This window comes from Vibrio sp. ES.051 (assembly GCF_002563795.1).
In the GTDB taxonomy this organism is placed as follows: domain Bacteria; phylum Pseudomonadota; class Gammaproteobacteria; order Enterobacterales; family Vibrionaceae; genus Vibrio.
Genome location: NZ_PDJL01000005.1, coordinates 115,344 through 173,014, shown reverse-complemented (window position 1 = coordinate 173,014; position 57,671 = coordinate 115,344). Strand labels below are relative to the sequence as shown.

The 57,671-nt window shown below is 44.2% G+C and carries 48 protein-coding genes (2 of these 48 cut by a window edge); 27 read left to right on the top strand and 21 right to left on the bottom strand.

The annotated features are described in order from the left end of the window. From ATG66_RS14870 to udp, 3 genes are all read left to right on the top strand, one after another. Positions 1 to 51: the 3' end of a CBS domain-containing protein gene (locus ATG66_RS14870; RefSeq protein WP_098416068.1), read on the top strand. 369 nt of this gene lie to the left of the window's left edge; the window shows 51 of its 420 coding nt (coding positions 370–420); its start codon lies beyond the left edge, outside the window; its stop codon occupies positions 49 to 51. Positions 52 to 211: 160 nt separating this feature from the next. After that, complete coding sequence (locus ATG66_RS14865) at positions 212 to 2,518, top strand: zinc/cadmium/mercury/lead-transporting ATPase (RefSeq protein ID WP_098416067.1); 2,307 nt, start codon at positions 212 to 214, stop codon at positions 2,516 to 2,518. A gap of 313 nt (positions 2,519 to 2,831) precedes the next feature. Then, on the top strand, positions 2,832 to 3,590 hold the full coding sequence (gene udp, locus ATG66_RS14860; RefSeq protein WP_098416066.1) for a uridine phosphorylase: 759 nt from the start codon (positions 2,832 to 2,834) through the stop codon (positions 3,588 to 3,590). 175 nt (positions 3,591 to 3,765) lie between these two features. On the opposite strand, the gene ATG66_RS14855 is transcribed toward udp, so the two are convergent. Both ATG66_RS14855 and ATG66_RS14850 read right to left on the bottom strand, forming a co-directional pair. Then, positions 3,766 to 4,926 carry a DUF1887 family protein gene (locus tag ATG66_RS14855; RefSeq protein ID WP_098416065.1) on the bottom strand — a complete coding sequence of 387 codons (1,161 nt, stop codon included), beginning with the start codon at positions 4,924 to 4,926 and terminating at the stop codon, positions 3,766 to 3,768. A 161-nt stretch (positions 4,927 to 5,087) separates the two neighbouring features. After that, positions 5,088 to 7,079, bottom strand: coding sequence for a methyl-accepting chemotaxis protein (locus ATG66_RS14850; protein WP_098416064.1), 1,992 nt, complete (start codon positions 7,077 to 7,079; stop codon positions 5,088 to 5,090). A gap of 236 nt (positions 7,080 to 7,315) precedes the next feature. Between ATG66_RS14850 and hinT the strand changes: the two genes are divergently transcribed. The 7 genes from hinT to ATG66_RS14815 all read left to right on the top strand — a co-directional run bounded on the left by hinT (position 7,316) and on the right by ATG66_RS14815 (position 13,574). Further along, positions 7,316 to 7,666, top strand: a complete 351-nt coding sequence (hinT, locus tag ATG66_RS14845; protein ID WP_098416063.1) for a purine nucleoside phosphoramidase — start codon at positions 7,316 to 7,318, stop codon at positions 7,664 to 7,666. 70 nt (positions 7,667 to 7,736) lie between these two features. Beyond that, entirely contained in the window at positions 7,737 to 9,134 is a 1,398-nt protein-coding gene (locus tag ATG66_RS14840; protein ID WP_098416062.1) for a COG3014 family protein, read from the top strand. Then, positions 9,134 to 9,526 carry a YcfL family protein gene (locus ATG66_RS14835; RefSeq protein WP_098416061.1) on the top strand — a complete coding sequence of 131 codons (393 nt, stop codon included), beginning with the start codon at positions 9,134 to 9,136 and terminating at the stop codon, positions 9,524 to 9,526. Before ATG66_RS14840 ends, ATG66_RS14835 begins: the two co-directional genes overlap by 1 nt. 84 nt (positions 9,527 to 9,610) lie before the next feature. Next, positions 9,611 to 10,201 (top strand): penicillin-binding protein activator LpoB, encoded by a 591-nt coding sequence (lpoB, locus tag ATG66_RS14830; RefSeq protein ID WP_098416060.1) that lies wholly within the window; start codon positions 9,611 to 9,613, stop codon positions 10,199 to 10,201. 24 nt (positions 10,202 to 10,225) lie between these two features. After that, entirely contained in the window at positions 10,226 to 11,107 is an 882-nt protein-coding gene (thiK, locus tag ATG66_RS14825; RefSeq protein WP_098416059.1) for a thiamine kinase, read from the top strand. A gap of 75 nt (positions 11,108 to 11,182) precedes the next feature. Further along, complete coding sequence (gene ycfP / locus ATG66_RS14820) at positions 11,183 to 11,722, top strand: alpha/beta hydrolase YcfP (RefSeq protein WP_098416058.1); 540 nt, start codon at positions 11,183 to 11,185, stop codon at positions 11,720 to 11,722. 562 nt (positions 11,723 to 12,284) lie between these two features. Continuing rightward, the gene (locus tag ATG66_RS14815) at positions 12,285 to 13,574 is read left to right on the top strand and encodes an NAD(P)/FAD-dependent oxidoreductase (protein WP_098416057.1); all 1,290 of its coding nucleotides are present in this window, start codon (positions 12,285 to 12,287) and stop codon (positions 13,572 to 13,574) included. 43 nt (positions 13,575 to 13,617) lie between these two features. Here ATG66_RS14815 and ATG66_RS14810 read toward each other — a convergent pair whose 3' ends face one another. The 4 genes from ATG66_RS14810 to ATG66_RS14795 form a co-directional block, all read right to left on the bottom strand. After that, positions 13,618 to 14,169 carry a GNAT family N-acetyltransferase gene (locus tag ATG66_RS14810; protein ID WP_098416056.1) on the bottom strand — a complete coding sequence of 184 codons (552 nt, stop codon included), beginning with the start codon at positions 14,167 to 14,169 and terminating at the stop codon, positions 13,618 to 13,620. 163 nt (positions 14,170 to 14,332) lie between these two features. After that, positions 14,333 to 15,103, bottom strand: a complete 771-nt coding sequence (locus tag ATG66_RS14805) for a peptidoglycan binding protein CsiV (protein ID WP_179885698.1) — start codon at positions 15,101 to 15,103, stop codon at positions 14,333 to 14,335. A gap of 7 nt (positions 15,104 to 15,110) precedes the next feature. After that, complete coding sequence (gene mfd, locus ATG66_RS14800) at positions 15,111 to 18,572, bottom strand: transcription-repair coupling factor (protein ID WP_098416054.1); 3,462 nt, start codon at positions 18,570 to 18,572, stop codon at positions 15,111 to 15,113. 5 nt (positions 18,573 to 18,577) lie between these two features. Next, positions 18,578 to 19,147, bottom strand: a complete 570-nt coding sequence (locus ATG66_RS14795; protein WP_098416053.1) for a PilZ domain-containing protein — start codon at positions 19,145 to 19,147, stop codon at positions 18,578 to 18,580. A gap of 255 nt (positions 19,148 to 19,402) precedes the next feature. Between ATG66_RS14795 and lolC the strand changes: the two genes are divergently transcribed. The 3 genes from lolC to lolE are packed head-to-tail and all read left to right on the top strand — an operon-like array spanning position 19,403 to position 22,555. Continuing rightward, complete coding sequence (gene lolC, locus ATG66_RS14790; protein ID WP_179885697.1) at positions 19,403 to 20,611, top strand: lipoprotein-releasing ABC transporter permease subunit LolC; 1,209 nt, start codon at positions 19,403 to 19,405, stop codon at positions 20,609 to 20,611. Continuing rightward, positions 20,604 to 21,308, top strand: a complete 705-nt coding sequence (gene lolD, locus ATG66_RS14785) for a lipoprotein-releasing ABC transporter ATP-binding protein LolD (RefSeq protein WP_098416051.1) — start codon at positions 20,604 to 20,606, stop codon at positions 21,306 to 21,308. Before lolC ends, lolD begins: the two co-directional genes overlap by 8 nt. A gap of 2 nt (positions 21,309 to 21,310) precedes the next feature. Continuing rightward, complete coding sequence (gene lolE, locus ATG66_RS14780; protein WP_098416050.1) at positions 21,311 to 22,555, top strand: lipoprotein-releasing ABC transporter permease subunit LolE; 1,245 nt, start codon at positions 21,311 to 21,313, stop codon at positions 22,553 to 22,555. A 177-nt stretch (positions 22,556 to 22,732) separates the two neighbouring features. On the opposite strand, the gene ATG66_RS14775 is transcribed toward lolE, so the two are convergent. After that, positions 22,733 to 23,242 carry a DUF2062 domain-containing protein gene (locus ATG66_RS14775; RefSeq protein WP_098416049.1) on the bottom strand — a complete coding sequence of 170 codons (510 nt, stop codon included), beginning with the start codon at positions 23,240 to 23,242 and terminating at the stop codon, positions 22,733 to 22,735. 8 nt (positions 23,243 to 23,250) lie between these two features. Between ATG66_RS14775 and ATG66_RS14770 the strand changes: the two genes are divergently transcribed. Genes ATG66_RS14770 through kdsB form a run of 5 tightly spaced genes read left to right on the top strand, consistent with a single transcriptional unit; the run spans position 23,251 to position 29,226 of the window. After that, positions 23,251 to 25,518 (top strand): DNA internalization-related competence protein ComEC/Rec2, encoded by a 2,268-nt coding sequence (locus tag ATG66_RS14770; protein ID WP_098416048.1) that lies wholly within the window; start codon positions 23,251 to 23,253, stop codon positions 25,516 to 25,518. Positions 25,519 to 25,549: 31 nt separating this feature from the next. Then, entirely contained in the window at positions 25,550 to 27,298 is a 1,749-nt protein-coding gene (gene msbA / locus ATG66_RS14765; RefSeq protein ID WP_098416047.1) for a lipid A ABC transporter ATP-binding protein/permease MsbA, read from the top strand. A 5-nt stretch (positions 27,299 to 27,303) separates the two neighbouring features. Next, a complete protein-coding gene (gene lpxK / locus ATG66_RS14760; protein ID WP_098416046.1) occupies positions 27,304 to 28,311 on the top strand; it encodes a tetraacyldisaccharide 4'-kinase in 1,008 nt (335 codons plus the stop codon). Further along, a complete protein-coding gene (locus ATG66_RS14755; protein WP_098416045.1) occupies positions 28,292 to 28,471 on the top strand; it encodes a Trm112 family protein in 180 nt (59 codons plus the stop codon). The genes lpxK and ATG66_RS14755 overlap by 20 nt, the downstream gene beginning before the upstream one ends. Beyond that, positions 28,471 to 29,226, top strand: a complete 756-nt coding sequence (kdsB, locus tag ATG66_RS14750) for a 3-deoxy-manno-octulosonate cytidylyltransferase (RefSeq protein ID WP_098416044.1) — start codon at positions 28,471 to 28,473, stop codon at positions 29,224 to 29,226. Before ATG66_RS14755 ends, kdsB begins: the two co-directional genes overlap by 1 nt. A gap of 130 nt (positions 29,227 to 29,356) precedes the next feature. On the opposite strand, the gene ATG66_RS14745 is transcribed toward kdsB, so the two are convergent. From ATG66_RS14745 to ATG66_RS14735, 3 genes are read right to left on the bottom strand one after another with little or no spacing between them, the layout of a single operon-like run. Next, the gene (locus tag ATG66_RS14745) at positions 29,357 to 30,916 is read right to left on the bottom strand and encodes a SpoVR family protein (protein WP_098416043.1); all 1,560 of its coding nucleotides are present in this window, start codon (positions 30,914 to 30,916) and stop codon (positions 29,357 to 29,359) included. Between the two features lie 11 nt (positions 30,917 to 30,927). After that, positions 30,928 to 32,199 carry a YeaH/YhbH family protein gene (locus ATG66_RS14740; RefSeq protein ID WP_098416042.1) on the bottom strand — a complete coding sequence of 424 codons (1,272 nt, stop codon included), beginning with the start codon at positions 32,197 to 32,199 and terminating at the stop codon, positions 30,928 to 30,930. A gap of 48 nt (positions 32,200 to 32,247) precedes the next feature. Continuing rightward, the gene (locus ATG66_RS14735; RefSeq protein WP_098416041.1) at positions 32,248 to 34,182 is read right to left on the bottom strand and encodes a PrkA family serine protein kinase; all 1,935 of its coding nucleotides are present in this window, start codon (positions 34,180 to 34,182) and stop codon (positions 32,248 to 32,250) included. A gap of 413 nt (positions 34,183 to 34,595) precedes the next feature. On the opposite strand from ATG66_RS14735, the gene ATG66_RS14730 reads away from it, so the two are divergent. Continuing rightward, a complete protein-coding gene (locus ATG66_RS14730; RefSeq protein WP_098416040.1) occupies positions 34,596 to 35,351 on the top strand; it encodes a MipA/OmpV family protein in 756 nt (251 codons plus the stop codon). Positions 35,352 to 35,421: 70 nt separating this feature from the next. Here the strand turns inward: ATG66_RS14730 and ATG66_RS14725 are convergent, their stop codons facing one another. The 6 genes from ATG66_RS14725 to ATG66_RS14700 form a co-directional block, all read right to left on the bottom strand. After that, on the bottom strand, positions 35,422 to 35,922 hold the full coding sequence (locus tag ATG66_RS14725) for a YfbU family protein (protein WP_098416039.1): 501 nt from the start codon (positions 35,920 to 35,922) through the stop codon (positions 35,422 to 35,424). A 143-nt stretch (positions 35,923 to 36,065) separates the two neighbouring features. After that, entirely contained in the window at positions 36,066 to 36,734 is a 669-nt protein-coding gene (locus tag ATG66_RS14720) for an energy-coupling factor ABC transporter permease (RefSeq protein WP_098416038.1), read from the bottom strand. 107 nt (positions 36,735 to 36,841) lie between these two features. Further along, complete coding sequence (pflA, locus tag ATG66_RS14715; protein ID WP_098416037.1) at positions 36,842 to 37,582, bottom strand: pyruvate formate lyase 1-activating protein; 741 nt, start codon at positions 37,580 to 37,582, stop codon at positions 36,842 to 36,844. A 198-nt stretch (positions 37,583 to 37,780) separates the two neighbouring features. Next, a complete protein-coding gene (locus ATG66_RS14710; RefSeq protein ID WP_179885696.1) occupies positions 37,781 to 38,758 on the bottom strand; it encodes a lipid A deacylase LpxR family protein in 978 nt (325 codons plus the stop codon). Between the two features lie 152 nt (positions 38,759 to 38,910). Then, complete coding sequence (gene pflB / locus ATG66_RS14705) at positions 38,911 to 41,187, bottom strand: formate C-acetyltransferase (protein WP_098416035.1); 2,277 nt, start codon at positions 41,185 to 41,187, stop codon at positions 38,911 to 38,913. 304 nt (positions 41,188 to 41,491) lie between these two features. Continuing rightward, entirely contained in the window at positions 41,492 to 43,039 is a 1,548-nt protein-coding gene (locus ATG66_RS14700) for a DUF3360 family protein (protein WP_098416034.1), read from the bottom strand. A gap of 448 nt (positions 43,040 to 43,487) precedes the next feature. On the opposite strand from ATG66_RS14700, the gene ATG66_RS14695 reads away from it, so the two are divergent. From ATG66_RS14695 to ATG66_RS14670, 6 genes are all read left to right on the top strand, one after another. Continuing rightward, entirely contained in the window at positions 43,488 to 44,954 is a 1,467-nt protein-coding gene (locus tag ATG66_RS14695; RefSeq protein ID WP_098416033.1) for a flagellar sheath protein A, read from the top strand. A 231-nt stretch (positions 44,955 to 45,185) separates the two neighbouring features. After that, complete coding sequence (locus tag ATG66_RS14690) at positions 45,186 to 45,956, top strand: ABC transporter ATP-binding protein (protein ID WP_098416032.1); 771 nt, start codon at positions 45,186 to 45,188, stop codon at positions 45,954 to 45,956. A gap of 82 nt (positions 45,957 to 46,038) precedes the next feature. Continuing rightward, a complete protein-coding gene (locus ATG66_RS14685) occupies positions 46,039 to 46,809 on the top strand; it encodes an ABC transporter substrate-binding protein (RefSeq protein WP_179885695.1) in 771 nt (256 codons plus the stop codon). Between the two features lie 80 nt (positions 46,810 to 46,889). After that, on the top strand, positions 46,890 to 47,630 hold the full coding sequence (locus tag ATG66_RS14680) for an ABC transporter permease (protein WP_098416030.1): 741 nt from the start codon (positions 46,890 to 46,892) through the stop codon (positions 47,628 to 47,630). Positions 47,631 to 47,633: 3 nt separating this feature from the next. Then, on the top strand, positions 47,634 to 48,311 hold the full coding sequence (locus tag ATG66_RS14675) for an ABC transporter permease (protein WP_098416029.1): 678 nt from the start codon (positions 47,634 to 47,636) through the stop codon (positions 48,309 to 48,311). A gap of 154 nt (positions 48,312 to 48,465) precedes the next feature. Further along, on the top strand, positions 48,466 to 51,180 hold the full coding sequence (locus ATG66_RS14670; RefSeq protein ID WP_098416028.1) for an ImpA family metalloprotease: 2,715 nt from the start codon (positions 48,466 to 48,468) through the stop codon (positions 51,178 to 51,180). An 82-nt stretch (positions 51,181 to 51,262) separates the two neighbouring features. Here the strand turns inward: ATG66_RS14670 and xthA are convergent, their stop codons facing one another. From xthA to dinG, 5 genes are all read right to left on the bottom strand, one after another. After that, positions 51,263 to 52,069, bottom strand: coding sequence for an exodeoxyribonuclease III (gene xthA / locus ATG66_RS14665; protein WP_098416027.1), 807 nt, complete (start codon positions 52,067 to 52,069; stop codon positions 51,263 to 51,265). Positions 52,070 to 52,171: 102 nt separating this feature from the next. Next, positions 52,172 to 52,339 (bottom strand): pleiotropic regulatory protein RsmS, encoded by a 168-nt coding sequence (gene rsmS, locus ATG66_RS14660; protein ID WP_098416026.1) that lies wholly within the window; start codon positions 52,337 to 52,339, stop codon positions 52,172 to 52,174. Further along, positions 52,339 to 52,884, bottom strand: a complete 546-nt coding sequence (locus ATG66_RS14655; protein WP_098416025.1) for a primosomal replication protein — start codon at positions 52,882 to 52,884, stop codon at positions 52,339 to 52,341. The genes rsmS and ATG66_RS14655 overlap by 1 nt, the downstream gene beginning before the upstream one ends. Then, a complete protein-coding gene (locus tag ATG66_RS14650) occupies positions 52,884 to 53,666 on the bottom strand; it encodes a sulfite exporter TauE/SafE family protein (RefSeq protein ID WP_098416024.1) in 783 nt (260 codons plus the stop codon). Before ATG66_RS14650 ends, ATG66_RS14655 begins: the two co-directional genes overlap by 1 nt. A gap of 14 nt (positions 53,667 to 53,680) precedes the next feature. Beyond that, the gene (gene dinG / locus ATG66_RS14645) at positions 53,681 to 55,756 is read right to left on the bottom strand and encodes an ATP-dependent DNA helicase DinG (RefSeq protein WP_098416023.1); all 2,076 of its coding nucleotides are present in this window, start codon (positions 55,754 to 55,756) and stop codon (positions 53,681 to 53,683) included. Positions 55,757 to 56,266: 510 nt separating this feature from the next. Between dinG and ATG66_RS14640 the strand changes: the two genes are divergently transcribed. Next, positions 56,267 to 57,271: a porin gene (locus ATG66_RS14640; RefSeq protein WP_098416022.1), complete on the top strand. Its 1,005-nt coding sequence runs from the start codon at positions 56,267 to 56,269 to the stop codon at positions 57,269 to 57,271. A 233-nt stretch (positions 57,272 to 57,504) separates the two neighbouring features. Then, a protein-coding gene (locus tag ATG66_RS14635) for a DUF2057 family protein (RefSeq protein WP_098416021.1) crosses the window boundary here: on the top strand, positions 57,505 to 57,671 show its beginning. It continues 496 nt past the right edge of the window; 167 of the gene's 663 nt are visible here — the first part of the coding sequence; its start codon is at positions 57,505 to 57,507; the stop codon falls past the right edge of the window.

The following is a 57,671-nucleotide window of genomic DNA, read 5'->3' as shown; positions in this document are numbered from 1 at the left end:
TTGAGAGCGATTGGCATAACGTTCAGTGATTGTTTCAAACACCCTGTTTAGTTGGCAGCCATGTTCTATCGATAAAGACGCTTCGGCGTCTTTTTTGTATTCACCAACAACAATAATAACTTTTCATCAAAAAAAACTTGACCTTGGAGCTGACTCTAAGGTTTATCCTTGGTCACAGGTACAAAGCCTATACCAGTAAGGAAAATAAATTATGTGTACGAAACATCAAGGTTGCCAATCTCGAAAAATCAAAACTGCGGTGCCGTTTAGTGCGAGCGAGTCGTGCTGTGCACCAGTCAAATCTTCACTCAACATTTCTCAAGCAGGCGTAGAAGTGTCCGACAGTTCCTGTTGCAGTGAAGAGAGCTGTAGCGCCGACCCAGGCGAGGAAGAAGAGCCCTCGAGGGAGAATTATTCCCCAATTCGCAATTCGTGGCTTGTGTCAGGTATGGATTGCCCTTCATGTGCGCAAAAACTTGAGAAAGCCATTACGTCTTTGCAAGGTGTTAGCCAAGCCAAAGTCCTGTTTGCAACAGAAAAACTGGTCGTCGATTTTGATGATCATAAACTGACATCTGCGATTGAACATACCGCACAACAAACGGGTTTTCCGCTTTCTTCACTAGGTGCTCCAAAACCAAATACAGCGGCTAAAGGTTGGCGTGGGATCGTAAAAAATAACATCCAAATTCTCTCAATTTCTGGCGCGATGGCTGTCGCGGCGGCAATTTCTAAGATCGATCCGCAAATAAGCGCTTGGTTATTCACTTTGACGTGCTTGTTTGGTTTATACCCGATTGCAATGAAAGCGATTAAGTTGGCTCGTAGCGGTACGCCATTTGCGATTGAAACATTAATGAGTGTAGCGGCGCTTGGTGCGTTATATCTTGGTGAAACCGCTGAGGCGGCGATGGTGCTGTTGTTGTTCCTTATTGGTGAAAAGTTAGAAGCACACGCATCATCTCGCGCTCGAAGTGGCGTTCAAGCACTGATGGATTTGGTTCCAGAAAACTCGACCGTAATTGTCGATGGAGAACGAAAACAAGTACCGGCTGCACAACTTGAACCTAGAGATATCATAGAAATCGCACCGGGTGGGCGTTTACCCGCCGATGGTGTGTTAACAAGCGCGTTTGCAAGCTTTGACGAAAGTGCCTTGACTGGTGAGTCAGTGCCAGTAGATCACGAAAAGGGCAGCAAAATTATGGCGGGTGCTGTTGTCGTCGACAAAGTGGTTCAGGTGGAGGTCACTTCTCGTCAAGGTGAAAACGCGATTGACCGGATCCTTCATTTGATTGAAGAAGCAGAGTCTCGTAAGGCGCCACTGGAACGTTTCTTGGATAAATTTAGTCGCTGGTACACACCATTTATGATGTTGGTATCACTGACCGTCATCATTACGCCACCTTTGCTGTTCGCCCAACCATGGGAAACGTGGATTTACCGAGGTTTGGCATTATTGCTAATTGCTTGTCCGTGTGCGTTAGTTATTTCAACACCGGCCGCGATTACGTCTGGTTTAGCTGCAGGAGCGAAGCGCGGAGCGTTAATCAAAGGGGGAGCTGCATTAGAACTACTTGGTAGAGTTGAATCTGTCGCGTTCGATAAAACAGGCACCTTAACTCAAGGTAAACCTCAAGTGACCGATGTGTTGGCTTTTGAAGTGAGCGAAGAGACGTTACTAAGTCTCACTGCATCTATTGAAGTCGGAGCCAGTCACCCTCTTGCCGTCTCGCTAGTGAACAAAGTAAAGGCGCAGGGAATAAGCATTCCGGAGGCGACAGATAAAACCACGCAAGTCGGTTCTGGAATTACAGGGTACGTAGACGGAAAACTTGTTCAAATTAGCGCGCCTTCAAAAGTCAACTTCTCATTGTCTCAAGCAACAGAAGAGCACGTTGTTGAGTTAGAGCAACAAGGAAAGACGGTGGTCATCGTACGTTACGACGACCAAGTTATCGGCGTAATTGCATGGCAGGACACCTTACGTCAGGACGCTCAAGAGGCGATTGCAATCCTTCGGGAGCTTGGGGTGACCTCCGTGATGTTAACTGGCGATAACCCGCGTAGTGCGCAAGCCATAGCTAACCAAATTGGTTTGGATTATCAAGCCAGTCTGCTACCAGCGGATAAAGTGCGTTACGTTGAGGCGTTATCTAAACAACACATTGTCGCTATGGTTGGTGATGGTATTAATGATGCGCCAGCGATGAAAGCGTCTAGCATAGGAATTGCCATGGGAGGCGGTACCGACGTTGCGCTAGAAACTGCAGATGCGGCGTTAACACACAACCGATTAGTCGAATTGCCTGCAATGATAGAGTTATCGCGCGCGACATTGAACAATATTCGTCAGAACGTCGCATTGGCACTTGGCTTGAAAGGAGTATTCTTGGTAACCAGCTTACTGGGCATCACTGGATTGTGGGTGGCTGTTCTGGCCGATAGTGGTGCCACCGCGCTAGTGACCTTGAACGCGTTGCGACTGCTTCGCTTTGAATCCAAGCAAATAAAGTAAGTTATCGAGTGGGATAACCCGTCCGAGGCATAGGCATGCGTTGCCTCGGGCTTTATTCTTAAACAACGTTGAGGTGTTTGGTTCTATGAGAAGAATTAGTTTTGATAATCACCTATTATTATGCAACGGGATGAGATTTTGAGTTAAAAGTGTGATGAAGCCTGTTTTTACTTGAAATTGTGACTTTATTACATTTTCTCATTGTGATTTCGATCACTCTATATCAATGAAAGGTTCGCTACAGTGCATCTGTACCCAATAACTGATTAATGAGCTTATTGTTTATAAAATAAGCCACAACAAGGAGCGACTTATGTCTCAAGCTGTATTCCATTTAGGTGTTACTGAAGCTGATCTTAATGGGGCGACTCTAGCCATTATTCCTGGTGATCCAGCACGCGTGCAAAAAATCGCAGAACAAATGGAGAACCCAGAATTCTTAGCGAGTCAACGTGAATACACGCTTTACCGTGCAGAATTGGACGGTAAACCTGTTGTGGTTTGTTCGACTGGTATTGGTGGTCCATCTACTTCCATTGCTGTAGAAGAGTTGGCGCAACTTGGTGTTCGCACTTTCCTGCGTGTGGGTACAACGGGCGCTATCCAACCACACGTTAATGTTGGCGACATGATCGTGACGACAGGTTCCGTACGTCTTGATGGTGCGAGCCTACACTTTGCTCCAATGGAATTCCCAGCAGTTGCTGACTTTGAAGTGGCAACCGCAATGAAAGCTGCCGTAGAAGAGTCTGGCGCGACGGTTCACATGGGGGTGACTGCATCAAGTGATACTTTCTACCCAGGTCAAGAGCGTTACGATACGTTCTCTGGTCGCGTGGTTAAGCGCTTCCAAGGCTCTATGCAAGAGTGGCAAGACATGGGTGTATTGAACTTCGAAATGGAATCTGCAACGCTTCTGACCATGTGTGCAAGCTCTGGTTTAAAAGCAGGTTGTGTCGCGGGGGTCATCATCAACCGTACACAAAAAGAGATTCCAGATCATTCAACATTGAAAGAAACGGAAGCTCGTTCAATTAAAGTGGTAGTAGAAGCTGCACGTAAAATGCTTTAACTCGCAATAATTGGCATTTTAAACACACATAAAAAACCAGAGGCTCACTCGCCTCTGGTTTTTGCTATTAATGGAACAGTGTCGCTTTGTTCTCAAACTTATTTCTTTTTAACCTGAGCACGGGATAAGTCCACAAGCTCAGGTTGTTGACATTATGTGAGTGTCACGTGATTCGCTAAATTTCGTCAGAGCCACCCGCATCTTTAAACCAAGCGGTCAGGTGTGTTCTTAAATCCTTCAACTCATCAGGGCCAATGAGCGCCAAACCAAGATCTTCTGCGCGAGTAATGTCGTTATGACGAAGCGGACGAAAGCTGACTAACATGGCACGTGCTTGTAGGCCACCTAGCAGATCCCGCAGCGACTCAAGTTTGTATAAGGTATCATCGCCATCATCACGCATGCCTTTGGTTTTACACTCGATTATATGCAGTTTATTGTTGACTACCGTGGCCACATCCAATTCATTGCGCACTTCGCTTTCACCAAGCTTACGGTAGACTTGTACATTCAATGAGCGATCTTGAATGGTTGGCATCGTGTCCTGAATCTGTTTGACGGTGCTGTTAACCAGTGTTTCGAGCCATTCACCGTTTGAAAAACGTCGCGCATCCTCATCTGCAAACGTCAATATCCCATTCTCATAGGTCGCGATTTGAGCTTCGACTAAATCAGAAATCAGCATGTTGAGCTCACGATAGCCTTGTTGCTTCTCAGATAACGCTACATCCAACTTTTGTTCCTTACGACATGTCGTGGCGAGGTAGTTGAGTGTCGCTAAGCCAGGGCCAAGCTCGAGTGCGTTAGATGCCCAACGTTCACCAAGCTCATACAGCTTTTTATCAAGAAGAGGTGGTAAATCGACATGGTGGAATTCGCCACGAGCACCAAAAATAGTAAGGTAGTCGGAAATTTTAATGTGGTCTTCGACTTGAGTGTCTTCTTTGCCATCAGGATATAGCCAGCAGAGCTTGTCGCTACTTGGTTCGACAACAAATATTGGCCAATGATAGGTGCGGAAAACTTCGTATACAGATAATAATCGGTGACGGAGGCCACCGCTGGCGTTCAGTTTTACGTCTTCGCCGCGTTCGTGTAGATCTTTGGCTAACTTCTGAATCGATTGTTTAATCAAAGAGGTATTTACTGCGGAAGGAATTTCAAAAAATTCCGAGGTGATCTCACGCTGTTCTAACACGGCACTCAGTCGATAAAAAATATGTTTTTGGCTCTTATCTCCGATAAAGACGATATGTGTACTTAAGGTGCGATTGTCTAAAAGAGGAGTGACCAATCTCACTGGGTCTTGGTCGATAATACCAACATGAACAGCCATAGATTTTCCTTTTAATGTGGCCGCTCGAAAGAGGTGTGCAAGGGGATGAGCAAGCCATATTAACCATATGTAGACACGGCCGACAAAAAACAAGGGCGACTTAACAAAAAGTCGCCCTTATACAGTTGGTTGCACTAATTAGTGCACGAAATTATCATTTTTTATAATTTAAATCGGTGAACCAATTCGTTCTGTTGATGAGCTAAGTGAGTTAATGACTCACTGGTATGTGCAATGCTGGACATCGCTTGGTAGCTTTCATCTGCGATATTATTAATATCTTCGATGTTACGTGCTATGTCTGTTGACGTTTCACTTTGCTCGGCAGCCGCTTGTGAGATATGAGTACTCATTTGGCTGATTTCGATGATTAACGCTTGGATTTCTTCCATCGAGCTATTCGCTTTTGATGCTTGCTCGATAGACATTTCCATATCGCTCATACAACTTTGGATCACTTGGTTAGCTGATTGAGAGCTTGACTGTAAATTACTGATCATCGACTCAATTTCTGTCGTTGATTGGGTGGTTCTTGATGCCAGTACACGCACTTCATCTGCTACAACCGCAAAACCACGACCTTGTTCACCAGCTCGAGCGGCTTCAATTGCAGCATTCAACGCCAACAGATTTGTTTGTTCGGCGATGTTGCGAATTACATCCAGAATAGAGCCAATTTTACCACTCATTTTTTGCAGGTCAGAAACCGCAGAAACAGATTCATTTAAGCGTGTCTCTAGTTGGTTGATGGTCGAAATATTACTGCTCATCACGTGTCTACCTTCTTCAGAGGCAGATTCTACACGTTGCACCATCTCTAGGGAGCCTTGTGCGCTCTGAGCCACTTCTTGTACCGAGTGCGACATTTCTGTCATGGCGGTTGCCACGTTGGCGGTTTGCTCGCGCTGAGTGCTTAATTTAGATTGCGCGTGAGACGACGTTTTTTCGTTGCTTGAGGCCGTCGAAGAGAGATTGTCTGATGCTTCATTGAGCTTAACCAGAACCTCATGCAAACTGTCTGCTAAAGAGTTGATATGGCCACCAACGCGGCTGAACTCGTTGTTGTAACGAATATCAATGCGTTGAGTCATGTCGCCTTCAGTCAAGCTTTCGAGTACTTTTAGAATACGAGTCAGGGGTTCGCGCACACTGTGTGCGATGTGGTAGCCAATAGCGGTAGCAAATAGCACAACAATAACGCCAATCACAATGGCTTTTGTGACATCGGCTGAGTAAATATCACCAGCGTCAGCCAGAGACTGATTCAGCTTATCCGTCGCCGTGGTAGTAAATTGCTCAAGAATTGCCATGGTGGAATCGACTTTATTCGCAAGGTTGGCAATATTATCGTACAACGCTGCTCGTGCATTGAGGTAGCTGTTGTGTTGATCTAACACCCCGCCGCGCATGCCCACGTCTCGCGTAAACTGTTTTACTGAATCACCAAAGGCTTTTTCCAATGCAGGCAGCTGTGCGACCAAGCCACGGAAGGCATAGTTTAAATGCGTCACTGCTTTACGGTTTTTCGTTACAGCTTGCGTCACAAATTCAGGGTCAGAACTGGCTAAAGCGTCTGAGGTGATGACTTCAGCATCCTTCAATTTGATGAAGTAACTTTTTGCTATCACTTTGACTGAAATGCTCGATTGATCCGCAACGTACTCCTTTAGGCCAACAGAGAGTTGAGTGTTGAGCTTTTGGAAGCGACGTGTCGATTTCTGCACGTCTTCTTGCGCAGAGAACATTGCTTCATAGTTGTCCATTGCCTCACGCGCTTCAGTAAAATAGCTCTGTTCCAAGGTTTTGAGTTTTGCAAAAGGTTCGGCAAGAGAAGGATAGATCTGGCTTGCCGTTTCTAGCTGAGTCAATGCGGATTCGAAACGTTGTTGAGATTTAGCAAATTCCTGACGCATTTCGTCCATGCGTTGTTTATTCTCTGTAGTCAGGAAGTCTTTAAAAGATTTGTCGGCAGAAAGCAGCTCAACGCTGGTTTGGTTAGATAGTGATACGAGCGGTAAAGACGATTTAGAAACGGTTTCGAATTTACCATAAATGTTACTCATTCCCCCCATCATGATAGTGATCGTGACAGCAAATAAGATGATGATCAGCGCAAAGCCGGCATACATCCGTTTAATAACTGAACCTCGCATAAGTGAGCTTCCTCTCCCAAAAGTAGACAACATAAATTTCTATTGTCTTAAAAAGTAACAAAATTTACTGGATTGTATTGAGTTTGTGATGCACGTTTTATGACGTATACGACAAAACAAGCTTCGTTATTTAGCGTTTGGTTAATAATGTTAAGTGAACACTGTTTTTATTGAGCTCCGCTTTTGGTTGGCGCATACTAAATGGAATATACCCACCCTTATAAAATGGAGTTCTCATGGCGGAAGAAACTATCTTTAGTAAAATTATTCGTAAGGAAATCCCGGCAGACATTCTTTATCAAGATGATTTAGTCACGGCTTTTCGCGATATTAACCCGCGCACGCCGAGCCATATTCTCATTATTCCTAATAAGTTGATCCCGACAGCGAATGACGTTGAAGTTGAAGATGAGGCAATGATGGGGCGTTTGTTTACCGTGGCTAAAAAGTTAGCCAAAGAGGAAGGCCTTGCCGAAGACGGCTACCGTTTGATCGTTAATTGTAACCCGCACGGTGGCCAAGAGGTTTACCATATTCACATGCACCTATTAGGCGGTCGTCCTCTAGGTCCAATGGTATTGAGCTAAGCTTTAAAAGTGGGTGGCGCAGTTCACCCACTTCTTTTTCCTGTCGAATGACACATTTGTGGAGATAAATGTGAAACTAGGTGTAAAGCTGTTAGGGCTGATGAGCTGGGCTTTAATTGCCTCTGGCTGCGCGAATTTGTCTGCGGGCAATCTGTTTAGTCACTACAGCAACCAGAATCAAGAAGTTTATCAAGCCGTTGTTGCAGGGGAATATGCGAAAGCGAAACAACTTCAATCGAGCGAAGTGGGTGGCGAGATACTTGGCAACTTTGAAAAGGGCCGTATTTCTTTTCTTGCTGAAGATTACCCGACGAGTTTGAAAGCGTTGGAAAATGGCGATCGTGCCGTTCGTGTTCAGCAAGATCGCGCGACCATTTCTGTGTCAGAAACCGCAACCAGCGTCGGCTCTCTCGCGGTGAACGACAACCTCAAAGCGTACCATCCCGCCGATTATGAACTTGGCTTTTTGCACCTGTATCTCGGGCTAAACTATCTACAGAAAAACGATTTGGAAGGGGCGCTTGTTGAAGTGCGTCGAGCCAATCAAGTTCAGGAAGCGGCAAGAAAAGCCCGTGAAAAAGAACTAAAAGCAGCAGAAAAAGACCTGAAAAAGCAAGGCATGTCTGCCAATTTAGGCAGTGTGTTGGCGAGCTATCCTGATGCCGGTAAGAAACTAAGCGCAGTGCAAAATGGTTATCTGTTCTATCTTTCTGGCTTGCTATATGAAGCCTCACGAGACTTAAACAGTGCTTATGTTGATTACCGACGAGCACTCGCTGTGATGCCAGACAATAAACAAGTTGTTGAAAGCACGTTGTACGCCGCTAAGAAACTAGGTATGCGTGAAGACTTACGTATGCTGGAAAAGCGGTATGGCAAAGCACCTTCTGGGTTAACTCAGTCTCAAGGTCGAGTCATCGTCATTGATGAACAAGGTGTTGTGGAGGCTTTGAAAGGTTGGCGTATTGATCTACCGATTTACGACAGTCGAGATAACGGGGCTATTTATTCGTTAGCACTTCCTTATTATCCCAACCAGGGCGCTCAACGCTTTCATGACGTGGTTTTAAATGGTCAGGCATTGCCTTCCAGTACGCTGACTGATGTTAATGCGATGGCACAAAATGATCTCCATGAGCGGCTGACCACTATGGTGATTCGTCAAGCCCTTCGTGTGTGGGCAAAAGATCGAATCCGAAAAGAGGCAGCAAAAAAAGGCGATGATGTGGGCAACATACTTTTCAACGTATGGAACACATTGACCGAGCAACCAGATACGAGAAGTTGGCAAACGTTGCCTGCGCAAGTCAAAACGGCTTCACAAGTCGTGAAACCGGGAACACAAAGTTTAAACTTGGGTGATCAAACCTATCAGTTTGAAGTGCCTGCACAGCAGACTACATTGGTATGGGTATCCCGTCAGGGAGCACACTCAACCGTGTGGCATAAACAGCTAGGGAGACTGTAATGAAAGCATGGCTTATTGGCTTAATAATGGTCATTGGTTTGGGTGGGTGCGCAGCAAATACTGCAGGCGTCCGAATTGATGGTCAAACGCAAAAAGTATTTTTTAATGATAACGTTTTGGGTAGTCGCTTATTAGTTGACAACATCACCACCACTTACGTAGATGATCGTCCACGTGGGATGGTGCAACTAAGCAGTAACTATAAAGGTGACCAGCATATTCTTTACCGCTTCTATTGGTATGACAACAATGGGTTGGAAGTGAATACCCAGCTTGGTCCGTGGCGAAAAATGATTGTACGAGGATTTGAGCAAGTCACGTTGTCTGAAGTGACTGTAAATCCAAATGGCACACAATTCCGTGTTCAAATTAGAGAAGCACAAGATAATTAGGTCAACACGCCTTTAATAAACTTACGGCTCTGCCGCAGCTGCCGCGCTAACGATGCGCTGGTATTGAACAACTAAGGAACTCTCATGAAAAAAAGTATTATTGCTCTTTTAGGTCTTGCCGTCATTTTAGGTGGCTGTTCTAACAAAGTCTCTTACGGCGATGCGCAAGCAACAGAAACCACGACTATCGATTTTGGCTCAACAGATTTACAAACCATTGCAGCTGAAATGGTTGATAGCATGATGATGTCGGGTTCTGTCGCGGCAATTACTCGTGACCAACGTCCTATCGTTTTTGTTGAGCGCATTAAGAACAAAACCAGTGAGCATATTGATACGGAGTCTATCACTGACACTATTTCAACGAAGATGTTGAATTCAGGTAAATTCCGTTTTGTTGATATGGGACGAGTGGAGTCTGTGCGAGAACAACTTAACTTCCAAAACACGGATGAGTTAGTCAACCAAAGTACTGCAATTCAGTTTGGTAAAATGGTCGGTGCTCAGTACATGCTTTACGGTAACTTATCGAGCATCGTAAAAAATGCGGGTAGCGATAAAGACGTATACTATAAGATGACAATGCGCCTAATGGACTTAGAAACAGGTCTGATTGAATGGGCAGATGAAACGGAAATCCGTAAAGCGCAATCGAAGAGCCTATTTGGTCTTTAATCGATAACGAGGGAGAAGTCATCAATGGCATGGTTTTCTTGGCAACCAGCAAAACAGTTAGATCCGAGTCTTAATGCTCTCGATGGCTTCTTTACTGAGCCCCCAGTAAAAGTACAAACCGTTACGGGCGGCTTAACCAACCGTTGTTGGCGGTTGGAGTCTTCTCAAGGCCTTGCATATGTCTGGCGCCCGACCAGTCAAGTATGTAAGGCTTTTTCGATTTCTCGTCATAACGAATATCAGGTGCTGAATGCCATTTCCTCACTCAATATTGGGCCAAAACCGATTTTTGTGCACGAACAAGGTTTACTGGTGCAGTGGTTAGAAGGGCAAGTATTAACGGACTTAGGTATTGAGTTGAATGAGCTATTGACGATAGCAGTAACAATTCATCAACACCCGGTCAATACAATTCCGTTAGTTCCGTTCTCGTACATCGCACGTATTGATCACTATTGGCTTGAACTTGATGATCAATATGCTGGAACAGAGTTTGAATCTCTGTACTTGAAGTGGCGGACGGAGCCGAGTATCGATACCGTTCCATTAGCGCTTTGCCACTTTGACTTAGGCTGCTATAACCTTGTTAGAGGGGCGGATGGTGTTAAAGTGATTGATTGGGAATACGCTGGCTTAGCCGATCCTAGGCTGGATTTGACGTTGACTTTACAAGTTGCTGGTGCGCCCATTGAAGACGCAGTGACACAATATTGCCAACTCCGAGACATCGAAGACCCCTCTATTTGGTTAGCTGGTGTGCAGGCGTGGCAACCAAGAACGCTAGTTATGGCGATGCTTTGGTATCTACTCGCTTATAAATTGTGGGAGGATGAGCAATACTTAAACAGTGCACATGAGTGTAAAGCCGCATTGTGTATAGAAGATCACTGTTTTGAGAATCCGTAATATTTCCCCCTTTAAGTATAAGGAAATAGTGGTAGTTTTAAGGCAAGTACCAGCGACATACAGGGAGAGGTACATATGATTATTTACTTGCACGGCTTTGATAGTACAAGCCCAGGTAACCACGAAAAAGTGCTTCAATTGCAATTCATCGACGACGACGTACGTTTCATTAATTACAGCACACTTCATCCAAAGCACGACATGCAACATCTTCTTAAAGAGGTGTCGAAAGTGATTGAGCAATCCGACGATCCTGATCCATTAATTTGTGGGGTCGGTCTAGGGGGGTATTGGTCAGAGCGCATTGGTTTTCTCTGCGGCATTAAACAAGTGATGTTCAATCCGAACTTGCACCCAGGGAAAAACATGGCTGGACGGATAGATCGCCCTGAAGAATACGAAGATATTGCAACGAAATGTGTCGACCAGTTCCGCGTTAAAAATCAGGCGCATTGTTTAGTCATCTTGTCGAGAGATGATGAAGTTCATGATAATGAAAAAACAGCGGCAGAATTAGAGAAATATTACCCAATTATTTGGGATGAAACACAATCTCACAAGTTTACAAAAATTTCTCATCACTTACAGATGATGAAAGAATTCAAAAATACTTAGCGCTTGTATTGAGTAAAACAGCACTTCACCAAGTGCTGTTTTACTCTTCGAACACTAATTTCCAAGTATCTTGACGATATTTTGGTGTAGGGTATCACTTCCTCTTTGTTCCCTTTTGCAGCTTACATTCTCGCGATGTCGAAACCTCAATATTGTGCTTTTCTTATTGTTTTGTGATTGATTCATTCTGTGGCACGGGCATTTTGCTATAAAGTAGTCGAAAAATAGTCAATCCGTATACGTTAAAAGGATTTTGGTTGCCTTCAAAATATGGCTCTATATAATGAACCAAACTAAAATAATTTGATAAATATCAAAAAAAATTGAGAGCGAGTAAGAAACTTGCCCACAAATTCTGGCGTCGTATGCGTGCCAGATGAGTCTGTCGATTTTTATCAATTTATTGATAAATAAAGAAAAAATCAGGCGAAATTTTTAATCCAAATAAATTGAGACACCTCTAACAACCAAAAATTCATCGGTTGGATGCATGCCACAGAAAGACGGTGAGTAAAGTATCGAGCTGAACCCCATATATTCATTTTTGTAGAGGAAAATCATTGTGACACGCATTATCGTTGTAGGTGGCGGTGCTGGTGGCCTTGAGTTGGCAACTAAGCTTGGTCGCACTCTTGGTCGTAAGAATCGTGCGAAAATCACGTTAGTTGACCGTAAAGCGAGCCACTTATGGAAACCATTGTTACATGAAGTAGCAACCGGTTCGTTGGATGAAGGTGTTGACGCATTGAGCTACCGCGCTCATGCAAAAAATCATAGCTTCGACTTCCAAATGGGTAGCCTTCAAGACATTGACCGTGAACGTAAAGTGATCATTTTAAGTGAGCTTAAAGATGAACACGGTGAACTTCTTATGCCTAGCCGTGAACTAGAATACGATATTCTAGTGATGGCGATAGGCTCCACATCAAACGATTTCAATACTCCTGGAGTTCGGGAGAACTGTATTTTCCTAGACAGTCCTGAGCAAGCGCATCGTTTCCGCCGTGAAATGAACAATGAGTTCCTAAAACTGCACGCAAAAAACGGTAACGGTACAGTTGACATTGCGATTGTTGGTGCGGGTGCGACTGGTGTTGAGCTATCTGCAGAGCTACACAACGCAGTAAAAGAATTGCGTACTTATGGGTTTGGTGACTTGGACTCTAGTAAGTTAAACGTCAATCTTATTGAAGCTGGCGAGCGTATTTTACCTGCGCTTCCTCCACGTATTTCTTCTGCGGCCCACCAAGAACTAGTAAAGCTTGGTGTAAATGTTCGTACGGCTACGATGGTAACAAAGGCAGAGAAAGATGGGTTAACGACGAAAGATGGTGAAAAAATCCCAGCGCAAATAATGGTGTGGGCGGCAGGTATTAAAGCGCCAGATTTCATTAAAGATATTGCTGGCCTAGAAACTAACCGCATTAACCAACTAGTAGTGAAAAGCACGCTACAAACGACACGTGATGACGATATTTTCGTTATTGGTGATCTCGCCCAGTGTACGCAGAAAGATGGCTCTTTTGTGCCACCTCGAGCGCAAGCAGCGCATCAAATGGCAAGCCAAGCATTCAGTAACATTGTGGCTAAAATTAACGACCGCGAGCTGAAAGACTACGTATACAAAGACCACGGTTCATTGGTGTCTCTAAGTCGCTTTTCGACTGTCGGCAGTTTGATGGGCAACCTAACTAAAGGCTCTATGATGGTAGAGGGGCGTATTGCTCGTGTGGTCTACATCTCGCTCTATCGAATGCATTTAGTGGCACTGCACGGCATTATTAAGACAGGTTTGATGATGCTGGTTGGTCGCATTAACCGCGTGCTTCGTCCTAACTTGAAATTACACTGATATTTATAGTAGATAGAAAAAAGCCACCGCATCGGTGGCTTTTTTATTTAGTCAAATCATGCGGTAGTAGAGAGTAGACGACGCCGTCTTTAGGCTTACCATGGAAAATAAAGCGATTACGAGCAATCGTCTCTTTTTGCGCACCGACGGATTCGATCAAAGTTTGGCTCGCGGAGTTGTTCGGGTCACAAACGATTTCTAAGCGTGTGAGATTCAGTTTAGCAAAGCAGAATTCGGCTAATGCTCGGACAGCTTCTTGCGCATAACCTTGCCGTTGGTAGCGGTCTGCCACCCAGTACCCCATACTGGCCATGTTAAAAGTATGGTAGAACTCGTTAACGGCTACCATACCAACCAGCGTGTTAGTCGCCCGCTCATAAATGCCGAAACCGAACGCTTCGGTTTTCACCCAATTTAAGCGAGTCGCCAGTAAAAAGTCTTGTGCATTTTTTAAAGTGACGTTTGCATCGCACCAATCAAGCCATTGGTGAAGAGACGGGGACTCGGAGAGCAAACGTTGCAACGTATGAGCGTCTTCGGAAGGAATGAGTTTCAGCGCTAAGCGAGGAGCAATGATTTCAAAATCTGGACTCATGAATTGATACAGCTTCCATGTTATATCAACCCAAAAATTATAACGCCGTGATGGCGTATTGGTAATCAGTGAGGATGATTCGTTATTTACTGCAATTGGTATTAAATTCGAGATAAAACCAAGCGCAGAAATGCTGGGTGCTGCGCTTGGTTTTTGTTAGCGTTTATTCAACACGACGAACTTGAATGATCATTCCCATCAATGGGTTGTCTAGATAGTGAGTTTCGCTACTACGCATACGACGCTTTTGATCCATTCGGTAACTTTTGAGGAATTTTTCTTCCGTTATTGTCGGTGATATTTCCGCTAAGTTGCCGACCTGAACGTTGCCGTCCACTTCACCAAGCTGGTTTGTTGATTGTTCTATTAAGGTTGGCTCAAAACGTACTTCTCGAATACTCGGCTCACGAAGGTCTAGAGTTGTCTCGGCGAATAGATAATGCTGTACATAGATTTGGAGTCTGCCATCTAGCTCATACAGAGGACCATTGATAGTTTCTTCACTGTAACCGTCACGAGAAAGTGTCTGGTTGCTGCTATTAATAGGGCTACCGTCAGGAAGATAAGAGTTGGAGAAATCACGCCCACCAACGATGCGGAAGATAGGCGCACTAGACCTACCTTGGTCACCTTGACGCCACGCCACGTGTTTAAGTACTTTAAACCCCGCGTGATTGTTAAGTGCCGATTCCTGTTCGTTTAGAAGAAAAGAAGAACGAGGCAGCAGCGTAACGCCTTTAGAGCGACGGTAAGATTCACTCTCTAAACTGCCGACATTCACCATGTCGATTTTTGGCAGTTGATTGGGCCAAGCCTCAGTGGTGTTTTCTACGTCGACTGCTCGCTTGAAAATGATCACTTCAATATCAAACTGACGCTGTGCCCAAGAGGGCATAGAGACACATAGAAGTAATAACGGGATCAGTATTCTCATTCGACTATTAGCTCGTTGGTAATAAGTTCTGTTTAAAATCATTCAGTAAGTCTTGTACAAACTGAATGCGTTTGCGTCGGTCCGCCAATGGTACGCTAAACTTGAACTTAGTTGGACCTTCCATTGCAAATTTTTGCGGCTGTGATTGCAGCAGTTTAACCAAATACGCAGGATTTATGTCAGCATCAGGGTAAAACTCGATAAATCCCCCTTTATCATAAGCTTCAATCTTTTTCGCTTTTAGGCTAGCTGCGGAAAATTTCAGTTCTGAGACAACCAATAAATTCTTGGCTGCATCCGGCAGTAAACCAAAGCGGTCGATAAGTTCGACTTTTAGTTCCGACAATTCTTCGCTGTTCGTTACGCTGGCAATGCGTTTGTACATCGAAAGGCGTGTGTTTACATCAGGAATGTAGTCGTCCGGCAATAGGGCTGGAATTCTCATTTCAACTTCAGTTTGCTCGCGAAGGAGTTCATCCAAAGAGGGCTCTTTCCCTTCCTTCAGCGCTTGTACTGCTTGTTCAAGCATTTCCATGTAAAGTGTAAAACCAACCGATTGAATTTGCCCACTTTGTTCGTCACCTAGCAGTTCACCTGCGCCACGGATTTCAAGATCGTGCGTCGCGAGCGTAAAGCCCGCACCGAGATCTTCCAATGAGGCGATGGCATCGAGGCGTTTAATCGCGTCCTTAGTCATTGCTTTGGGATGTGGTGTCAATAAGTAAGCATAAGCTTGGTGGTGAGAGCGACCAACACGGCCCCGCAATTGGTGCAGTTGCGCCAAACCGAGGTTATCCGCACGATCCATGATAATGGTATTGGCGGTTGGTACATCGATACCGGTTTCGATGATCGTCGTACACACCAAAACATTGAAGCGTTGGTGGTAGAAGTCGTTCATCACTTGCTCTAGTTCGCGCTCACGCATTTGACCATGAGCGACGGTGATCCGAGCTTCTGGTACCAATTTTTGTAAGTCCTCAGCGGTTTTTTCTATCGTTTCGACCTGATTATGCAGGAAGTAAACTTGCCCACCACGCATAATTTCACGTAGCACGGCTTCACGGACGATAGGCTCTTCTCTTTGTCGAACAAAAGTTTTGATGGCCAAACGGCGGGCGGGTGGTGTCGCGATGATCGATAAATCGCGCATGCCGCTCATGGCCATGTTGAGGGTGCGTGGAATTGGCGTTGCTGTGAGCGTGAGGATGTCGACATCGGCCCGCATTGCTTTCACTTTTTCTTTTTGACGAACCCCAAAGCGGTGCTCTTCATCGACGATCAACAAGCCCAGATCTTTAAATTTAATATCACTCGAAAGCAGCTTGTGTGTACCGACGACGATATCGACCTTACCGTCTTCGACATCTTGCAAAATGGCTTTTTGCTCTTTAGCGGATTTAAAGCGCGAAAGTACTTCGACACGGATTGGCAAGTTGGCAAAGCGGTCACGGAAGTTTTCGAAGTGCTGCTGAGCGAGTAGGGTGGTCGGTACTAATACTGCAACCTGCTTGCTGTTGTCTGTCGCGACAAACGCAGCCCGCATCGCGACCTCCGTTTTACCAAAGCCCACATCGCCACAAACTAGACGGTCCATGGCTTTCGCTTGACACATATCCGATAGCACAGCGTTGATCGCCATTGCTTGGTCTTCAGTTTCTTCAAATGGAAAAGTTGCTTTGAAAGTCGCGTATTGGCCGCGATCTAGTTCAAACTTGAAGCCCGGTTTTAGTTCACGCTTGGCGTAGACATCAAGTAACTCGGCTGCCACATCACGAACTTTTTCTGCTGCTTTACGGCGTGCTTTGGCCCATGTTTCTCCACCGAGTTTATGCAGTGGCGCTGTATCCTCTGCGCCACCAGAGTAACGACTGATCAGGTTCAGTGCCGAAACAGGGACATAGAGTTTGGCGTCGTTTTGATATTCAAGAGTGACGTATTCGGTTTTCATGCCGCCGGCTTCAAGCGTTTGCAGGCCAATATAACGACCGATTCCGTGGTCTATGTGTACAACAGGTTGGCCCGGTTTCAGTTCGGCAAGATGACGTATGACCGTATCGCTGTTGACCGTTTTTTTATCTTTGCGGCGGCGTTGGATCACGCGATCGCCAAGTAAGTCACTTTCGCAAATTAATGCGAAGTTCAGCTCGTCGTGGATGAAGCCGTGTTCTGCCGCGCCAAGGATGAGACTGAAGCGGTCGTTTGACTCTAAGGCTTGATAAAAAGACGGATGCACGACGGGGCGAACTTTAATGCCTTGCAGCAGTTCTGTCAGTGCTTCACGACGACCTTCAGACTCCACAGAGAAGATGATTTTCCCGGTGAATTGTTCACTAAATTGACGAAGACGTGAGAGTGGTTCTTTATTTTGTTGCTGAACGCCAAGTTCTGCTAGTGACTGAACGGCTAGATTCTGTCGACCAGCACGCTTAACAACTTTCTCAAGGCTTAATTGAGCCATTGGTAGCTGCTTTAACTGGCTGAACAGTTCGTCTTTTTTCAACCACAGTTGATGTGGTGCGAGCAGAGGACGCAATGGGTCGATTTTTTTCTGGTCGTATCGGAACTCAACGTCTGTTAAGAATGTCTCTACCGCTGATTCTATATCACCATAAGTGATGATCTGTGAATCTTCTGGTAAGTATTCAAACAAGGTTTCCGTGTGGTCAAAGAACAGTGGTTGCCAATATTCGATGCCGGCAGGCCATGTTCCTTTGGTAACCTGCATATAGATAGATTCTGGTTCGCGACGGGCTTCGAATTGTGTTCGCCAACGAGTCCGGAAGTCTTCAATCGCTGCTTTGGTCGTCGGGAACTCATGAGCTGGCAATAATTGGATTTGCTGAATATCTTCAATCGAACGTTGGCTTTCTGGATCGAACGTACGAATGGTATCAATCTCATCATCAAAGAAATCGATGCGATAAGGATCCGTGCTGCCCATCGGGTAAAGATCGAGAATCGATCCTCGGCTCGCGTATTCACCCGGTCCAAATACTTGGTCCACATGGCGGTAACCAGAATTCTCTAGTTGCACTCGCAGCTTTTCGAGTGAAAATTGATCGCCCGTTTTTACCATTAAGGTGTGCTGTAACAAAAAATCACGTGGAGACTGGCGCTGCAGAACGGTACTGACCGGCACAATGGTAATTCCGTTACGCTGGCTTGGCAGTTGGTAAAGGCGCGCAATACGTTCAGAAATAATTTCTTGATGCGGAGAAAAGTTATCGTAAGGCAGAGTTTCCCAGTCAGGGAAAAGGCTTACGGGATGATCGGTAAACTGCTCAATTTCTGCTTGCAGTTTTAAGGCGATTTGCGGGTCGGGCACCACGAGTAACGAGTGACTCGTGTGCTGTTTTGCTAATTCAGCAATCGCCAAAGGCAGAGCCGCGCCCGGTAGATTACCTAGCTGTTTTTTGTCGCCACGCTCAGAAGGATTGGTGACGGAAAGAATCGTTGCTTTTGTCATAGGAGTTATTTTTTATCTCGCTCCATTGAGCGCTGACGTAAAAGTTTTTGTTGTTGATATAAAGCTGCTTTGATCAGTAAGTCTTGGTCGGCTTCTCTGAGCATTTTATACCTAAGAGTGATGATGAAACCCTGCTCAGAAGAGGCACATTCTTCTACTTGAGCGTAACAGTAAATCGCAGCTGCGGGATGATCTAGGAACAACTTTACACGCACTAACTGTTGAGGTTCGAGCGCGGTATCGGCGCGGTAGCTTAACTGACTTGCGCCGAATTGGGTCGTTTGAAATCTCAGTGCAATCTCATCTTGTTGCGAAAGCATGAAGCTTAGCAAGAGGTTGAGTTTGGAATTCTGTGTATCAAGTAAGCTAATGACATGCTTCAAGTCTTTGTTTTTTAATTCAAAATGTGCATTTTCTGCTAGCATGTCTAAGTGGCTAAATTCACTGGCGACAATAAAAGGCGCGGGAATTTCGGAAACAAAGGTTTCTTCATCTGGCAAAGCAAAGTCCGCACTTAACGCTTCCACGTTAATGGTTAGGTTATGGTGAACAATAAAGTATTCTTGCTCTGTCATGTAGTCGGTCCTTTTGCCATCGAGCGCGCTCTGTTGGAATTAACGAAAACAGAGAAATAGGGCACTGATTATCGCTAACTGAATGAAGTTATCAAGTCTACCCGAATTGTGCCTGAACTTTTTGGCCTAAATGCAGACTTATTGCATGTCGTTGACAAATTTGGCGATTATCTTGTCTTCTTCATAAGAAGAGTAAGGTAAGATAACCCGCTAAAGTATCGTGTTATACCAAAACAACCAGTTGGTTTGTCTTATATGTATCATCCTATCTCATTATTTATTGGTTTGAGATATCTTCGGGGGCGCTCTGGAGATAAATTTAGCCGATTTGTTTCTTATATGTCGACAGCAGGCATCACGATCGGTGTGATGGCGCTGGTGACGGTGCTTTCTGTGATGAACGGTTTTGAAGCGCAGTTAAAAGAACGAATTCTCGGTGTATTGCCTCATGCTGTGGTTTCACAACAAGGTGGCAAAACATTACTCACGGAATCTGCGCCAGCTTTCATCCAAAATATGTCGAGTGTCGCCAAGCCAGAGCCCATTGTACGCGGTGAAGCGGTGATTCAAAGCCCAGCGCAGCTGACTGCGGGCTACTTAATCGGTATTGAACCTAAGCAAGGCGATCCGATCAGCCATCATTTAATCGCTGGCCGATTGTCATCGCTTCAAGCCGGGGAATATCAGGTTTTTTTAGGGCATAGCTTAGCGCGTTCATTAAAAGTGTCTATGGGCGATAAGATTCGTTTGATGGTGACTAACGCGACGCAATTTACGCCGTTTGGCCGAATTCCTAGTCAACGTAACTTTACTGTGGCAGGTATTTTCAATACAGGTTCGGATGTTGATGGGCAGTTGATGGTTGTTAACATGACAGACGCGTCTAAGCTGATGCGTTTACCGAAAGAGACCATATCCGGCTGGCGCGTATTTTTCTCTGATCCATTCATGGTGACGGATTTTGCCGATAAGCCTATGCCTGATGGGTGGCAATGGAGCGATTGGCGTGCTCAACGTGGTGAGTTGTTCCAAGCGGTAAAAATGGAAAAGAACATGATGGGATTAATGTTGGGTTTAATCGTTGGGGTTGCCGCGTTTAATATCATTTCGGCATTGATCATGGTGGTGATGGAAAAACAGTCGGAAGTTGCGATTTTGAAAACGCAGGGTATGACTCAATCTCAAGTTATGACGATTTTCATGGTACAAGGTGCAAGCAGTGGCGTGATTGGTGCGATTGTTGGTGGCATCGCCGGCGTAGCCCTGTCTCTTAATCTGAATGCGATTCTTGAGTCTGCCGGCGTTGCTTTGTTTAGCTTCGGTGGGCACTTACCCATCTTGATTGATTCATGGCAAATTCTTTTAGTAGTGGTGTTGGCGATTGCTCTCAGCCTTGCTGCTACGATTTATCCTTCTTATCGAGCATCTTCTGTTAAACCTGCTGAGGCACTTCGCTATGAATAAGCTATTAAAATGTCGTGATATTCGTAAAGTCTACCGAGAAGGTTCGCTAGATACGGAAGTACTGAAAGGTGTCAGCTTCGATATTGAGAAGGGTGAATTGGTGTCGATTGTGGGCTCTTCTGGTTCGGGTAAGAGTACGCTGTTGCATATTCTGGGAGCGTTGGATGACGCTACTCAAGGGGACGTCGACTTCTTAGGGCAAAATCTATCAGCGCTGAGCTCAAATAAACAAGCCGCGGTACGTAATAAGCACTTGGGTTTTGTTTATCAATTTCATCACTTATTGGCTGATTTTACCGCGCTTGAAAATGTGGCGATGCCATTATTGATTGGTGGCGTGAAAGTTGCGAAAGCAAAGGATGAAGCAAAAGTATTGCTTGAGAAGGTGGGGTTGGATCACCGTATGGAGCATAGACCATCGGAACTCTCGGGCGGCGAACGTCAACGTGTGGCTATTGCCCGAGCCTTGGTCAACAGACCAGATTTAGTGCTCGCCGATGAACCGACAGGTAACCTTGACCATAATACCGCATTATCGATTTATGATCTGATGCGAGAGTTGAATCAAGAATCGAACATCGCGTTTTTGGTTGTGACGCATGATAAAGAACTGGCGGCAAAGATGGACCGTCAAATGGATATGCAAGATGGTTTGCTTGTGGATCGTTTGATTACCGAAACCGTGGTGGAGGGCTAGTTTTGTTTTCACCTTTAGCATTGATGATCGGCGGTCGCTTCAGTCGCGCGAAAAAGCGCAATAAGATGGTCTCTTTCATCTCTCTTTCGTCAACGATTGGGATTGCGGTGGGTGTTGCCGTGATCATTATCGGCCTTTCGGCAATGAATGGGTTTGAGCGTGAACTGCAGTCGCGTGTGCTGTCTGTGATCCCACACGGTGAATTGGAAGGCGTCAATGGTCCACTTCATCACTACACTAAAACGATGAACCAAGCTTTAAGGCATGAACGCGTGGTTGCCGCAGCGCCTTACGTGCGTTTCACTGGATTGGCTGAAAAGGGCAGCAAGCTAAAAGCGATTGAAGTCCGTGGCGTTGATCCTGCTTTTGAACAGGCTGTTTCTAGCATGGCAGACTATATTGACCGAGACGCATGGCAGAATTTTTATGCGGGCCAACAGCAAGTGATCTTAGGTCGAGGGGTAGCGAATGAACTAAGCGTTGACGTAGGAGATTACATCACGTTGATGATCCCTCAAACGGGGAGCGCCAACAAAGTACAAGCGCCTAAGCGTGTGAGGGTTAAAGTGTCAGGGTTCTTAACCTTGAATGGTCAAATCGATCACACGCTTGCACTCGTACCACTAAGTGATGCACAGCAGTACGCGAATTTGGGTGATGGTGTGACGGGAATATCGCTTAAAACGGACGATGTACTCAATGCCCCTTCTATTGTTCGAGACGTAGGAAGCCTTGTTGATGTGTATGTGTATTTGAAAAGCTGGCAGCAAAAGTTTGGTTTTTTATATCGAGATATTCAGCTTGTGCGCACCATTATGTATTTGGTCATGGTACTGGTGATTGGGGTTGCCTGTTTTAATATTGTCTCAACTCTCATGATGGCAGTAAAAGATCGCGCGGCAGAAATTGCGATCCTGCGGACTATGGGCGCAAAAGATAGCCTGATCAAACAAATCTTTGTCTGGCAAGGCGTGTTATCTGGTGTATTTGGTAGTCTAGTCGGCAGCGTAACTGGTGTATTGGTCGCGTTAAACCTTACCCCAGTCATTAAAAAGTTAGAGGGGTTAATAGGGCATCAATTCTTATCCGGTGATATCTACTTCGTTGATTTCTTACCTTCACAGCTGCACTGGCCAGATGTCGCCTTAGTGTCTATGACGGCCATCGTTCTGAGTTTGCTTGCGACTTGGTATCCCGCTTCGCGTGCCGCGAAACTAAATCCCGCCGCGGTATTAAGCTCAAAATAATTGAACTTTATGAACGTGAATGATTTGGCAACATGACCAACCATTCACAAAAACAAAAAAGGGCCGAATTCGGCCCTTTTTTTGTTTTTATCCTACTTGAGCAACATCTCGTTTCATTTTAGTTGTTAGATGCCCCTCAACCGTTACTCAACATGCTGATTTTTATACATTGACGCCTTATCTTATTTTGCGCTTTTGCCAACTGCGCACCACAGAGTAACGCCAAAGGCCACGAATACCAAAATAGCCAATGACGGCTGAGGTCACGGCGCAGATAGCACAGCCTAGTAAAAAAGGCGGCCCGAGCGTACTCATTTGCTGCATAATAAATTCCCATGACAACTCAAAGTGAAATGGTTGTGAAGGGACGTGCATCACAACAGCGCCTAATTTGTAGGCGAAATAAAATAGTACAGGCATTGTGATTGGGTTGCTAATCCAGACCAGAGCGACGGAGAGAGGTAGGTTGACACCAAGCATGATTGCAAAACCCGCGGCTAGGATCATTTGGCTAGGAAGCGGAACAAACGCCATAAAGAGACCAACGGCAAAAGCCCCAGACGCCGAACGACGGTTTAAACACCAAAGGTTCGGGTTGTATAACACATTGCCGAAAACCTTCAATGCTTTTTGGCGTTTGATCAATTCATGATCTGGTATGAAGCGTTTTATCAGCTTTCTAGGCATAGGACAGCATGACTCTCTCAGAAAAAAGTTGGACCTTGGCGTTATTTGTAGCGAGCGTCATCTCGTCAGCATGGTGGCCAACAATACCAGATTGGCGCTGGTTGCTGCTGGGAATAATAACCACAGGCTCAATAATAAAATTACGTCGCGGTTTAATTAGCATAGGCGTAATTGTGGGCTTTATGATTGTCGTCGTCCACGGCAATGTCATGGAGTATCAGAGACAAGCCCTTTTTCAAGTAGGGGAGAATATTAACATAATTGGTAAAGTTGACAGCCCTTTTACGCAAATAAGTCATGGATATGAAGGCATCGTGGTGTTAAAGCGGATTAATGGTCAAACTCTGTTACCTTTTCTTAAACCTAAACTCCGTCTTATCACGTCTTTTCCACTCGAGGTTAACAGTGAGTTTACGACGACCGTGTCGTTAAAACCGATCATTGGTTTACGAAATGAAGTGGGATTCGACACCGAAAAACAATCGATGGGTAAGGGGGTGGTCGCGCGTGCGGTGAGCGATAAAAATGCAACTTGGGTTATTCGTAGCACGACTTCTTGGCGACAAACCATTATTGCTGATGTCATCGATGACGTTTCTTCTCTCAATCACTTTTCTCTCATTAATGCTTTAGCTTTTGCCGATCGTTCTTTGTTATTGAAGGAGGACTGGCAAGCACTTCGAGATAGTGGTTTGTTGCATTTGGTTTCTATTTCTGGTCTGCATATCGGTATGGCGTTCACTTTCGGCTTAGTTGTTGGCAACGCAGTGCGCTATGTTGTACCCAGATATCAATTATTACCTAGTTTAAGTGGGCTACTGTTCGCCATTTCTTATGCGTGGCTAGCCGATTTCTCATTGCCGACCACTCGCGCTGTTTCAGTCTGTATTATTTATGTGGCGCTCAAATACACGCTAGTACATTGGACTCCTTGGCGAGTCCTGTTGCTGGCGGTGGCTTTGCAATTGTTCGTTCAACCTTTTGCTTCATACAGCATGAGTTTTTGGTTGTCATATTTGTCGGTTTGCGCAGTGTTAGTTGCGATCAATTTGGTTCGGCATCAAAAAGGAAGTTGGTTTGCAAAACTAAAGGTTTTGCTATTCAGTCAGCTAGTTCTAAGTTTGTTTATTGTCCCGGTTAGTGGTTATTTTTTTTCAGGCTTCAGTCTTGTTTCCATCGTTTATAATTTGGTTTTTATTCCGTGGTTTGGTTTTATCGTCGTCCCTTTCATGTTTTTGGCGCTGTTCTCTTCACTTTTTATTGAAGCGGGTGCGAAAGTGCTATGGCAGTTGGTTGACTGGTCACTGTGGCCGTTAAGTGCCTCAACACACTATGCGGTAGGCTCTTGGCAACCTATTAGTATTGAAATGACATGGTTTATCATTGCGGTGAGTGCGTGTTTGATGCTTAAGCGTTTCATGCCAGTGTATGCGTGGTGTGTACTGTTGGGCGTTGTCATAAGCATCAAAATATCGTCGCAATATCGCGAACAGAACTGGCGTATTGATGTTCTAGATGTTGGTCATGGTTTGGCGGTCCTCATTGAGAAATCAGGTAAAGTTATGCTCTACGACACCGGCAAAGCTTGGCAAAACGGCAGTATTGCAGAACAAGTGATAACGCCTTTACTGCATCGGCGAGGCTACCAAACCATCGACACAATGATCCTGAGTCATTTCGATAATGATCATGCTGGTGGGCGTGCCTCGATTGAGCAATACTTTTCTCCTCTTCATAAGATCAGTAGCCAAAACCTTGCTAGCTATGCTAGCTATCAACCCTGTATCAGAGGTAGCTATTGGCACTGGCAGGAACTAACTATCGAAGTACTTTGGCCTCCCGAACTTGTTAAGCGCGCTTATAATCCGCACTCGTGTGTGTTGCGTGTTAGTGACCCTGCATCACAATTTAGTGTGCTTCTTACTGGTGATATTGAGGCCATCAGTGAATGGATTTTACTTAGGGAACCAGAAAAGTTGGCTAGTGATGTGATGATCGTTCCGCACCATGGCAGTAAAAGCTCATCAAACCCTCGGTTTCTGGAATCGGTCTCGCCTAGCGTGGCGGTGGCTTCGTTAGCGAAAAATAATCAATGGGGGATGCCTGCCGAAACGGTAGTCTCCTCTTATCGTAGGCGTGGTGTCACCTGGCTTGATACGGGGCAACACGGTCAGGTGAGCTTCTTGGTTAATCATAATAATTGGCGTTTTGAAACCAAACGTGGTGATACATTTGAGCCTTGGTATAGGCAGATGCTGCGGAAGGGGGTAGAATGAGAGCCTTAATCTAAGAAAACAAAGCACTTCTATGTCGATAAATACTGATGAAACGACTTGGCAGACGTTTAAACGTCTATGGCAATTTATTCGCCTATATAAGACCGGTCTTATCGTTGCAGTCATAGCATTAGTTATTAATGCTATATCAGATACCTATATGATTTCGTTGCTAAAACCTTTGCTAGATGAAGGCTTTGGGAATGCCGAGTCTGATTTTTTACGCATACTTCCATTGATTATCTTTGTCATGATGTTCGTTCGTGGTACGAGTGGGTTTGTCTCCACTTATTGCTTGAGCTGGGTGTCTGGTAACGTCGTAATGCAGGTGCGTCGCATGGTGTTTAATCACTTCATGCACATGCCAGTGTCTTACTTTGATAAAGAAAAAACGGGTAACCTTTTATCTCGTATTACTTACGATTCAGAGCAAGTCTCAGCTGCGACGAGCCAAGCGTTAGTCAGCATTGTACGAGAAGGTGCCAGTATTATTGGTTTGCTAGTTCTGATGTTTTACAACAGCTGGCAGCTATCTTTAGTGCTATTTGCGGTTGCACCAGTCGTGGCGTGGAGTATTGGCGTTGTCTCTAAACGCTTTAGAAAAATATCCAAAAATATGCAGACGATGATGGGCAATGTGACGGCGTCAGCAGAGCAGATGCTGAAGGGACATAAAGTCGTATTGAGCTACGGCGGTCAAGACATCGAACGTAAACGCTTCGAAAAAGTCAGTAACCAAATGCGTCAACAAAGCATGAAGTTGGTGACCGCGCAAGCTGCCGCTAACCCGATTATTCAGATGATTGCGTCATTTGCCATTGTTGCGGTTCTTTACCTAGCGAGCATTGATTCTATCAAGGAACAATTGACACCAGGTACCTTTACTGTGGTGTTCTCTGCGATGTTTGGTCTGATGCGTCCGCTTAAGGCACTAACTAATGTTACTTCTCAGTTCCAGCGTGGTATGGCTGCGAGCCAAACGTTATTTGCGTTGATTGATCTTGAACCAGAGAAAAACGAAGGCAAATATACCATTGAACGTGCGCAAGGTGATGTTTCAGTCAAAAATGTCACTTTCACTTATGTGGGGGCAGAAAAACCTGCATTGCAAAACGTCAGCTTTGATATTCCCCGAGGGAAGACGGTGGCGTTGGTTGGGCGCTCTGGTTCGGGTAAGAGTACCATTGCGAACTTGTTCAATCGTTTTTATGACGTTGACAGCGGTTCTATCATGTTAGACGGTCGCGATATTCGCGAATACGAACTGAAGAATTTACGTGAGCAATTTGCGTTGGTTTCGCAAAACGTACATTTGTTCAATGACACTATTGCTAACAATATTGCGTACGCAACCGAGGATAGGTACCAGCGAAGTGATATAGAAAAGGCGGCGACCTTAGCGCAAGCGATGGAGTTCATCAATAAAATGGACAATGGCTTGGATAGCATGGTTGGTGACAACGGTGCGAGCTTATCCGGAGGTCAGCGCCAGCGTGTTGCGATTGCTCGCGCGCTGTTACGTGATGCGCCTGTACTGATCCTTGATGAAGCGACCTCTGCTTTGGATACCGAATCTGAGCACGCGATTCAGGCGGCGTTAGAGGAGCTGCAAAAAGACAAAACGGTGTTAGTCATCGCGCACCGCTTGTCGACGATTGAAAAAGCGGATGAAATTCTTGTGGTGGATGATGGTGCTATCGTTGAGCGCGGTAATCACGCTGATCTTATTGCAAAAAATGGTGCTTACGCACAGTTGTATCGCATTCAATTTGGTGAATAGATACGGTGATTGAAAAAGTCTGGTTTGGCAATCACCCACTCAAATATCTCTTATGGCCGCTCTTGTGGCCATTGAGTGTATTGTTTGGTGCGATAAGTAAGTCTAAGCGAAAACAGTATCACACAGGCAAAAAGCGCCCTTATAAAGCCCCGGTACCCGTTGTTGTCGTTGGTAATATTACCGCGGGTGGTAATGGTAAAACACCGGTTGTGATATGGCTGGTTGAGCAATTGCAAAGTATGGGCTTTAAGCCCGGAGTCGTATCTCGTGGTTATGGGGCAAAGGCGCCGCACTACCCATTGATACTAGAAGAAGACACACCTGCGAAACATTGTGGTGATGAGCCAAAGCTGATTCATTGTCGTACTGGTGCGCCTGTTGCGGTTGACCCTGTGCGTTCAAAGGCGGTGAAAGCATTGCTTGAGTCTGGTGTCGATATCATCATAACGGATGATGGCTTGCAGCATTATGCGTTGGCTCGTGATATTGAGTTAGTGATTGTGGATGGTAACCGACGGTTTGGTAATGAAAGCTTGATCCCACTTGGCCCTTTGCGAGAAGGTGTCGAGAGGTTGAATGAAGTCGATTTTATCATCATCAACGGTGGGCTGGCTCACCAAGGCGAGATCGCCATGACACTTTCGCCTTCAAAAGCCATTAATCTTAAAACTCATCAACAAGTGGAAGTATCTGCGTTAAATGATCTCGTTGCGTTTGCTGGCATTGGTCATCCTCCGAGGTTTTTTAATACATTAAGTACACTGGATGCAGATGTTAAAATCACTAAGGGGTTTGCAGACCATCAGGATTTTAACCAACAAGAATTAGAAGCATTGGCTCTACAAGGAGCGAATGTCATCATGACTGAAAAAGATGCCGTTAAATGCAGTGCGTACGCGCAAGAAAATTGGTGGTATCTGCCTGTATCTGCCCAGTTTGAACCAAACGATGCAGATCGAATTTTAAACAGAATAAAAGAGGTTAAAGCGACTTATGGATCATCGTCTGCTTGAGATTGTAGCTTGCCCTGTGTGCAAAGGTAAGCTGACGTACGACAAAGGTAATCAAGAGTTGATCTGCAAATTAGATCGTCTTGCTTACCCGATCAAAGAGGGCATTCCTGTTCTGCTTGAGCCAGAAGCTCGCACTATGAATATGGATGAGGGACGCTGATGTCTTTTACGGTTGTCATTCCTGCACGTTATTCATCGAGTCGTTTACCGGGTAAACCGCTTGCAGATATCGGTGGTAAACCAATGGTTCAATGGGTTTATGAACAAGCACTACAAGCGGGGGCGGACAACGTCATCGTCGCGACCGATAATGTGCGTGTCTCTGATGCCGTCGTGTCGTTTGGTGGCAAAGTGTGTATGACGTCACCGAATCATGAGTCGGGCACAGAACGCTTGGCTGAAGTGGTTGAAAAGATGGCGATTCCTGCGGATCATATTATTGTGAATGTACAAGGCGATGAGCCCTTGATCCCGCCATCTATCATTCGTCAGGTTGCAGATAACTTAGCGAATAGTAAGGCTCCGGTGGCCACATTAGCGGTGGAAATCGATTCAGAGGATGAAGTGTTCAATCCAAACGCGGTTAAAGTTGTGGCTGATGAGCAAGGTTATGCGATGTACTTTAGTCGAGCGACGATCCCTTGGGATCGCGATAACTTCGCCAAACAAGACAAAACGATAGCAAACCCGTTAATGCGTCATATCGGAATTTATGCTTATCGTGCGGGGTTCATTAATACTTATGTGAACTGGGCTCCAAGTGCGTTAGAGCAAATTGAGTGCCTTGAGCAGCTAAGAGTACTTTGGTATGGCGAGAAGATTCATGTGGCGGTTGCGAAAGAGTCGCCGGCAGCCGGTGTTGATACCCCAGAAGATCTCGAAGCGGTCAGGGCGATAGTGACGAAAATAACGTAATTTATGTTTTGCCAAAGATAATAAAAGACTCCTACATGAGGAGTCTTTTGCTTGTAAGGGGGAGGTTTAATCCGACTTGTCTAAACGAGTTTATCTAGAATGAAATTTAACCTTAACAAGTCCACAAGTTCTAGATGTTCGTGTCATATTGGTTACGTTTAGGGCAAGTTGCCAGCGTTTCTCGATGACCAGTGTCTTTAACTTCCTGCAAAACCACGTCGAAACCCCACAATCGGTACACGTGCTTCAATACCTCCTCGTGACTTTCATCTAACGGAATGCGATTGTGCGGCACGTATTGTAGAGTGAGTGAGCGGTCACCGCGGACATCGACATTAAACACCTGAATATTCGGCTCAAGGTTCGCTAAATTGTATTGAGCTGCCAGAGTTTCGCGAATGCGTTGATAGCCCATTTCATCGTGGATAGCCGCCACTTCGATAAAGTTTTTATGGTCGTCGTCATTGATAGCAAACAACTTGAAGTCACGCATGAGTTTGGGGGACAGATACTGGCTAATAAAACTCTCATCTTTAAAGTTGTGCATTGCGAAGTGCACGGCGTCCAGCCAATCTGTTCCTGCTAAATCAGGGAACCATTCCTTATCTTCATCGGTTGGTTCTTCGCAAATTCGTTTTATATCTCGGAACATCGCAAACCCGAGCGCATAAGGGTTAATCCCACTAAAGTAAGGACTATTATATGGAGGTTGGGCGACCACACTAGTGTGGCTATGTAAGAACTCAAGGATGAATTTTTCGGATACAAAGCCTTCATCGTAAAGGTGGTTTAGGATGGTGTAGTGCCAGAATGTGGCCCACCCTTCATTCATTACCTGAGTTTGTTTTTGAGGGTAAAAGTATTGACTGATTTTCCGCACAATACGTACCACTTCTCGCTGCCACGATTCGAGAAGTGGTGCATGTTTCTCAAAAAAGTAGAGTAAATTTTCCTGAGGTTCACTTGGAAAACGTTCTTTTATATCTTCTTCTTTGGTCTTCGCTCTAGGGACTGTTCGCCACAAATCATTAACTTGAGACTGTAGATAAGCCTCTCTCTCTTCTTGTCGGGCTTTTTCTTCAGTAATGGAAATTTTCTCTGGTCGTTTATAACGGTCCACACCGAAGTTCATTAATGCGTGGCAGGAATCGAGTAGTCGCTCTACTTCTTGAGCGCCATATCGTTCTTCGCACTCTGCAAGGTACTTTTTAGCGAATAATAAGTAATCGATTATTGAACCCGCATCCGTCCATGTTTGGAATAAATAATTGCCTTTGAAGAAAGAGTTATGCCCGTAAGAAGCGTGTGCAATCACGAGCGCTTGCATCGTTACGGTATTCTCTTCCATTAAGTAAGCAATACATGGGTTGGAGTTAATGACGATTTCGTACGCCAAGCCCATTTGGCCGTGTTTATAGTTTTGTTCCGTCTGAATGAACTTTTTCCCAAATGACCAGTGATTGTAATTGATGGGCATACCGATACTTGAGTATGCATCCATCATCTGCTCTGAAGTGATGACTTCAATTTGGTTAGGGTAAGTGTCGAGACGGTAATGTTTCGCGACACGCTTAATTTCTTTGTGGTAGCGCTCAAGTAGCTCGAAAGTCCAATCAGGACCATCTGGTAGCATCTTACTATTACGCTTCTTTGGCGTCTCTCCAGAGAAGTTTTTCGTTGCAGTATTCATCGCTATCCTCCTTACGCCGTTTCTTTTTTGAATAGTTCACGGAAGACTGGGAAGATATCTTCCACAGAGCGAATGTTTTTAATGGCAAAGTTTGGGAACTCATCAGTGAGTTTTTCGTATTCATGCCACAAGGTTTGGTGAGAGCGGCGGGTGATCTCAATATATGAATAGTACTGACAGTTGGGCAGGAGCCTGTTTACAAGCAAATCACGACATCTCGGTGAGTCATCCGCCCAGTTGTCACCATCGGATGCTTGCGCAGCATAAATATTCCATTGATCAACTGGGTAGCGTTCTTTCACGATCTCATCCATGAGCTTCAATGCACTGGATACGATAGTGCCGCCAGTTTCTTGCGAGTAAAAGAACTCGTGTTCGTCCACTTCTTTCGCTTGAGTGTGGTGGCGAATAAAGACGACGTCGACATTCTCGTACGTACGAGTTAAGAACAGGTACAACAGAACGTAAAAACGTTTTGCGATGTCTTTCGTGGCTTGATCCATAGAACCAGATACGTCCATCAAACAAAACATAACCGCTTGGCTTGATGGAACCGGACGTTTCTCGTAGTTTTTAAAGCGCAAATCGAAGGTATCAATAAACGGTACACTTTCGATTTTTTTACGTAGCTCTTCAATTTCCGTTTTCAAGCGGTTCTCTTCAAACTGTTGAGCTGGTTCAATGTTTTTGATACGAGCAAGTTCGTCTTCTAGCTCTTTAAGGAGGCGTTTCTTGCCTGCTGTCATTGCAGTTCGCCGAGCAAGTGACTGCTGAAGTGAACGCACAATGGCGATGTTAGAAGGCATACCAGCAGTTTGGAAACCTGCGCGATGCGTTTTCCATTCAGTAATTTTTGTGATTTGATTCTTCTCTAGATTCGGCAATTCGAGATCTTCGAATAAAATATCTAGGTACTCATCTTTCGATATTTGGAATACAAATTCGTCCTGACCTTCTCCGTCTGGACTGGCATTTCCTTCGCCCGATCCGCTCCCTTGCCCTCCACCTTTAGGGCGCTCGATTTTATCACCAGTAATGAATTGGTCATTGCCCGGGTGTACTCGTTCGCGTACCCCTCCTTTGCCCTGATGAAAGGTCGGCTCATTGATGTCTTTGTGTGGTATAGATACATCTTCGCCCGTTTCTGTATTCGTAATCGAGCGTCGATTCACTGCGTCTGCTACCGACTCTTTAATTTGCTCTTTATGGCGTTTCAAGAAGCGCTGTCGATTTACAGCGCTCTTGTTTTTTCCATTGAGCCTTCGGTCTATAAATTGCGCCATGGAATAGCCCTCTTCATGTTTCACAAGCGACCTAACGCAACCACTTGATTAGGATGACTTACGTACTCGTAGGTACCACTCAGAAAGTAGACGTACCTGTTTCTCGGTATAGCCTTTTTCCATCATGCGAGCGACAAAGTCGTCGTGTTTCTTCTGATCTTCAGAAGAGGTTTTCGCATTAAATGAAATAACCGGAAGCAGCTCTTCAGTGTTAGAGAACATTTTCTTCTCGATTACTGTGCGCAGTTTTTCGTAGCTGGTCCAAACTGGGTTTAGACCATTGTTATTCGCTTTCGCACGAAGCACAAAGTTAACGATTTCGTTTCGGAAATCTTTCGGGTTAGAAATACCCGCCGTTTTTTCGATCTTCTCTAGCTCTGCATTGAGTGAAGATCGGTCAAACAGCTGCCCAGTTTCTGGATCGCGATATTCTTGGTCTTGAATCCAGAAGTCTGCGTATGTTACGTAGCGGTCAAAGATATTTTGGCCGTATTCAGAGTAAGACTCGAGATAGGCGGTCTGGATTTCTTTACCAATAAATTCGACGTAGCGAGGGACAAGGTAGCCTTTCAAAAATTCGAGATATTTTTCAGCGGTTTCTGTCGGGAACTGTTCGCGTTCAACCTGTTGTTCAATCACATAGAATAGGTGCACAGGGTTGGCTGCCACCTCGGTTTGGTCGAAGTTAAATACGCGTGACAAAATCTTAAATGCGAAACGTGTTGAGAGGCCATTCATGCCTTCATCGACCCCCGCATAATCACGATACTCTTGATAGCTTTTCGCCTTCGGGTCTGTATCTTTCAGCGTTTCGCCATCATAGACGCGCATTTTAGAGAAAATGGATGAGTTTTCAGGTTCTTTCAAACGAGAAAGAATACTAAACTGTGCCAACGTTTCGAGCGTGCTTGGTGAGCAAGGCGCGGCAGACAATTCGCTGTATTCAAGCAGTTTCTCATAAATTTTCACTTCTTCTGACACGCGTAGACAGTATGGCACTTTGACAATATAAACACGGTCGAGGAAGGCCTCGTTATTTCTGTTATTGCGGAATGTTTGCCATTCTGACTCGTTTGAGTGGGCTAGAATCATGCCATCGAATGGAATTGCAGAAAGGCCTTCTGTACCGTTAAAGTTGCCTTCTTGGGTGGCGGTTAAAAGTGGGTGTAGCACCTTGATTGGCGCCTTGAACATTTCTACGAACTCCATCAAACCTTGGTTAGCTTTACAGAGTGCACCAGAGTAACTGTAAGCATCTGGGTCATCTTGTGAGTAATGTTCGAGTTTACGAATATCAACTTTACCCACCAATGATGAAATATCTTGGTTGTTTTCATCACCTGGTTCAGTTTTAGCGACCCCGATTTGATCGAGGATAGAAGGGCGGACTTTGACTACTTTAAACTGGGTGATATCCCCACCAAACTCATGCAATCTTTTTGCCGCCCATGGCGACATTATTGATCTCAGGTAACGCTGTTCTATACCGTATTCTTTTTTCAAGATTTCGCCGTCTTCAGTGGCTTTAAACAAACAGAAAGGGTGGTCGTTCACAGGACTACGTTCTCCGTTAACACTTAGTACGTAGATTGGCATTAGTTCCATTAGTGCTTTGAGCTTTTCAGCAAGCGATGATTTACCACCGCCCACAGGGCCGAGCAGGTAGAGAATTTGTTTACGTTCTTCTAACCCTTGAGCCGCATGTTTTAGGTAAGAAACAATCTGTTCTATTGCGTCTTCCATTCCATAGAAGTCTTTAAAGGTCTTATAACGAGAGATAACACGATTCGAAAAAATGCGGCTTAGTCTTGGATCTTTCGCCGTATCAATTATCTCTGGTTCGCCAATTGCCATCAGTAGGCGCTCTGCTGCATTCGCATAAGCACTTTTGTCATCCTTACATAGAGCGAGAAACTCCTGTAACGACATCTCTTCATCTTTTGCAGCTTCATATCTTGATTGATAGTGATCAAAAATACTCATAGCAATTCCCCTTTCGATTACCACCGCTTTAAAAACAAATTCCTAACAAGTTAAGCGTAGATGGCAATTGTCGATTTTGCTTTAGGATTATGTGCTTATTTCCATTTACTACGGTATCAACAACGATATTTTTGATGGGAAGAGTGCTCGTCATATTAAAAAATAAGATCATGAAAATGTGCTAAATCGGACCAACTAAAGCGAGGTTTAATAAGTATTGATGGTATGTTCGCATACGCTTTTTTGACCGCAGCATAATGATATTTTTAAATGTTATATCCCATTAATTCACGGGGATGACGATGAAGAGTGGTTAGTTATTTATTCTGTTAATGATTATTTTGAACATTGTATTAAACTACTTAAGGCCTTATGATTGGTGAATTGATTTGCAATAAAGTAATAAGGCTAATATGCAACATCGTAAAATGTTGTTTCTGACTATCAGTTCCGCTCTGTTTTTTTCAAGTTATTCGCAAGCAGCGGGTTCATCGTGGTCGCTCGGAGGGGCCGTGGCTTACTCTCCTGCTGTTTATAAAGATACTGATTATAATACAACGGTGATTCCATTAATCGGATATGAAGGTGAGCATCTTTTTTTTCGGGGGTTTAGTGCAGGCTATCGTCTTTTGCCTGTGGGTTCTGAAAGGAATGTCATCTTTCGACTTGCTTACGACCCTCGCACTCTCAAGCCAGAAGATTCTGATAATGCGAAGATTCGACTATTAGACGAACGAAAAGCATCCGTTCTTGCTGGTGTGAGTTATCAGGTTAACACTAAGGCTGGTACTTTGGAGGCATCAGCAGGTACTGATGTGGGAGACCAACACAATGGCTTGTACGCAGAATTAGCATGGCGTTTACCGTTGCATTTTCGAGGCTGGGGAGTCACTCCCTCGATAGGTTATGCGTACAACTCAGAGAAGCTTAATAATCACCTCTATGGTGTGTCGAAAGCGGAAGAACAGAGAAGTAGTATCAAAGCGTTCGACGCAGACTGGGATGGCCACTATTTTATAGGTGCTTCGGCATATTTGCATTTAACGCGAAAGGTCCGGTTAACGGGCAGTATTCGTTATCTTAACTTAGATGGTGACTTAGCGGACAGTCCAATATTAGAGCGAGGTATCGCAACCACGGGCACCCTAGGGGTCTCTTACGTGTTTTAATTGGTAAAATAAAAAACCAAATGAGCCTTCTCACTTGGTTTTTTATTACTTTTACTACTGAAGCTTTGATTTATGCACTAAAAATTTGTGCCAATTCGTTTTCACATAGGTGGTATTGGCGAGGGCAGTTACGCCATGTTTGCAACATACGGCGGTATTTATCCAGCATCGGCATTTGGCTATTGAAGTGGTGGTCTGCTTTATCAAATTGTGGGTAAAGCCCCTCAGAATCGATCAGGAAGCGAACGTAGTGCACTTGCTGTACTTCGGTTGCTATATCAAATCCTAGGAACTGTAATCGGCGTTGATCCACATTGCTGCACTCTTCTGCGTCTAGCATATTGTGAGATTCTTGCATTGCATGGTACATCTCCATAATGTCGATGATCTCGCGGCACTCAGCTTCTGAAAGGCATCCAAAATCTTTATTTAATTCAAGCATATGCAATTCATAGCCGCGTTCTACGATCGTTTGCAGACGTTTGTATTTCGCCGCATTATTGGGATCAAGCTGAGACATTAGGTTGTATTGGTTTGATAGAATCAGACGTTGAGCGTTTGACATTTCCATGGTGACCTCACTAAATAATCTAATATATTTTTAATGTGCTTAGATTAACGCTTAAGACATGAGTGAAACATGATCTCAATACATATTTAATATGAAAAATGACAAGAATGATTGATTCCAGCCAAGGTGTGTAAGGCGAAGAGCTACTTTTTGTGATAGTGGTTGTATATGTAGTCTTTATCGGAGAAAACTCTGAGCCATTCGGGTTTGAAAACCGTCAATACGGCAAGCGACATACCATTGAGTAAACCTTCTGGAAAGGCGAGCAGAGGCACAAAAATAAAGTAATTATGCTGAATAACTTCCCAATCATAATGACCAACAGACAGATGGTAAAACGAATTAATCAGGAGATGTAAACTACCCGTTATTGCGCCGTTGAAAAAACCCGCAACGAAAATGAAAACAAAGAGATTTCGCGGTAAGTAGTGATAGCTTAAAATAAATACTAAGTGACTGATTAATATGGGGACTAGGGCAGAAAGCACTAAAGAGGTGGGTAATAATAACAATGAAATATCATGCAACCAATGATGAGCTAACATCGCTGGTATACTGAGGAGAAAAGCCATGCGCCAACCGTACATCATGGTTACAGTCGTTAAGGCGAGAAAGTGAATTTGCAGCCCTTCTTTTACCCCTGCTTGTGCAGACCACAGGATAGTAAGAAAAAATAATGTTGCTAACACAAGGTGTTGAAATGTTTTTTCTTTTTCAAGCTTGGGCCAAACTACTTTTCTCCAATCGGTTAGACAGTGGGCGAGTACTACCCAAAAGATAACGACCAGCGAGCCTAAATTAAACCAATCCATGTTTCTTCCTTTGCTGCGAACTTTGTGTAACCGCCTTCACCTATATTTTTAGTATAAAAATACCAGCATTATGCTGGTATTTTAAAGAGTTTCGGTTTGAAGTCGGTTTAGTATTTTACGTTATCATTGTACTGAGCAAGAATCGACTGGATATTATCCATGGTTTCCTTTGAAGGAGGGTTTACCTCTTCTAATGGGTATTCTAAGCCCAGCGCTTCCCACTTATGGGCTCCCAGTTTGTGGTATGGAAGTAACTCCACTTTCTCGACATTATCCATGTCTTTGATGAATTCACCAAGCATGTGAGCGGCCTCTGGATCGTCCGTATAGCCTGGTACGACAACATAACGAACCCAAGTTTTCTTTCCAATTTTCTGTAAGTAACGAGCAAAGTCCAATGTGCGTCTATTAGACACGCCGATAAGATCTTGGTGAACTTCATCTTTCATATGTTTGATATCAAGCATCACCAAATCGGTCGCGTCTAACACTTCGTCGATGATATCAGTGTGTTTACGAACATAGCCATTGGTATCCAGACAAGTGTGGATGCCCTCAGCTTGAGCTGCACGGAAAAAGTCACGTACAAACTCAGGTTGAAGCATTGCTTCACCGCCAGAACAAGTAACGCCACCCCCAGATGCATTCATAAAGTGGCGGTAACTTTTCGCTTCGGAAATGATTTCTTCAACCGTCACTTCTTTGCCATCATGCGTGTCCCAAGTATCGCGATTATGGCAATACTTGCAGCGCATCAAACAACCTTGCAAGAAAACGATAAAACGAATGCCAGGTCCGTCTACGGTACCACATGACTCAAATGAGTGAATACGACCAGCTGTTGACATCTTGTGCTCTCATTACTAATGAATTCTGGCTGTTATTTTATTACAAAAAGCAGGGTTAAAACAGCTTTGTAGGCTGTTAGGGTGAATTGAACCTTGCATCATAAAGTTATTTAGGAATAGGGCACGCTTATTTATTAAAGTAGCCATAACTTGATTGTCTATTGAAGGTTGATATTAATAAAGTGGATAGCTTAGCGCTTAGAAAAAGGCGAAAACAGAGAACGATCCCGTGCCATACACGTCAGTTTGAGATTCTTCATAGTCTGACGTTTTGACGGTGAATGCCAAGCTCGCGCCATAGTTTTGGTTATACCAAGTTGCACCCGCAACGGCACTGGCTTGCCAATTTTGCAGTGTGACGTCGTATGGCGCTGATGGCTCAGGAATTCCGGAACGATCGCCCTCGATGGTCATATCGTTAAAACTATACTGTCCCTCAAACCCGGTATATAAAAACCAGCTCGATGTGTTTTTTGCCAACATGCTGGCAGAAAAAGGACTTTCTGCACTAATATTCGCCGCGCCGATGCTGTTGGCTAAGTGTGTTCCCCAACGAAACATCACTCCTTGAGAGATGTTACTGCGGAAATTACCCACGTTAATGTCATTAACATTGGTGATTTCCCACTGCGTGCTTTGGCTATCGCTGCGCATCAGTTTATTGAAAGCTCGGTAGCCAACACTAAACGCTATTTCATCATCGATTTGGTAATCCCAACCCTGCGGGTCGGTTGAGCCAGTAATGCCGTGAACAATTTGTTGCGCTTTTTCTGATAGTGAGCTTTCGCCAGTCGCCCCAACCGTCAAGTTATAGCGAACGGTTTTATCATTAGCAATAGAAAGATAGTTGATTTCGGTATGCAAGTAACCAGCGTATGGGCGGTCATTTGCAAGAGGATAGTCAGCTTCGATATCACTCGGTGTCCACATTTTATGGCCAAGAACCAATTCTATTTTATCGATATTTGATGGTTCTGGGTTATTTAAACTCAACCATTTCCACTCGTTTTCTTTTTTGAGTTGGCCCGTTGCGTAGGAGAGGAAAATGCCATTGGTGTAATCTTGGTCAACACCAAAAATACCGTCGTTGTCGAGAGTGAAAGAAAGCGTAGACTTAGTGGATGCCATCGCAACCGGTGAAAGAAGAGTAAGAACAATTAATTTACTGAGTTTCATATACTTTATTTACTAATTTTTTTCGCATCATACGTAAGAATGTGGGCAAAATCTTTCGTAATATCACAACTTTCGTTCAAGAAATAAAAAAAGGGCTGATGCTTCATCGCATCAGCCCTTTTATATCACTAAAACGTTACATCGCTATGGTCTTATAGAGACTCAGTGAATGTACGTGCGATTACGTCAGCTTGTTGCTCTGTAGTTAAAGAGTTAAAGCGAACAGCGTAACCTGAGACACGAATTGTTAGCTGAGGGTATTTCTCAGGGTGTTTAACCGCGTCTTCTAGAGTTTCTCGGTTAAGAACGTTCACGTTTAGGTGTTGACCGCCTTCAATTCCAGACTCGTGGTGGAAGTAACCATCCATTAAACCAGCAAGGTTAGCGCGCTGTGAATTTTCATCTTTACCTAGTGCATTTGGCACGATAGAGAAAGTGTAAGAGATACCATCTTGTGCGTCAGCAAACGGCAGTTTTGCAACTGAAGTTAGTGATGCAACAGCGCCTTTCTCATCACGACCGTGCATTGGGTTTGCACCTGGAGCAAATGGAGCGCCAGCACGACGGCCGTCCGGAGTGTTACCCGTTTTCTTACCGTATACCACGTTTGAAGTGATAGTAAGAATTGACTGAGTAGGGATTGCATCACGGTAAGTCTTAAGCTTACGGATTTTGCCCATGAATACAGAAACAAGTTCACATGCGATGTCATCAACGCGTGGGTCGTTGTTACCGAATTTAGGGTAATCACCTTCGATTTCGAAATCGATCGCTAGACCGTCTTCGTCACGGATAGGCTTAACTTTTGCGTATTTGATTGCAGACAGAGAGTCAGCCGCAACAGATAGACCAGCAATACCACAAGCCATAGTACGCTTAACGTCACGGTCATGTAGAGCCATTAGTGCCGCTTCGTAGCTGTACTTGTCGTGCATGAAGTGGATGCTATTTAGCGCAGTCACGTATTGCTTCGCTAGCCAATCCATGAAGTGGTCCATTTTGTCCCAAAGTTCATCGTAGCTCAAAACATCGCCTTCGATCTTAGGCATGTTTGGACCCACTTGGATTTTTAGCTTCTCATCCACACCACCGTTGATGGTGTAAAGCATGGTTTTCGCAAGGTTAGCACGAGCGCCGAAGAACTGCATTTGCTTACCAACAACCATTGGAGATACACAACATGCGATAGCGTAGTCATCTGACTCCATATCTGGACGCATTAGGTCATCATTTTCGTACTGGATTGAAGAGGTATCGATTGATACTTTCGCACAGAACTTCTTGAAGCCTTCAGGTAGTTTCTCAGACCACAACACAGTGATGTTTGGCTCTGGAGAAGGACCCATGGTGTATAGCGAGTTTAGGAAACGGAAGTTTGTACGAGTCACTAGCGTACGACCATCAAGACCCATACCACCCATAGATTCTGTTGCCCAGATTGGGTCGCCAGAGAACAGGTCATCGTACTCAGGAGTACGTAGGAAACGAACCATACGTAGCTTCATGACGAAATGGTCGATCATTTCTTGAGCTTGTTCTTCGTTGATGCGGCCAGCAGCGATGTCGCGCTCGATGAACACGTCTAGGAACGTAGAAGTACGGCCTAGAGACATTGCTGCACCGTTTTGAGACTTAACCGCTGCTAGGTAACCGAAGTAAGTCCATTGAATGGCTTCTTGCGATGTTTCTGCCGGACGAGAAATGTCGAAACCGTATTTCGCTGCCATCTCTTTGATTTGACCTAAAGCGCGATGTTGCTCTGCGATTTCTTCGCGAAGTTGCATCGTCATGTGTAGATCTTCGCCATTCTCAAAGCGCTCTTGTAGAGATGAGAATTGAGCAAATTTGTCCTTCATTAAGAAATCAATACCGTATAAAGCAATACGACGATAATCACCAATGATACGACCACGACCGTAAGCATCAGGAAGACCAGTCAATACGCCAGACTTACGACACTTCATGATCTCTGGAGTGTAAATGTCGAAAACGCCTTGGTTGTGTGTTTTACGGTACTCTGTGTAGATTTTCTTAACTAGTGGGTCAAGCTCACGGTTGTAGGCTTTGCATGAGCTTTCAACCATGCGGATACCACCATTAGGGATGATCGCACGTTTTAGAGGAGCGTCAGTTTGAAGACCTACGATAGTTTCGAGATCTTTTTCGATGTAGCCTGCATCGTGAGCAGTGACGGTAGAGATAATTGAAGTATCGAAATCAACAGGAGCGTGAGTCGCGTTCTCTTGTTTGATACCTTCCATTACCTTAGCCCAAAGCTTGTTAGTCGCTTCAGTACCTTCAGAAACTAGGAAAGATTCGTCGCCTTCGTACGGAGTGTAGTTCTTCTGAATGAAATCACGAACGTTTACTTCGTTTTGCCAGTCGCCTGCAGCAAAACCTTCCCAAGCTTTAGCAAATTGCTCTGCCATGACATACCTACCTTTTTAGTAGAAAAAAATACGTACTGCTTCGCCGTTGAGCCAGCTATCCCCAATTGAAGAGGGGAACAGTACACTCTTATGAATAACAATATTTATAGTCTTAAATTTAAATAACCGGATCATAAAACGATAAATATTGTCACTATTTAAAATGTCTCTCTTTTTAAGCAACAGTTAGAGGTTAAACTAAAATTTTTTTGTAAACCTTAAACTAAATCAATAAATCCTCAACAATCTCGATAAAAAGAGGGTAGCGACTAGCGCTACCCACACATTTTTTGAGCGATTGGCATTACAACCAAGACTGAATACCATATTGGCCTTCAAGCATACCAACTGCAAGCATAGCGACCAAACAAATGGCAAACACACAGATAGGGATAATAATCTTGTCAGCAAAAGAAAGGCGTGAAGCGCGTTCTTTGTCACCGATTAGGCCATTGTTGTCTAAGAACATCGTTAGTGCCCAAGCCAGTACAGGGTTGGTCATGATAGAAGCGAAGATACAAATACCAGCTGCTTGTGAGTCTTTGGTGTCACGAACCATTTGCATCCCTGCCTCTAATAGAGGTAGAGAGACACCAACAAGAAGTGCAACACGCATGACTGGAGGCCATACCGCAACATCCATTGGGAAGCCCAGAATCGCAACGATAATACAGAACGAACCAAGTAGAATCGCACCAGCAGGAATAGGGCGCTTGGCAATGGCCGCAGGGATCATGTAAGTACCCCAAGAGGAAGTGATGTTACCGCCACCGACAGCCGTACCTACCATCTGACGAACAGAACACATACTCATCGTGTCATCAACATCCATGAGCACTTTTTCAGTCTTCTTAGGGTAGTTCAGTTCTTGGAAAATGCGGTGGCCTAGGAAATCAGGTGACCACATTGCTACTGCTAGAATCGCAAAGGGTAGAGAGGCGATGAAATGTTCTACGTTTGGTAGACCAAGCATCCAACCTTCTTCTGTGCTGCCCCACCAGTAAACAGGGTTTAGATTTGGTATACCCATTTCAGTTTCGAATTTAATGTCAAAACCTGCGCCAAGAACTAAAGCGATTGCTAGGCCTGTGAATGCACAAACGGGAATGGCTAACCAACGCTTGTTTACCTTTGCAAGGTATGCGTAAATCGCAACAGTGATGCCAAGTACAATCAGACCTACGTACCCCATGCTACCCGCTTCAACCGTTGAAGATTGAAGCCCAACAGCCCAATCTTGGATTGAAGTAATTTGGCTCATGGTACCTGTCAGGCCAAGGAAAATAAGTAAGCCACCTGCCGTCCCTTCGGACGTGAGGTTAACAAGCTTCGACCCGCCTTTTAAGAAACTTAAGATTAGACCAAACACCCCGATAAGAATTGCTAGAGCAAGGGGATGAGCGCCCGCCAATGCGATGGTGCCTATCAAAGGAATCATTGGGCCGTGGTTACCAGCAAGGTTTGCACGTGGGTTTAGGAAACCCGAAGAGATGATACAAAAAAGAAGTGCCGGGATTAGCATTTCCACACGTGCAACTTCGATAGCGAAGTCTTTACCCAGATTGATATGATCCCATGAGGCGGTAAGGCCCTCAGCCCAAGACATCATTACTGCTGAATACATGGCGATAATGCCAATGGTACCAGCAAGTGCAGGAACAAGATCTTCAAGCTCAAAACGGAAGTCACGACCTGGCAAGTTTAAGCCGAAACGACGCGGCTTCATAATTTGTAGTTCGTGGTCTAGGTAGTCTGAACGGCTTGCGAACTCAGATGCTGGACGGTGAAGCTCACGGTAGCTCTTGGTCTCGATATCTGAATCAGAGTGCGCTTTATTAACTGCGTCTGACATAGATTCCTCATATATTTTAAAGTTATGAATTCTTCATTCAATTGTGTTAGCCCGCATCCTGCGGCACGCTTATGCTAGCTGTTATTAGATTTGTTGCACGTCGGTATTGTGCCTAAGCATAGCTAATAACTTATTGTGTTGAGGCACAAAAAAATCCTCATCTTTTGGCTGGAGTCTAACAAGATAGTCATTTTTGGTGATTGATTTAGATCACTTTAAGAATAGATGTGAAATAAAACTACATAAAGTGTCTAACATGAGAATGTGACGGTGATCTCTGGTGTAAATTAATTACACATGTTGCATAAAATTAGAAGTTTTAACATTGGTTATCTTATAAGCATGAAGTGGAATATTAATATTGACGATAAAGCTGGCTTTATTCTTGCTAAATACTGAACAAAGACGATTTTGGGTTAATTATTGCCGCTCAGTTTAGGAAGAAGACATGAAACAACGTAAAGTAATGCCACTTGTGGCTATCATCTCGGGGTTAATCGTTGGTTGCGGAGGTGGCGGAGGTGGAGGAGGTGGAGGAGGTGGTGGCACACCTCAAACAGCGTTTAATTTCACTTTTGTTGCGCCAAAGACACAAGCACTCTCAAGCAATGGCGCATGTACAATTTATGGTCGTTTCGAGTCAAACAATGTTGAGAAAGTACTGAATTATCATAAATTGGGTGGTGTTTTAGATACCCAGTTAACAGCTTATTACACTGATTCATCAGGTAATCGTATTGGTGATTTGGTAACAGCAAGTAATGACAAGTTGACAGTTATTCTGCAAACTATTCCAGACGGTGGCAGTGTTACCATTCAAGAGGTAAATGGCACTGTTATTAACGCTATTACCTTTTCAAAAGATCTTTTGGAATCTGAGTCTTCTTTGAGAAACGTGTACCTATCTGCAGATGCGAACGTAAGTAATACGACCTGTCTGACAGGAAATAACGATTCACAAGTTACTAAGGCTAATTTGGACTACAAAACTGCGGAAGATGCTTCAGGTAATCCATATTCTACTTTCTACTTTGATTCTCAATTAGAAACCGTAACGGCGAACGAATCGCGCTTTACCAAGGGTGAAAGTTTACCAGCGGTTAGTACTGAAAAAACGATGGTAGCTCAATACCGCAATGCTTCACGCTCTTCTTTGTACCAATATGGTTTCGAAGACTGGACCGATGGCCGCATGGTATTTGCAGGAACGCCTTCGACGCCTATGGTAAGTACGTCAGGTATCAATTTTTCAAAGATAGATATTGATACAATCTACAAAAACTTTTCTTACCGTTTAGCTGAAGTGCCAAAGACAAGTGAGTTTTATCACCCTGATGCATTGAAAGGTGATATTTGGACATTTAGTGTAGAAGGTACTATTGCAACGCCTGGATGGACAGCAGCATACACAGACAAAGTTTCTGAAAACTGGAGCATTATTGTTGATGACCGCTCTCTATTTTCAGTAACGGATACCCAGAACGCGAAGCCAGGTGTATCAAACAGTGTTGTTGATCTAACTGACAGTATTGGTTTGGGTCGAGAAAACGGGTTACAGCGCGTGAGCTATCAGCAAGGCACGATGGTTGGAGCAACGCCATACGTTGTTCGCCATTCTGTTTACTCGCTGATAGAAGGAAGTATCGTTGTTCCTAACTTAGAGTACTCAAGTGTTCCTTCTGGTGCCCGAGGTGAGTTAGTTATCTCTAATAACTCGTTGATTACCCAGAGCTATGTGTTTACCGATGAAAAAGCAGACGTTAAAGCTGCCGACTTTCTCACTGCTTTTGCCAATGGTGATGGCTCTGATACCGAAAAAGATGTACTCGGTGTAGTAATGAATGAGAAGCAAGTTCGTGATATGAAGAATCGAATCGCGCAGACGAAAACGTTGCTTTTAGAGAGAACCAATTAACACTTTTGTAAATATAAAAAAGCCCCTTTGAAAGGGGCTTTTTTATATTTAATATTCAACTTTTGAAGAATAAGTTGCTATATATTGCATGTTAATTTATCTATCGTATCTTTCTATTCGAATTGTTTAGGTTAATAATTTGTTGCAAGTCTCAAGGGGTGGTGCTAATTTGAACTGAATTAGAAAGGGCGGAGTCCCTTAGCAGTGATAGAAATACAGGGAGTAGGGCGCATGAATGATGTACCAGCGCTAGATATAAAAGACCTGCACAAAACATTTGGACAAAATGAAGTTCTTAAGGGAATTTCTCTTTCCGCACACAAAGGGGATGTTATCTCCATCATTGGCTCTTCCGGTTCTGGTAAGAGTACCTTCCTTCGATGTATCAATTTATTAGAAACACCAACTGCAGGTGAAATTTGGGTGAACGGTGAGCTTATCCAAATGAAGAATAATCGTGCTGGTGAATCTGTACCTGACAACGAAAAGCAAGTACAACGCATTCGTTCTCGTCTTGCGATGGTGTTTCAAGGGTTTAATCTTTGGTCGCATCTCACTGTGCTAGAAAATGTCATCGAAGCTCCTATTCATGTTCTTGGGATAGCAAAAGCCCAAGCGATTGAAAATGCAGAGGCATTACTTAAGAAAGTGGGCCTGTATGAGCGTAAAGATTATTACCCTGGCCATCTATCTGGTGGTCAGCAACAGCGTGCTGCCATTGCTCGAGCATTGGCAGTCGATCCTGAAGTCATGTTATTTGATGAACCAACCTCAGCACTAGATCCGGAACTTGTTGGGGAAGTGCTAGGGGTAATGAGAGATTTAGCAGATGAAGGGAGAACGATGCTGGTTGTCACGCATGAGATGGCGTTTGCTCGCGACGTCTCTAATCATGTGATGTTTCTGCATCAGGGTTTAGTGGAAGAGCAGGGAAAACCAGCTAAGCTGTTTACAGAACCAGACTCAGAACGATTACAACAGTTTATCTCCTCTATCTATTAATATTCTTCAGGCGGCAGGCTTTTGCCACCTAAGCCAACACAACAAACAAAACCAATATAATAGCAATCACAGGAGTATGGAAATGAAAAAGTGGTTATTAGCAGCAACATTGGCTGCAACGGCAATATCGGGGGTCGCTCAAGCGAAAGAATGGAAAACGATTCGCTTCGGCATTGAAGGTGCTTACCCTCCTTTTAGTTGGACAGAAACGGATGGATCTCTACAAGGCTTTGACGTCGACATGGCGAATGCTCTTTGTGAAGAGATGCAAGTTAAATGCAAAATTGTTGCTCAAGATTGGGATGGCATCATACCGTCACTACTTGCGAGAAAGTACGACGCGATTATTGCTGCCATGTCTATTACCACAGAACGTAAGAAGAAAGTGGATTTCACGGGGAAATACGCGCTTATTCCAAACAAATTTATCGCTAAAAAAGGTGCGAACCTAGACTTTGATAACCTAGATGGTAAGAAAATCGCAGTGCAACGCGCGACGACTCACGACAAATACCTCACAGACAACTACGGTGACAAAGTTGAGGTCGTCCGTTATGGATCTTTTGATGAAGCTTACCTAGATCTTGCTAGTGGACGAGTTGTTGCAGTGCTGGGTGATGCATCTGCTTTAGAAGAAGGTGTACTTAATAAGGCGGGTGGTGAAGCGTACGAATTTGTTGGCCCGTCACTCACTGATCCTAAATGGTTTGGTGAGGGCTTTGGCATTGCCGTCCGTAAACAAGATAAAGATTTAACGAAAAAGCTTGATGCGGCGATATTGTCACTACGTGAGAAAGGGGTTTACCAAGAAATAGCAGGTAAATACTTTAACTACGATGTTTACGGTGAATAAACCGTAATTAAACGGCCGTTGGCTTGTTCCTAGAAGTAGTCAACGGTCGATTTTGAGTTTTAGGGATTAGGAACTCACCTATGCTGGATTTACAAGGATATGAAGCCTCCATCCTAAAAGGGGCTTTGGTAACCATAGAAGTCGCTGTACTTTCCCTTCTGCTTGCTGTCATTCTGGGTATGGCTGGCGCGTTAGCTAAGTTAGCACCATACAAGTGGGCCAGAGCGATTGCGACTCTTTACACCACCATAATTAGGGGGATTCCGGACTTAGTACTGATGATGCTGATTTTCTTTGGTGGGCAAATACTGTTAAACAACAGCCTTTACTCTATCAACGAAACGCTCAACGAATGGTTTGCTTCTAGTAATCCAAACCATGAGTGGACTTCTTACTTGCCCGATTATATTGACGTCAGTCCGTTTATCGCTGGGGTGATCACCATAGGCTTTATTTTTGGTGCCTACATGGCAGAAACATTTCGCGGCGCAATTATGGCGGTTGATAAAGGCGAGCTAGAAGCCGCAAAAGCTTATGGCATGAGCTCTATTTTATCGTTTAGAAGAATTTTGTTACCTCAGATGATCCGTCATGCATTGCCTGGGTTTGGGAATAACTGGTTAGTACTGCTTAAAACCACGGCGTTAGTTTCTATCATTGGTTTAGATGACATGGTGAGAATAAGTTCTTTGGCCGCTGGGACGACGAAAATGCCGTTTACCTTTTACATGGCAGTTGCGCTTATCTTCCTATTATTTACCAGCGTTTCTACAGGTTTACTTAAACTTGTTGAGCGTAAGTTCAGTATTCATGCGAGGTAAGTCATGGATTTTTCTTTGATAATCGAAAGTTTGCCAATCTACCTCCAAGGGCTCTGGACGACCGTTTGGTTGGTGGGGTTAGCGCTGGTGGTTGGCTTGTGTGTCTCTATTCCGCTAGCCGTTGCACGCAATAGCACTAACTACTTACTGAGTTTGCCTTCTTGGGGGTTCATTTATTTTTTCCGTGGTACGCCACTATTGGTTCAGTTGTATTTGATTTATTACGGTATGGACCAATTTTTTCCAGTAAAAGATACATTATGGGAAAACGCGTGGTTTTGTGCGTTGGTTGTCTTTATCTTTAATACCTCGGCCTATACTGCAGAAATTATTCGCGGTGCGATTAATGGTTTGTCAAAAGGTGAGGTAGAAGCAGCCAAAGCATATGGGATGAGTAAGTTTATGACATATAAGCGTATTATCTTACCAAGCGCCCTACGTAGAGCATTGCCTGCGTATTCGAATGAAGTTATTTTCATGCTGCACGGTAGTGCGGTCGCGGGTATCGTTACTATTATGGACCTAACTGGAGCTGCGCGTTTAGTGAATTCACGTTATTACGCCCCATTCGAGTCTTTTCTGACAGCGGGGCTTTTCTACATGGCACTGACCTTTATTATATTATGGTGCTTTAAACTCGCAGAAAAACGATTTCTGGCATACCTTCGCCCACTCAGTTAGTCATTGATTTAAAATGGTACCTATATAGAGGTGCCACTTTTACACCTTCATTTTGATACCTTCATCCCTACTTTTCTATTTGATCTAAAAGACAATTTCTTTACCTAGAGTATTTACATTAAACTTGGATAAACCCATTGTTTAGTGAGTAAAAGTGAAAAAAACAATTCTATCGTTGGGCTTTGCCGCCATCGCCACTGGATGTGGTGGGGGAGAGTCACAATCAAATACCCAAGTAAAACCAACGCCAACGCCAGTTCAACAAGCGTTGGAAACTGGCAATGCACTATTCGTTTCTGAACCGAACGATTTCATCCGCAAAAGTCGTCAGGTCGTCGAAGCACATAAAAAGCAGGCTAACGCGATTAAATCCGCTATCGCGAAAAAACTATCTGGATTGTATTGGGACCCGACTCATGATGCTGCGATTTTGGCACCTAAGTATGGATTCAACAGCACGATTTTGATGACTAATAAGGCAATGGCAAGCGGTTACAAAGACCAAACCTTGTCAATTGGCGTTGCAGGAGAGCAGACCAACGGTCAACGTTACGCGGTATTAGGTAGTAACCCATTTCGCACCAAGCAACGTTTTCCTGATTCTTCTAATGCAGCGATGACTCAATGGTTAAATAACCTAGTTACTTGGCTTTCTAACGGCTCGACATCAAACGTCGTGATTGCGCAAATGGATCAGTCCCACTACTTCCCTGATGAGCAAGCCACGCGCAATTGGCTAAAAGATAATATTTCACAAGAGTTGGATGTTAACGATGCTAATCAGTGTGATGGTTCGAAGCTACTTAGCTGTTTGAAGACGAATACACCGAACTTGTTGATTTTGTCGCAACATCTGCGCTCAGGAGACAGCAACCAGCAGGTGCTGGATGCGCTGTCTTACGCTGAGCAAGCCAAAATTCCTGTTCTCTATCTGCATTGGGATGGCGGATTAACTGAGCTTGGTCGAGACGTTTTGGAAAAACTTCATGTTGATTACGTGGGAGATAATTACTGGCGTAAGTTAAGCTTAGTCGATTGGGCGCCTTCATCCTTAATGAACGTTGTGCCGGATTCTGTGGTTACGCAACAAGCGTTGTTGTCTCGTTTTGAATCTCAAAATTTCAATGTTGACTTGTCACAGTGCGATGATAAATCTTGCCCTGATACTGCGAATATGGATGGTCAATTTTATGCTGGAGCAAACAGTATTCGGCAGTGGCTGAAAAAGCATGATGAACAAAAGCTCTCATTGTTTGACCAAGACGGCTACCAATACGAAAAACTTATGGTGTTGCTGGCGGATCATTATCGTCAAACGATAACATTCCCAATGGACAAGCAATCAACTGAAACGACCGAGTTCCTGAAGTCATACTTTGCCGATTACGTGCAATACAACAGCCGAAACGTTAATCCCAAACAGCCAAATATGGGTAACTTCAGTCGCAGTGAGTTTGGCTCTGAAGTGAAGAGAATCAGTGCTACGATTAATATGGAATCAAAGCGTAACTTCCGCTCCGCTGGTGTGTATGCGCTTCCCGGGGAAACCTTTACGGTCACACGTAATGACAGCAATGATGTGACGACCAAAATTGTCATTAACAGCTTAAGAAGTGGCGCAACTCATGAGTTCAGCAAAGATGGTTACACTCGACCAAAAATGCTGACTTCATTCGCCTATGAAGTGAAGCTGGGTGAAGCCATCACTCTAACTTCACCTTATGGTGGGCCGATCCAAGTTCACTTTGACAACAATGATGTGCCAGTAGAGCTAACATTTAGCCATGTAGCGCAACATCCTGTATGGAGAAGTGCGAAGAACAACGATACGTTTATTCAACAGCTTGAGGCAAACTTGTTCGATTGGGCTGAGTTGATCACGCCTGGATTTGAAGTGCACGCTAAGCGAGACAAAATGCTTGAATCTGTTAACGATGCAACGTGGCCGACACCAGCCGCAATGGCGCTTGCGACAGAAGAGTATGCCCACAATTACCCACATGTTCTGGCTGGTTTCCAAGGGCCGGGTATCAATGAAGTTCCAGAAATTATCCAATATGCCAAAAATCAAGGCTGGGAAATCGCCAACATTGATATGGTGAAGCATATGAATGCTGACCAAGCAACATGTGGCTACGGCTGTTCTGGCAACCCATATGATGCATATTGGGCATTCAGCCCGCTTGGTCACGGTGATTTACATGAGCTTGGTCATGGCTTAGAAAAAGGTCGATTCCGATTTGCTGGTTGGGAAGGACACTCAACGACTAACTATTACTCTTATTATAGTAAGTCTCGTTTCTTCCAGAATACGGGGAAAGTTTCAACTTGCCAAAGCTTAGACTTCAAAGGCCAGTTTGAACTACTGCAATCTAGCCGAACCCAAGCGGATCCAAATGCGTATATGGCAGAGAAAAATCAAACCAGTTGGAGTTGGGGCGCTCGTGTTTATATTCAAATGATGATGGCGACACAGCATGCAGGCGTGCTTAAAAATGGTTGGCATTTATTGGCGCGATTGCACCTGATCGAGCGTGAGTTTAACCGCTTAAAATCGGATGATGCGCTTTGGAATGAGAGACGATTGAGTATTGGTTTCGCCAATTACTCTCGTGAGGAGGCAAACAGCATCTCAAACAATGATTGGTTGCTTATTGCTCTGAGTTCCGTTGCTCAGCGAGATATGACGAGCTATTTAGATATGTGGGGCTTCTCTTTCTCGGAAAAAGCAAAACAGCAGGTTGTGGCGCTGAATCTAACGCCAATGCCTCTCACTTACTTTGCAAGTAGTAATACTGGCTACTGTTTGAATGAATTTGCTCAAATACCAGTCGTTATCGACGGTCAATCGCCTTGGCCGCTTAACTAAATTCAAACAGCTATTTAGCAGACACAAAAAGGGAGACATTGTCTCCCTTTTTACCAGAGGTTAGCAAACCTATAGCTATGTACTATTTGAATGTCGACCAAATTGGGGCGTGGTCGGAAGGCTTTTCAATGCCACGGAGCTCATAGTCGATACCAGATTCAATGCATTTTTGCGCTAGGGAAGGGGTCGCTAAAATGACGTCGATCCGTAGGCCACGGTTGTCATCAAAGCCGCGTGAACGGTAGTCAAACCATGAGAAACGATCATTCACTTGTGGGTATAGCTGGCGGAAAGTGTCCACAAAGCCCCAATCTAACAAGGTTTTCAGCCATTCACGTTCTTCAGGTTGGAACGAACACTTACCGGTTTTTAACCAGCGTTTACGGTTTAGTTCACCAATGCCAATATCAGCATCAATAGAGCTGATATTGATATCGCCCATCACGATTAACTGTTCATCATTGCTATGGTGATCGTTTAAATAAGTCATCAAATCTTTGTAGAACTGGCGCTTGTAAGGGAATTTAGTCTCGTGACTGATGTTCTCCCCTTGAGGGAAGTAACCATTAAGAATCGTAACCTTGCCACCATTATCATCTTCAAACGTTGCCATAATCATGCGTTTTTGATGTTCTTCATTATCGGTCGGAAACCCTTTTTGTACGCTGATTGGCTCTTGTTTACAAAGCATCGCTACACCGTAATGTGCTTTTTGACCGTGAAAATACACTTTGTAACCCATGGCTTCGACATCTTGAATCGGGAACGCGTCATCATGAACTTTAATTTCTTGGAGGCCGATAACATCAGGTTGGTGTTTATCGATAAGCGCTTGGAGTTGGTGCAGTCGTGCACGAAGACCATTGATGTTAAAGCTGATTACTTTCATTTTTTATCCTTATTAAGGGCATACTTTTTATGGATGGTATCACTGCACGTTTGCACTGCAAATGATTCTCAACGAAAGAAGTGAGGGGAGAATGTAGAGACTTTACTGCTTAGCTTTTATTTTGTTTTCCAAATCCGATTGCACAATTTTTAATGCATTAAGGGCCGCTTCAGGAGTAATGTCGTTAGATTCAAGCAAATAGATTAAATCGACAGCCAGTTTGATTTCTTCTGGGGCTTCATCAAGAGGGGAGATGGGTTGATCTGACATTATTGATGTTTTTCTCTGTGAGTGATTTGGTTTTCGAGTTTGAGCAAAGCGGCTTCGCAACGTGCCAGTCGTTGTTCTGTGGCTAGCAAGGTCTTTTGCGCTTCAGCTCGGATAAAACTTGGTGACGTTTCTACAGCCCGTTCTTTTTCTAAAACCATCTCTCGCAAGCGCCTTGCCCACTCTTGGTGTTGAGCGAGTTCTTGGTATAACACATTGATTGGTTTTCGAAAGTGGCTGCTATGTTTGATCTCGTTCTTACGAATTTTCGTGGTTGAGATTTCCCGTTGTATTGCACCGATCTGTGCGACTAACCGTTCTGTGAGGTATTCTGCACGTAAAGCCGTTAGCTTCTCTTCCTCTTGTTCGCGGATGATGGCACTCAATGTTGATTTTGCTTCTTTTACACAAGGCGTTAATAATCGAGAACGACAATGAAACAGGCGCTCATCAAAAAGTGATACGTGATGTTCGCCTCTTTGGCGATCAAGTATCGCGGCTTGTTTCGCCATTTGTTCTAAATGTTCGGAAAGCTGAGCAATATTCATTAAAAACCTACAAACCATGCGTCATAAGCCAATTTAATGGCAAGTACGCTGACGACAGTAACAAACACAGGACGAATGAACTTTGAGCCAAAGCGAATAGCAGAGTGTGCTCCAACAAACGCTCCAGCCATTAAGCAGACGCCCATCGTTAAGCCTAGCATCCAATTGATGTGGCCAAGAGCAGCAAAAGTGATCAGTGACGTAAAGTTACTGGTAAAGTTCATCGATTTTGCTAATCCTGAAGCCAGCAGGATATTGAGGCGATAAAGAGCCATGGAGCTGACCGTCCAAAATGCACCAGTACCAGGACCCGCTAAGCCATCATAAAAGCCAATTGAAAAACCTTGCAAGTACTGTTTTCTATTGAGTAAGGGGCATGGCTCTGGCGTTGGGCTTTGGTGCGTCGACTTTGGTGTTTTATGAAACACCGTATAAAGCGCAGCCGCTAAGATAATCAGAGGCAATACCTTCTCTAACCAGTCAGTGCTGATCGCATCCACAAAAAGAGTCCCCAAGGCGGCCCCGATCAGGGTTGCAACAAAAGCTCTCCGCCAACATTGAGGTCGAAACAAGCGTTTTTTGTAGTAAGTAAATGCTGCAGTTGAAGAGGCAAATGTTGCCGCTAACTTGTTCGTTCCTAGGGCGATATGAGGCGGTAAGCCCAAGGATAGTAACGCAGGTACCGTTAGCATGCCGCCACCGCCTGCAACCGCATCAATAAATCCAGCAATAAAAGCGACAAGCGCCAACACCAACAGCATGGTTGGCTCAATCATTTCCATAAATGGTGTTTCTTCTAATGTTCTATTTTACGTTTAAATGGAGGCAGTGAGTCGAGTAAGGCTTGTCCGTAGCGTTTTGTCACTAGGCGTCGATCAAGGATTGTTACTCTACCAGAATCTCGTTCCTTGCGCAGTAATCGACCTACGCTTTGAATCAGCTTTTTACTCGCGTCTGGTACCGTGATTTGCATAAACGGATTGCCGCCTTTCTTTTCGATATACTCAGAATGAGCCTGTTCGACAGGAGAGGTCGGGACACCAAATGGAATCTTAGTAATCACCAAGTTTTCAAGCAGTTCACCAGGCAAATCTAACCCTTCAGAGAAACTACCAGTACCAAATAGGATGCTGGTTTTATTTGATTCGATTAGTTTTTTATGTTTTTTGATGATTTCTTGACGAGAACTTTCGCCTTGGACTTGCAAAGCCCAACCTTGCTTAATGAACCCTGAAGAGAGAGCTTTCGCTACTTGGTTCATTTGCCAATAGGAGGAGAATAATACCAAGTTAGCCTTCTTGTCTTCCAAGTACTTAGGCAATATATCGATAAGATATTCAGTAAATTGAGGTGCTGGTGGTTCATACTTCATTGCTGGTATGAGCAGTTCTGCTTGATTTTGATAGTCAAACGGTGAAGCCAGTGCCAAAAATTGCGTGCCAGATTCTGGTTTGCCATCAATGCCAACTTGATGGCAGAAGTAATGGAAAGAGTTCAAGGCGCGCATTGTCGCGGACACTAACACCGCGCCAATACAACGGCTCCAAATTTTTTGGTCGAGTTGCCATCCTACTTCAAGTGGAGAGACACTAACAATGAAGTCACCTTCACGGTCTGGGTGCACCTCTAACCATCTCGCTAAAGGCGCGCCTTTTTCGCGAGTGGGTTCAGCCATCAAGTGCCATACTTGCGCCAGGTTATCCAATCGCTGAATATAAAAACCTAATTCGGCGAGTGCGGGTTCTGCAAGCTTGGTTGACAGTTCACCATCTTTTACTCTTTCTGCAATCAGCTCGGAGATTTTAACCACACTTTGGTTCGCTTTTTTGCTTGATTGTTTTAGTTCTTTCGATTGGTTTTCTAGCCAAGAGGGTAGTTCACCGTGTTCAAATCGAAAAACTTTTTCCTCAAAATGTTCGGGGTCGAATTGTTTGGTCAGTTGACTCAACGCAGGGATGAGACTTTGAACGGATTCTTGTAGATCATTACGGAATCGAACCACGCGTTTTTCATCGGCCAGAGAAGAAAATTTACTAATCGATTGATTCAGCTTCTCTAACCAAGCTGCAGCGCCTTTTAGACTTGCAGAGGCGGATGCATGATCGCGTGCGACATGTGGTAGGTGATGAGCTTCATCAAAAACGTACATGGTATTTTCAGGCTCTGGCAAAATGACGCCGCCACCTAAATCAGCATCTGCCATCACTAACGAGTGGTTTGCAATGATGACATCATTTTTATCAAGTTCTGAGCGTGCTTTTTGAAATGGGCAACCACGATGCCCAGGTAAACTGTTGTTGCAACTGTGCTTGTCGCTGACGATCAGCTGCCATAGTTTATCGTCAATCGGTTTTGGCCATGAGTCGCGATCACCATCCCACTTACCTTGGGCAAGAGAACGATACATTGTTTCTAGTAAATCGAGGTCTTTTTTCTTGGGTTTCGTTTCGAACATCGCGAGCTGGCCACCATCAACCCCACTGGCTGTCGCAAGCTTTTCCGCACAGCAATAACGTTGGCGGCCCTTCGCCAAAATAAATGAGAATTCTTGGTCGGTAATTCGACGAAATAAAGGAAGATCTTTATTGATAAGCTGTTCTTGTAGGGCGACAGTCGCTGTTGAGATGACCACCTTTCTATTGTTATGAACAGCAATAGGAATGACGGCCATCAAATAGGAGAGTGACTTGCCGATCCCTGTTCCTGCTTCTGCAACCAGTACTCGGTTGGATTTATGATACTGACCACAAAGCGTTTTTGCGATTTCAGCGACAAGATAGTTTTGTGCTCTTCTTGGAACAAAGTTATCAAGTTGAGCTTGCAGGTTTTGATAGCTATTACGAATCGATTTTTGAATGTTACTGGTCAGCATACGAGCCTCAAATGCGTTGGAGGCGAATAGTAGCACACATCACTAGATGTTCAGTAGTTCACAAAACGGAATGCTTTTCTGAGGAAAATAGATCTTCTTCACAAAAAAACATTGAACCTTATTTAAATGAAATTAATTTCACTATGTAAAAAATATAAAGCTTCAAAATAACCATTTTTGCAAAACAATATCCCGTGTAAATTTATTTTTTTGATTTTTTTGGTGTAAAGTTTCAGTTATTAAGGGTTGCATCAATTACTGCAAAGCTAAGTGATTGTTTAGATGTTCGTCGAATAAATAAAGGTAAATTATTTAAGTTGTTGTTTTTTATTTGTATTTTTATTTTTTTATATTGCTGTTTAGGGAGTTTGACAGGCAGAATAATCTTTTGCACTCTACGCCAAGACTTTGAGAGGGGGTACGTAACCTTTTGTTAACGCTCTAACTCAAACATATAAAAAGGGAACCGGACAAGGATATCCCGAACTAAGAAAAGGCAGTGGATTTATTATGAAAAAAACTCTATTAGCACTAGCGGTTGCAGGCATCTCTACATCTGCACTAGCAGCAGGCAACATCTACGACGACGGTACTACAGCTTTCAACCTTAAAGGTGAAATCGACACTTACGTAAGTACTGTAGAGCGTAAAGAAAACGGTAAAACTACTACTAAGCGTGACGCAGACGTCGACCTTTGGGCAAAAGTTCAAGTGGATTCACAGCACAAGCTAACTCAAGATGTTACTCTATTCGGTTCATTTGAACTAGAAAACGGTGAGTTCTTTGACAATGACAATAAACTTACTGGTGAAGTTGATGGCGACCATGCTCGAGTACGTACAGATGACCTTTACTTCGGTGCTTACTTCGGTGATAACTGGGGTGTGGCTCTTGGTGAAGTTGGTGACTTCGGTGACTCTCTAGACGCAATCACTATCGATAACACTAACGAAGGTCTAGGTTACGCTGATGACTTTGTTAAATCAAAAGAATCTGCTGGTCACACTGTTTCAGTTAAAGGTAACTATGATAAGTTAACAGTTATTGCTGACGCATACCTAGATCAAGATGAGAAAATCGATACTGCATTTGGTCTATCAGCACAATACGCAATTAATGACCTGTTCACGGTTGGTGCTTCTTACCAAGATCAAGAGAATCGTAACCTTGATGGTGATGATTATCAGGTAATGGGTGCGGCCGTTCGTTTCAACATGAACAACATCTCTGCTGCAGTAAACTACATTACTGAAGAGCTGAACAACGATGACCAAGATACATGGTCTGCATCAGCGGCTTACCAAATGAACGAAGCTCGCGTTTACACTTCATTCGGTTTCACTGAGTACGAAGGCGACCATGACCAAACTTACTACACATTTGGTGCTGACTACGCTGTAACTGGTAACGTACTAACGTTTATCGAATACTCTGCAAGCGAAAACGACAACAAAGATGCTTCTTCGAAAAAAGAAGGTGACATCGTAGTAGCAGGTGTTTACTACACGTTCTAATATCTAGCATCTAGATTAATACAGTCAAAGGCCGCAGATTTGCGGCCTTTTTTGTATGATGAATATGCGAATGTTTCTCATACAAAATGTAAGACCATAGTATGCGTTTTTATGTTGAGAGCGTGCTGCTCGGTTTTTTATTGAGAGGACGTCAACGCTCGTTAGAAAATGATGGTTTTCCGTATCGAATTCCTTAAACTGATGGATTTCACTGACTTGAAGGTTATTAAGAAATGAAATTAAAGACTTGGCTAACGCTATTCGCTTTTGCTTTTATGGGGACAGCGGTGAATGCAGAAACGACGAATGAAGTGAAGATGTCAGCCGTTGTAACCACAGCGCAAGGTGTTGAGGTTTTGTTTGTGAATGGTATCGCGGCGGATGAGTGGAATACCCCTTT

Bases quoted from the DNA above. Each gene is read 5' to 3' on its own strand.
- ATG66_RS14795 (WP_098416053.1), bottom strand. From the start codon at position 19,147: ATGACAGAGCAAGAATACTTTATTGTTCACCATAACCTAACCATTAAC.
- ATG66_RS14680 (WP_098416030.1), top strand. From the start codon at position 46,890: ATGCTGGATTTACAAGGATATGAAGCCTCCATCCTAAAAGGGGCTTTG.
- lolD (WP_098416051.1), top strand. From the start codon at position 20,604: ATGAATAAGCTATTAAAATGTCGTGATATTCGTAAAGTCTACCGAGAA.
- ATG66_RS14725 (WP_098416039.1), bottom strand. From the start codon at position 35,922: ATGGAAATGTCAAACGCTCAACGTCTGATTCTATCAAACCAATACAAC.
- msbA (WP_098416047.1), top strand. From the start codon at position 25,550: ATGTCGATAAATACTGATGAAACGACTTGGCAGACGTTTAAACGTCTA.
- ATG66_RS14710 (WP_179885696.1), bottom strand. From the start codon at position 38,758: ATGAAACTCAGTAAATTAATTGTTCTTACTCTTCTTTCACCGGTTGCG.
- thiK (WP_098416059.1), top strand. From the start codon at position 10,226: ATGGCATGGTTTTCTTGGCAACCAGCAAAACAGTTAGATCCGAGTCTT.
- ATG66_RS14730 (WP_098416040.1), top strand. From the start codon at position 34,596: ATGCAACATCGTAAAATGTTGTTTCTGACTATCAGTTCCGCTCTGTTT.
- ATG66_RS14735 (WP_098416041.1), bottom strand. From the start codon at position 34,182: ATGAGTATTTTTGATCACTATCAATCAAGATATGAAGCTGCAAAAGAT.
- ATG66_RS14640 (WP_098416022.1), top strand. From the start codon at position 56,267: ATGAAAAAAACTCTATTAGCACTAGCGGTTGCAGGCATCTCTACATCT.
- ATG66_RS14855 (WP_098416065.1), bottom strand. From the start codon at position 4,926: ATGGCTGTTCATGTTGGTATTATCGACCAAGACCCAGTGAGATTGGTC.
- ycfP (WP_098416058.1), top strand. From the start codon at position 11,183: ATGATTATTTACTTGCACGGCTTTGATAGTACAAGCCCAGGTAACCAC.
- ATG66_RS14745 (WP_098416043.1), bottom strand. From the start codon at position 30,916: ATGAATACTGCAACGAAAAACTTCTCTGGAGAGACGCCAAAGAAGCGT.
- ATG66_RS14805 (WP_179885698.1), bottom strand. From the start codon at position 15,103: ATGAGAATACTGATCCCGTTATTACTTCTATGTGTCTCTATGCCCTCT.
- ATG66_RS14700 (WP_098416034.1), bottom strand. From the start codon at position 43,039: ATGTCAGACGCAGTTAATAAAGCGCACTCTGATTCAGATATCGAGACC.
- pflB (WP_098416035.1), bottom strand. From the start codon at position 41,187: ATGGCAGAGCAATTTGCTAAAGCTTGGGAAGGTTTTGCTGCAGGCGAC.
- rsmS (WP_098416026.1), bottom strand. From the start codon at position 52,339: ATGTCAGATCAACCCATCTCCCCTCTTGATGAAGCCCCAGAAGAAATC.
- ATG66_RS14755 (WP_098416045.1), top strand. From the start codon at position 28,292: ATGGATCATCGTCTGCTTGAGATTGTAGCTTGCCCTGTGTGCAAAGGT.
- kdsB (WP_098416044.1), top strand. From the start codon at position 28,471: ATGTCTTTTACGGTTGTCATTCCTGCACGTTATTCATCGAGTCGTTTA.
- ATG66_RS14655 (WP_098416025.1), bottom strand. From the start codon at position 52,884: ATGAATATTGCTCAGCTTTCCGAACATTTAGAACAAATGGCGAAACAA.
- hinT (WP_098416063.1), top strand. From the start codon at position 7,316: ATGGCGGAAGAAACTATCTTTAGTAAAATTATTCGTAAGGAAATCCCG.
- ATG66_RS14695 (WP_098416033.1), top strand. From the start codon at position 43,488: ATGAAACAACGTAAAGTAATGCCACTTGTGGCTATCATCTCGGGGTTA.
- lolC (WP_179885697.1), top strand. From the start codon at position 19,403: ATGTATCATCCTATCTCATTATTTATTGGTTTGAGATATCTTCGGGGG.
- dinG (WP_098416023.1), bottom strand. From the start codon at position 55,756: ATGCTGACCAGTAACATTCAAAAATCGATTCGTAATAGCTATCAAAAC.
- udp (WP_098416066.1), top strand. From the start codon at position 2,832: ATGTCTCAAGCTGTATTCCATTTAGGTGTTACTGAAGCTGATCTTAAT.
- ATG66_RS14850 (WP_098416064.1), bottom strand. From the start codon at position 7,079: ATGCGAGGTTCAGTTATTAAACGGATGTATGCCGGCTTTGCGCTGATC.
- ATG66_RS14740 (WP_098416042.1), bottom strand. From the start codon at position 32,199: ATGGCGCAATTTATAGACCGAAGGCTCAATGGAAAAAACAAGAGCGCT.
- ATG66_RS14685 (WP_179885695.1), top strand. From the start codon at position 46,039: ATGAAAAAGTGGTTATTAGCAGCAACATTGGCTGCAACGGCAATATCG.
- ATG66_RS14650 (WP_098416024.1), bottom strand. From the start codon at position 53,666: ATGGAAATGATTGAGCCAACCATGCTGTTGGTGTTGGCGCTTGTCGCT.
- lpoB (WP_098416060.1), top strand. From the start codon at position 9,611: ATGAAAAAAAGTATTATTGCTCTTTTAGGTCTTGCCGTCATTTTAGGT.
- ATG66_RS14835 (WP_098416061.1), top strand. From the start codon at position 9,134: ATGAAAGCATGGCTTATTGGCTTAATAATGGTCATTGGTTTGGGTGGG.
- xthA (WP_098416027.1), bottom strand. From the start codon at position 52,069: ATGAAAGTAATCAGCTTTAACATCAATGGTCTTCGTGCACGACTGCAC.
- ATG66_RS14720 (WP_098416038.1), bottom strand. From the start codon at position 36,734: ATGGATTGGTTTAATTTAGGCTCGCTGGTCGTTATCTTTTGGGTAGTA.
- ATG66_RS14865 (WP_098416067.1), top strand. From the start codon at position 212: ATGTGTACGAAACATCAAGGTTGCCAATCTCGAAAAATCAAAACTGCG.
- ATG66_RS14690 (WP_098416032.1), top strand. From the start codon at position 45,186: ATGAATGATGTACCAGCGCTAGATATAAAAGACCTGCACAAAACATTT.
- ATG66_RS14770 (WP_098416048.1), top strand. From the start codon at position 23,251: ATGACTCTCTCAGAAAAAAGTTGGACCTTGGCGTTATTTGTAGCGAGC.
- ATG66_RS14675 (WP_098416029.1), top strand. From the start codon at position 47,634: ATGGATTTTTCTTTGATAATCGAAAGTTTGCCAATCTACCTCCAAGGG.
- ATG66_RS14775 (WP_098416049.1), bottom strand. From the start codon at position 23,242: ATGCCTAGAAAGCTGATAAAACGCTTCATACCAGATCATGAATTGATC.
- pflA (WP_098416037.1), bottom strand. From the start codon at position 37,582: ATGTCAACAGCTGGTCGTATTCACTCATTTGAGTCATGTGGTACCGTA.
- ATG66_RS14810 (WP_098416056.1), bottom strand. From the start codon at position 14,169: ATGAGTCCAGATTTTGAAATCATTGCTCCTCGCTTAGCGCTGAAACTC.
- mfd (WP_098416054.1), bottom strand. From the start codon at position 18,572: ATGACAAAAGCAACGATTCTTTCCGTCACCAATCCTTCTGAGCGTGGC.